Origin of the sequence: Caballeronia arationis (assembly GCF_001544975.2) — a bacterium.
In the GTDB taxonomy this organism is placed as follows: Bacteria; Pseudomonadota; Gammaproteobacteria; order Burkholderiales; family Burkholderiaceae; genus Caballeronia; species Caballeronia arationis.
Genome location: NZ_FCOG02000060.1, coordinates 1 through 40,446, shown reverse-complemented (window position 1 = coordinate 40,446; position 40,446 = coordinate 1). Strand labels below are relative to the sequence as shown.

At 65.5% G+C, this 40,446-nt stretch carries 38 protein-coding genes and 1 tRNA gene; 20 read left to right on the top strand and 19 right to left on the bottom strand.

Features of this window, described 5'->3' with window-relative positions; all coding sequences use genetic code 11:
• Positions 1–148: 148 nt before the first annotated feature.
• The 5 genes from AWB81_RS27105 to AWB81_RS27085 all read right to left on the bottom strand — a co-directional run bounded on the left by AWB81_RS27105 (position 149) and on the right by AWB81_RS27085 (position 5,198).
• Positions 149–1,078, bottom strand: coding sequence for a bestrophin family protein (locus tag AWB81_RS27105; RefSeq protein WP_062639611.1), 930 nt, complete (start codon positions 1,076–1,078; stop codon positions 149–151).
• A gap of 70 nt (positions 1,079–1,148) precedes the next feature.
• The gene (gene argH / locus AWB81_RS27100) at positions 1,149–2,555 is read right to left on the bottom strand and encodes an argininosuccinate lyase (protein WP_062639615.1); all 1,407 of its coding nucleotides are present in this window, start codon (positions 2,553–2,555) and stop codon (positions 1,149–1,151) included.
• A gap of 135 nt (positions 2,556–2,690) precedes the next feature.
• Positions 2,691–3,446 carry an anti-sigma factor gene (locus AWB81_RS27095; protein WP_062639610.1) on the bottom strand — a complete coding sequence of 252 codons (756 nt, stop codon included), beginning with the start codon at positions 3,444–3,446 and terminating at the stop codon, positions 2,691–2,693.
• Complete coding sequence (locus tag AWB81_RS27090; protein WP_062639609.1) at positions 3,446–4,030, bottom strand: sigma-70 family RNA polymerase sigma factor; 585 nt, start codon at positions 4,028–4,030, stop codon at positions 3,446–3,448. The genes AWB81_RS27095 and AWB81_RS27090 overlap by 1 nt, the downstream gene beginning before the upstream one ends.
• Before the next feature lie 334 nt (positions 4,031–4,364).
• A complete protein-coding gene (locus AWB81_RS27085) occupies positions 4,365–5,198 on the bottom strand; it encodes a helix-turn-helix transcriptional regulator (RefSeq protein ID WP_062639608.1) in 834 nt (277 codons plus the stop codon).
• Between the two features lie 139 nt (positions 5,199–5,337).
• Between AWB81_RS27085 and AWB81_RS27080 the strand changes: the two genes are divergently transcribed.
• Positions 5,338–6,090, top strand: a complete 753-nt coding sequence (locus AWB81_RS27080) for a class I SAM-dependent methyltransferase (RefSeq protein ID WP_062639607.1) — start codon at positions 5,338–5,340, stop codon at positions 6,088–6,090.
• 42 nt (positions 6,091–6,132) lie between these two features.
• On the opposite strand, the gene ppc is transcribed toward AWB81_RS27080, so the two are convergent.
• Positions 6,133–9,207 (bottom strand): phosphoenolpyruvate carboxylase, encoded by a 3,075-nt coding sequence (gene ppc / locus AWB81_RS27075; RefSeq protein WP_200822556.1) that lies wholly within the window; start codon positions 9,205–9,207, stop codon positions 6,133–6,135.
• A gap of 232 nt (positions 9,208–9,439) precedes the next feature.
• Here ppc and hemC point away from each other — a divergent pair, with 232 nt between their 5' ends.
• From hemC to AWB81_RS27060, 3 genes are read left to right on the top strand one after another with little or no spacing between them, the layout of a single operon-like run.
• A complete protein-coding gene (gene hemC / locus AWB81_RS27070; protein ID WP_062639606.1) occupies positions 9,440–10,441 on the top strand; it encodes a hydroxymethylbilane synthase in 1,002 nt (333 codons plus the stop codon).
• The gene (gene hemDX / locus AWB81_RS27065) at positions 10,441–12,540 is read left to right on the top strand and encodes a fused uroporphyrinogen-III synthase HemD/membrane protein HemX (protein WP_062639605.1); all 2,100 of its coding nucleotides are present in this window, start codon (positions 10,441–10,443) and stop codon (positions 12,538–12,540) included. Before hemC ends, hemDX begins: the two co-directional genes overlap by 1 nt.
• Complete coding sequence (locus AWB81_RS27060; protein WP_200822553.1) at positions 12,540–13,730, top strand: heme biosynthesis protein HemY; 1,191 nt, start codon at positions 12,540–12,542, stop codon at positions 13,728–13,730. The genes hemDX and AWB81_RS27060 overlap by 1 nt, the downstream gene beginning before the upstream one ends.
• 70 nt (positions 13,731–13,800) lie before the next feature.
• Here the strand turns inward: AWB81_RS27060 and AWB81_RS27055 are convergent, their stop codons facing one another.
• The 5 genes from AWB81_RS27055 to trxB all read right to left on the bottom strand — a co-directional run bounded on the left by AWB81_RS27055 (position 13,801) and on the right by trxB (position 17,515).
• Positions 13,801–14,124, bottom strand: coding sequence for a rhodanese-like domain-containing protein (locus AWB81_RS27055; RefSeq protein ID WP_062639603.1), 324 nt, complete (start codon positions 14,122–14,124; stop codon positions 13,801–13,803).
• Positions 14,125–14,126: 2 nt separating this feature from the next.
• A complete protein-coding gene (locus AWB81_RS27050; RefSeq protein ID WP_062639602.1) occupies positions 14,127–14,780 on the bottom strand; it encodes a protein-L-isoaspartate O-methyltransferase family protein in 654 nt (217 codons plus the stop codon).
• An 81-nt stretch (positions 14,781–14,861) separates the two neighbouring features.
• Positions 14,862–15,482 carry a trimeric intracellular cation channel family protein gene (locus AWB81_RS27045; RefSeq protein ID WP_062639601.1) on the bottom strand — a complete coding sequence of 207 codons (621 nt, stop codon included), beginning with the start codon at positions 15,480–15,482 and terminating at the stop codon, positions 14,862–14,864.
• Positions 15,472–16,296, bottom strand: coding sequence for a Smr/MutS family protein (locus AWB81_RS27040; RefSeq protein ID WP_062639600.1), 825 nt, complete (start codon positions 16,294–16,296; stop codon positions 15,472–15,474). Before AWB81_RS27040 ends, AWB81_RS27045 begins: the two co-directional genes overlap by 11 nt.
• A gap of 223 nt (positions 16,297–16,519) precedes the next feature.
• Positions 16,520–17,515, bottom strand: a complete 996-nt coding sequence (gene trxB, locus AWB81_RS27035; RefSeq protein ID WP_062639599.1) for a thioredoxin-disulfide reductase — start codon at positions 17,513–17,515, stop codon at positions 16,520–16,522.
• 325 nt (positions 17,516–17,840) lie between these two features.
• Here trxB and AWB81_RS27030 point away from each other — a divergent pair, with 325 nt between their 5' ends.
• Together AWB81_RS27030 and lolA are read left to right on the top strand one after the other, a co-directional pair.
• Positions 17,841–20,159, top strand: coding sequence for a DNA translocase FtsK (locus AWB81_RS27030; protein WP_062639598.1), 2,319 nt, complete (start codon positions 17,841–17,843; stop codon positions 20,157–20,159).
• 26 nt (positions 20,160–20,185) lie between these two features.
• Positions 20,186–20,854 carry an outer membrane lipoprotein chaperone LolA gene (gene lolA / locus AWB81_RS27025; protein ID WP_200822555.1) on the top strand — a complete coding sequence of 223 codons (669 nt, stop codon included), beginning with the start codon at positions 20,186–20,188 and terminating at the stop codon, positions 20,852–20,854.
• Here the strand turns inward: lolA and AWB81_RS27020 are convergent.
• A complete protein-coding gene (locus AWB81_RS27020) occupies positions 20,844–21,761 on the bottom strand; it encodes a LysR family transcriptional regulator (RefSeq protein ID WP_062639596.1) in 918 nt (305 codons plus the stop codon). The two genes, lolA and AWB81_RS27020, sit on opposite strands and share 11 nt — an antisense overlap.
• A 127-nt stretch (positions 21,762–21,888) precedes the next feature.
• Here AWB81_RS27020 and speB point away from each other — a divergent pair, with 127 nt between their 5' ends.
• The gene (gene speB / locus AWB81_RS27015) at positions 21,889–22,905 is read left to right on the top strand and encodes an agmatinase (protein ID WP_062639595.1); all 1,017 of its coding nucleotides are present in this window, start codon (positions 21,889–21,891) and stop codon (positions 22,903–22,905) included.
• 116 nt (positions 22,906–23,021) lie between these two features.
• Positions 23,022–24,464, top strand: coding sequence for a purine-cytosine permease family protein (locus AWB81_RS46475; RefSeq protein WP_062639613.1), 1,443 nt, complete (start codon positions 23,022–23,024; stop codon positions 24,462–24,464).
• 39 nt (positions 24,465–24,503) lie between these two features.
• Here the strand turns inward: AWB81_RS46475 and cytX are convergent, their stop codons facing one another.
• On the bottom strand, positions 24,504–25,826 hold the full coding sequence (cytX, locus tag AWB81_RS27005; RefSeq protein WP_062639594.1) for a putative hydroxymethylpyrimidine transporter CytX: 1,323 nt from the start codon (positions 25,824–25,826) through the stop codon (positions 24,504–24,506).
• 226 nt (positions 25,827–26,052) lie between these two features.
• On the opposite strand from cytX, the gene AWB81_RS27000 reads away from it, so the two are divergent.
• From AWB81_RS27000 to AWB81_RS26990, 3 genes are all read left to right on the top strand, one after another.
• Entirely contained in the window at positions 26,053–27,369 is a 1,317-nt protein-coding gene (locus tag AWB81_RS27000; protein ID WP_062639593.1) for a replication-associated recombination protein A, read from the top strand.
• A 69-nt stretch (positions 27,370–27,438) separates the two neighbouring features.
• The gene (gene serS / locus AWB81_RS26995) at positions 27,439–28,734 is read left to right on the top strand and encodes a serine--tRNA ligase (protein WP_062639592.1); all 1,296 of its coding nucleotides are present in this window, start codon (positions 27,439–27,441) and stop codon (positions 28,732–28,734) included.
• A gap of 129 nt (positions 28,735–28,863) precedes the next feature.
• Positions 28,864–28,954 (top strand) — tRNA-Ser (locus AWB81_RS26990).
• Positions 28,955–29,048: 94 nt separating this feature from the next.
• Here AWB81_RS26990 and AWB81_RS26985 read toward each other — a convergent pair.
• The gene (locus AWB81_RS26985; RefSeq protein ID WP_062639591.1) at positions 29,049–29,396 is read right to left on the bottom strand and encodes a hypothetical protein; all 348 of its coding nucleotides are present in this window, start codon (positions 29,394–29,396) and stop codon (positions 29,049–29,051) included.
• A gap of 209 nt (positions 29,397–29,605) precedes the next feature.
• On the opposite strand from AWB81_RS26985, the gene map reads away from it, so the two are divergent.
• From map to AWB81_RS26955, 6 genes are all read left to right on the top strand, one after another.
• Positions 29,606–30,388, top strand: a complete 783-nt coding sequence (gene map / locus AWB81_RS26980; protein WP_062639590.1) for a type I methionyl aminopeptidase — start codon at positions 29,606–29,608, stop codon at positions 30,386–30,388.
• 171 nt (positions 30,389–30,559) lie between these two features.
• Positions 30,560–31,099 (top strand): GNAT family N-acetyltransferase, encoded by a 540-nt coding sequence (locus AWB81_RS26975; protein WP_062639589.1) that lies wholly within the window; start codon positions 30,560–30,562, stop codon positions 31,097–31,099.
• 148 nt (positions 31,100–31,247) lie between these two features.
• Positions 31,248–32,021: a septum site-determining protein MinC gene (gene minC / locus AWB81_RS26970; RefSeq protein WP_062639588.1), complete on the top strand. Its 774-nt coding sequence runs from the start codon at positions 31,248–31,250 to the stop codon at positions 32,019–32,021.
• A gap of 89 nt (positions 32,022–32,110) precedes the next feature.
• A complete protein-coding gene (minD, locus tag AWB81_RS26965; protein WP_062639587.1) occupies positions 32,111–32,926 on the top strand; it encodes a septum site-determining protein MinD in 816 nt (271 codons plus the stop codon).
• Positions 32,927–32,935: 9 nt separating this feature from the next.
• On the top strand, positions 32,936–33,190 hold the full coding sequence (gene minE, locus AWB81_RS26960; RefSeq protein WP_035926261.1) for a cell division topological specificity factor MinE: 255 nt from the start codon (positions 32,936–32,938) through the stop codon (positions 33,188–33,190).
• A 255-nt stretch (positions 33,191–33,445) separates the two neighbouring features.
• Positions 33,446–33,754, top strand: a complete 309-nt coding sequence (locus tag AWB81_RS26955; RefSeq protein ID WP_062639586.1) for a YXWGXW repeat-containing protein — start codon at positions 33,446–33,448, stop codon at positions 33,752–33,754.
• Positions 33,755–33,909: 155 nt separating this feature from the next.
• Here AWB81_RS26955 and AWB81_RS26950 read toward each other — a convergent pair whose 3' ends face one another.
• Positions 33,910–35,292 (bottom strand): chloride channel protein, encoded by a 1,383-nt coding sequence (locus AWB81_RS26950; RefSeq protein WP_062639612.1) that lies wholly within the window; start codon positions 35,290–35,292, stop codon positions 33,910–33,912.
• A 280-nt stretch (positions 35,293–35,572) separates the two neighbouring features.
• Complete coding sequence (locus AWB81_RS26945; protein WP_062639585.1) at positions 35,573–35,752, bottom strand: hypothetical protein; 180 nt, start codon at positions 35,750–35,752, stop codon at positions 35,573–35,575.
• A 249-nt stretch (positions 35,753–36,001) separates the two neighbouring features.
• On the opposite strand from AWB81_RS26945, the gene AWB81_RS26940 reads away from it, so the two are divergent.
• The gene (locus tag AWB81_RS26940) at positions 36,002–37,144 is read left to right on the top strand and encodes an OpgC domain-containing protein (protein ID WP_062639584.1); all 1,143 of its coding nucleotides are present in this window, start codon (positions 36,002–36,004) and stop codon (positions 37,142–37,144) included.
• A gap of 30 nt (positions 37,145–37,174) precedes the next feature.
• Here the strand turns inward: AWB81_RS26940 and AWB81_RS26935 are convergent, their stop codons facing one another.
• Both AWB81_RS26935 and AWB81_RS26930 read right to left on the bottom strand, forming a co-directional pair.
• Complete coding sequence (locus AWB81_RS26935) at positions 37,175–38,479, bottom strand: MFS transporter (RefSeq protein WP_062639583.1); 1,305 nt, start codon at positions 38,477–38,479, stop codon at positions 37,175–37,177.
• A 289-nt stretch (positions 38,480–38,768) separates the two neighbouring features.
• Positions 38,769–39,269, bottom strand: a complete 501-nt coding sequence (locus AWB81_RS26930) for a TonB family protein (RefSeq protein WP_062639582.1) — start codon at positions 39,267–39,269, stop codon at positions 38,769–38,771.
• Positions 39,270–39,392: 123 nt separating this feature from the next.
• On the opposite strand from AWB81_RS26930, the gene AWB81_RS46470 reads away from it, so the two are divergent.
• Together AWB81_RS46470 and AWB81_RS45865 are read left to right on the top strand one after the other, a co-directional pair.
• On the top strand, positions 39,393–39,551 hold the full coding sequence (locus AWB81_RS46470; protein ID WP_167306337.1) for a hypothetical protein: 159 nt from the start codon (positions 39,393–39,395) through the stop codon (positions 39,549–39,551).
• 75 nt (positions 39,552–39,626) lie between these two features.
• Complete coding sequence (locus AWB81_RS45865) at positions 39,627–39,797, top strand: hypothetical protein (RefSeq protein ID WP_159938944.1); 171 nt, start codon at positions 39,627–39,629, stop codon at positions 39,795–39,797.
• Positions 39,798–39,848: 51 nt separating this feature from the next.
• Here the strand turns inward: AWB81_RS45865 and AWB81_RS26925 are convergent, their stop codons facing one another.
• A complete protein-coding gene (locus AWB81_RS26925) occupies positions 39,849–40,163 on the bottom strand; it encodes a hypothetical protein (RefSeq protein ID WP_062639581.1) in 315 nt (104 codons plus the stop codon).
• Positions 40,164–40,446: the final 283 nt, after the last annotated feature.

Below are 40,446 nucleotides of genomic sequence, written 5' to 3'. Positions count from 1 at the left end.
CGACCGAGTCGTCAAATCCCGCCCTAAACGCTACACCGTTCGATACCTCAAAAAGAACATTAACTGAACGGCATTAGCCCGCGAGGGCCGTTTTTCGTTAGATTTCCGCGAACCGCTCAGATCAGCGCTTCCGCCCTATGGCAGCCAGTCAATCGAGAAGGTAGTCGCTCGCGCGCGAAGGCGGCCTCGGCGCGCGCTCGAACGCGGGATCGGCGGCCATGTCGTGCAGGGCAATCTCCAGCGCCTCGCACATCGAATTCAGCGCGAGGTCGTTCTCTTCCAGCCCGAACGGGTCCTCGATCTGCGCGGCGATGGCTTCCAGCGCCATGAACGCGTAGGCAAGCAGGAGCGCGAATAGCGGCGTGAGCAGGCCCGCGCCGTCGACGAGTCCGAACGGCAACAGCGCGCAAAACAAATAGACCGTCCGGTGGATCATCACCGAATAGGAGAAGGGCAGCGGCGTGGTCGCGAGGCGCTCGCATCCGCCGATCACTTCCGACAACGCATTGAGATTGTGCTCGAACGCAAGCAGCGCGTAGCCGTCGATGGCGCCTTCGCGCATGCGTGCCGCGACCCATTCGCCGTGCCAGAGCAGGATCGTCGCGGGGCGGAACTGCGCGGCCATCACGCGCGCGTGGAGTTCGGGCGACAGGCGCGGCGCGAGGTCGTCGCGGGCCTCGGTGCCGCGCAGTTGATGGCGCAGCGCGTGGGCGAAGCCGCCGAGCGAGGCGATGAACTCGCGCGTGTACGCGGCGTTGCGCGGGCTCGGCAGCGTCAGCGCCTGACGCGTCAGCGAGCGCGCGGTGATCGCGAGCGTGCCCCAGAGCCTGCGGCCTTCCCACCAGCGCTCGTAACTGGCGCTGTTGCGAAAGCCGAGAAACACCGCGAGCGCGATGCCGACCAGCGCGAACGGCGGCGTGCCGAGGCCGACGGGATAATTGCGCATGTGATCATGCAGGAAGATCGCGACGATCGACAGCGCGAGAATCAGCATGAGCCGCGGCAGCAACTGCGGCAGGACGGAACCGCGCCAGACGAAGAGCAGACGGAACCAGTGGAGCTTGGGGCGGATGATCATCGTTTCTGGACCGGCAGGAAAACGTAGCCCTTCCGGCTACGTTCCAGACGCCGTTCGCTCCCCTCGTTGCTCACCCGAGCGCCGCCCGCGCCGCCTTCGCCGCCGCGCGAACCTGCTCCGGCGCCGTGCCGCCCGGATGATTGCGGCTCGCGACCGACCCTTCCAGCGTCAGGTACTCGAACACATCATCGCCGAGCAGTTGTGCGACCTTCGGCAATTCCGCGCGCATTTCATCGAGCGACAAATCCGCCAGATCGCACTCGCGATCCACGCAAATCCGCACCGCGTGCGCGACCGCCTCGTGCGCATCGCGGAACGGCAGGCCGCGCTTCACCAGATAATCCGCGAGATCGGTTGCCGTCGAGAAGCCCTGCAGCGCCGCCGCGCGCATCGCGTCCGGCTTCACCGTGATGCCCGCCGCCATTTCCGCGAAGATGCGCAGCGTATCGGCAACCGTATCGACCGTGTCGAAGAGCGGTTCCTTGTCTTCCTGATTGTCCTTGTTGTAGGCGAGCGGCTGGCCCTTCATCAGCGTGAGGAGCGCCATCAGGTGGCCGTTCACGCGGCCGGTCTTGCCGCGCGCGAGTTCGGGCACGTCCGGATTCTTCTTCTGCGGCATGATCGACGAGCCCGTGCAAAAACGGTCCGCCAGGTCGATGAAGCCGACGCGCGGGCTCATCCACAGCACGAGTTCTTCCGAGAAGCGCGAAACGTGCGTCATCACGAGCGCAGCCGCCGCCGTGAATTCGATAGCGAAGTCGCGATCCGACACCGCGTCGAGCGAATTGGCGCAGATGCCGTCAAAGCCAAGAGTCTTCGCCACCGCGTGACGGTCGATCGGATAGCTCGTGCCCGCAAGCGCCGCCGCACCGAGCGGCAGGCGGTTCACGCGCGCGCGGCAGTCGCGCATGCGTTCGCTGTCGCGGCCGAACATTTCGACGTAGGCGAGCAGGTGATGCCCGAACGTGACCGGCTGCGCCACCTGCAAGTGCGTGAACCCGGGCATGATCGTGCCGGCGTGCTGGTCGGCGAGGTCGATCAGCGCGAGGCGCAGGCCCTTGAGCAAATCGCCGATGCGGTCGATTTCGCCGCGCAGCCACAGGCGGATGTCGGTGGCGACCTGGTCGTTGCGCGAGCGGCCGGTGTGCAGGCGCTTACCGGCGTCGCCGATCAGCGCCGTCAGGCGCGCCTCGATGTTCAGATGGACGTCCTCGAGATCGAGCTTCCATTCGAACTCGCCGCGCTCGATTTCGCCACGGATCTGCGCCATGCCCCGCTGGATCGCTTCCAGGTCGTCCGCGCCGATGATCTTCTGCGCGGCCAGCATCGAGGCATGCGCGAGCGACCCTTCGATGTCGACGAGCGCGAGCCGCTTGTCGAAGAACACCGACGACGTATAGCGTTTGACGAGTTCCGACATCGGCTCGGAGAAGCGAGCCGACCAGGCTTCGCCTTTTTTGTGCAGTTGGGACGTCATGGTGATGTGAATTCGGGGAATGAGCGACAGCAGGCGGCGCGAAGCCGGGGAATCTGCGATTTTAACATCGGCGCCTTCCCGGATCGCGGCGTGCGCCGGCGCCATGCGGCCCCGGCGCAGCAGCAACGAACAGCATCACGCGGCCGGAATCACCTTGCCGGTGTAGATGACCGGTCCCGTCGGCGCGTTCGGGTTCGGCGATCCGCCCGGCGGCTCGACCGAAACCGCAAGCGCAGGGAACGTATTCACCGACGCCGCCTTGAAGCGCGCCGTTCCTCCCGGCGGCAGCACGCCGAGCGACACCGGATGGCCTTCCTTCGGCAGGCCCCAGAGCTGCATGGACTTGCCTGCGGGATCGGTGACGCCGCTCATGCGGCGCACGGTCATCTCGGACGTACGGTCGTCCCAGGTGACGAGCATCTTGGTGCGCGATTCCTTGTCGGCGAGAGTCACGACGTAGCCGACATGCGGCTCCTCTGCGACCTGTGGCGCGGGCACGGGCGCCGGAACCGGCGTCAGTTGCCGCAGCGCGACGACGAGCGCGATCGCCGCCACGGCGGTCGCCGCGATCGACCAGCCGCGCCAGAACGACAGGTTCTCGAACCAGCGCGGCGCGGGGCGCTGCGGCGGCGCGGCAGGCGCCGGGCGGCGCGCGCCGCCGAGATTCAGCCGCCGCTCGATCGCGTCCCACACGGCGGCCGAAGGCGTCTCGCGCGGCGCGAGTTCGCCGAGCGCCTGAACCCGCGCGCGCCAGGTTTCGATGGCGACGCGAATCGCCGGATCGCGTTGCGAAATGGATTCGAAGCGCCGCCGCGATGGGCCGCGCATCACTCCGAGCGCATATTCGGCGGCGAGCCGGTCGACGAGGTCGGGATGCCTGTTCAGATCCATCACAGACCTCCCAGGCAAGCCTTGAGCTTGTCGAGACCGCGCCGGATCCACGATTTCACCGTGCCGAGCGGGACCTGCATCACATTGGCCACTTCGCTGTGGCTCTGGTCACGCAGATAGGCGAGCGCCACCGCCTGGCGCTGGCTCGCTTCGAGCTGCTCCATGCAGATCCTGAGCCGCCGCGCTTCCTGGCTCAGGAGCGTTTCTTCCGACGGATCGGCCTCGTTGCCGGGCAGGATGTCGTCCAACGCTTCGCTCCACTGCGTCTCCGCGGCCGCGCCGCTCGCCTTCTGACGACGCAGAAAGTCGAGCGCGCGGTTTCGCACGATTGCCGCCATCCAGGTCATCGGCGCGGAGAGTCCCGCGCGGTAGTCGCCCGCATAGCGCCAGATGTTGACGAACGCGTCCTGCAGGACCTCTTCGGCCCACTCGCGCTTCACCAATATACGAAGCGCGAGCCCAAACAGTTTCGACGAAGTGAGGTCATAGAGCGCGCGCAGTGCGGCGGCGTCTTCGGTAGCAACGCGCTCGAGCAGTTCGACGAGCGTGTCGGGCGTCGGATCGCGGGGAAGGGCTGTCGGCATTGTGACGCTCGTGTGTCCGTTCGTAAAAGCGGCCCGGCCATCTTACAGAACGAACCCTTGCGCCCAGAACCGATTTTTTTGCGCTGTGTGTGCATCCGATCGGTTTTCCGCTGCGTAAGGCTTTTGTTATAGCGGGGAAGAAGAGCGGGAGACCGTCGGGGAAACAAGAAACGAGAGCGTCCTGCGACTCGAGCGCGGGCATGGCTCATTGTGTGTCCCCGTTCTCACCGGCGCATCCGGGGAGAACGGTTCGCCCGGTCGTTTCACGGCCGGGCATTTTTTTGAGGCGTCGCGTTTCGTCATTCGACGCGGCGCGGGCCGTCGCTCTCGCCTTTCACGCGCTGCCGACCAGGATCACGAGCTTCAGATCCTCGCGATGAGCCGGCTTGAACGTGATCTGGTCGTAGACGAGCCGTCCGTGCACCGGATGATTGAACGCGCGTTCGCCGCCTTCCCGCTCGCCGACGTCCTGCGATGCCCAGAAGCGCGCGAACGCGTCGCTCGCGGCGGTGAGGCCGTCGATCAGCGCGCGTGTTGGCGCGTCGTTCAGATGCCGGATCGAATCCGCGCGAAATTCCGCGACGAGCCGTCGCGCGCGCGTCTCCCAGTCGACCACCAGCTCCAGCGCCTGCGGCGTGGTGAACATATAGGTCAGCAAGTTGCGGCTGCCCGCGGCGCTCGTGCCATCGAGCCACCCGACGAACAAGTCGGACGCCTGCGGATTCCAGCGCAGCGCATTCCACTGGCGGTCGAGCACATAAGCGGGCGCGCCGATCAGCGACACCGTCTGCAGCAGCGCGGCGGGCGCGTCCTGCGCGGCGGGGTCGGGCTCGGCGGGATCGCGCTCGCCGGCGAGTTCGAACAGATACGCGCGCTCGGCGCGCGAGAGCTGCAGTGCGACGGCGATGCGCGCGAGCGCATCGGCGGAGGCGGAGACCGGGCGTCCCTGCTCGATCCACGTGTACCAGGTGGGACTCACGCCGCAGAGTTGCGCGACTTCCTCGCGGCGCAGGCCCGGCGTGCGGCGGCGCGGCCCGGGCGGCAGGCCGACCGCGAGCGGCGAGAGCCGTTCGCGATGCGCGCGGATGAAATCGCCGAGCGCCCGCGCGGGCGTGACGTCGAGGGGCTGGGCGGCAGCGTCGTTTTTTTCTGTGGACGGCGTGGTCATGAAACTTCGGGTGTTCGCTGAATCGGGGCGGGTAGTTTAGATACCAGAATAATCGCTTGACTTGTACTGGTACAGGGCGGGCTCTATTGTAGCGGCACGGACTCCTCCAAGAAACCAGACACCCCACACGGAGCAATCGATGAAACACCATGACCAGGTCGCCGACGCCTTCGGCAGCACCGCCGCCGCCTATTTGACGAGCGCCGTCCACGCGACGGGCGCCGATCTCCAGGAACTGGCGCGCGAAGTTTCCGCGACACCGCAGGCCGCCGTCCTCGATCTCGGCTGCGGCGCGGGGCACGTGAGCTTCGCGGTGGCGCCGCACGTGAAATCGGTGGTTGCCTACGACATCGCCGAGCAGATGCTCGCGACCGTCGCGGGCGCCGCGGCCGAGCGCGGGCTCGGCAACATCCGCACGCAGCAGGGACCAGCCGAAAAGCTGCCGTTCGCGGATGCGTCGTTTTGCTGGGTGCTCTCGCGGATGAGCGCGCATCACTGGCACGACGTGCCGGCGGCTCTTCGCGAAGTGCGGCGCGTGCTCAAGCCTAACGGCCGCGTGGTGTTCGTCGATATCGCGGGCGCCGATCATCCGCTTCTCGACACGCACATCCAGGCGATCGAATTGCTGCGCGACGCGTCGCATATCCGCGACTATCGCGCCGACGAATGGATTGCGCTGTTCGAAGCCGCCGGGTTTGCGGCGAACGTTACGAGCCGCTGGCGTCTGCCGCTCGAATTCGATGCATGGGTGAAGCGGATGCGCACGCCGGAGGAACGCGTCGTGGCGATCAAATCGATGTGGAACAACGCCCCGGACGAGGTGCGGAAGTATTTCGCCGTGCAGGAAGACGGCTCGTTCGAACTCGACGCGATGATGATCGAGGCGAGTTGAAAAAAGCGGCGGCCGCGCGAACGACGCGGCCGCCGCCACCGGTCAGCCGGTATTGCGCAGGCCCGCCGCGATGCCGTTGATCGTCAGGTGAATGCCGCGTCGCAGGCGCACGTTCTGGTCACCCGAGCGGTGGCGTTTGAGCAGTTCCACCTGAAGGTGATTCAGCGGATCGAGATAAGGGAAGCGATTCTTGATCGAACGCGCGAGAAGCGGGTTGTCGGCGAGACGCTCGCCCTTGCCCGTGATCTCCGCGAGCGCGTCCGACGTGCGCCCCCATTCCGCGACGATCCGTTCGAACACGTGCTTGCGCAGCTTCTTGTCCGCGACGAGTTGCGCGTAGCGCGACGCCACCGCGAGGTCCGTCTTCGCGAGCACCATGTCCATGTTCGACAGCAGGTTGGCGAAGAACGGCCAGGTCTTGTTCATCTTCTTGAGCGTGGCGAGGCGCTTCGCGCGCTCGGCGTCGCTGCCCGCGCCGTCGAGATACTCTGCGACCGCGCTGCCGAAGCCGTACCAGCCGGTCAGAAGCAGCCGGCATTGCCCCCACGAGAAGCCCCATGGAATCGCACGCAGGTCTTCGATCTTGCGCTGCTTCGGGTCCTGGAGCTTGCGCGAAGCGGGCCGGCTGCCGATGTTCAGTTCCGCGATCTCCGCGATAGGCGTCGACGAGAAGAAATAGTCGGTGAAGCCGGGCGTCTCGTAGACGAGTGCGCGATACGACGCCATCGCGGCGTCCGACAGCGTCTGCACCGTCGTTTCGAATAGCGGCAGTTGCGCGGGCGAGTTCTCGTGCGGCAGGAGCGTCGCTTCGAGCGTCGCCGCGACGACCGTCTCCAGATTGCGCCGCCCGATCTCCGGATTGCCGAACTTGCTAGCGATCACCTCGCCCTGTTCGGTGAGGCGGATCTGCCCGTCGACGGTGCCGGGCGGCTGCGACAGGATCGCCTGATAGGTCGGGCCGCCGCCGCGTCCGACCGTGCCCCCGCGGCCGTGGAAGAGCCTGAGCGTCGTGCCGCGTTCCTTGAACAGCGCGACAAGCGCCAGTTCCGCGCGATACAGCTCCCAGTTCGACGTGAGAAAACCGCCGTCCTTGTTGCTGTCCGAGTAGCCGAGCATCACTTCCTGCTCGCCGCCCTGATTCTCGACGAGCGCATCGACGCCCGGCAGCGCGAACAATTCGCCCATGATGACGGGCGCATTGCGCAAGTCGGCGATCGTCTCGAAAAGCGGAATCACCATCAGGCCGCTGTGCGCGGGGTCGTCGTCGCTGCCGAGACGCCCTTGCAGCACGCCCGTTTCCTTTTGCAGCAGCATCACTTCGAGCAGGTCGCTCACGGTTTCCGTGTGCGAAATGATGTAGTTGCGCACGGCGCGATCGCCGAACTTTTCGCGCGTCACGCGCGCCGCTTCCAGCACGCCGAGCTCGCTCTTCGCCAGATCGGAATAGTGCGCATAAGGCAGACGCAGCGGCCGCGGCTGCGCCAGTTCCTTCAGCAGGAGGCTTCGCTTGTCTTCTTCGGAAAGCGCGGCGTAATCCGCCTCGACGCCCGCGCGCGCGAACAGTTCCGCGATCACCGCCTCGTGGATGTCGGAGCTCTGCCGCAAGTCGATGCTGGCGAGATGAAAGCCGAACACTTCGGCGGCGCGCGCGAGCGGCGCTAGACACTGCGTCGCGAGCGACGCGCCGTGATGCTCCGCGAGCGAATCGATCAGCACGTGCAGGTCGCGCGCGAACTCGGCGGCATCCGCGTACGGAGTCGCGCGGACCGGCGCGGCGCCACGGCCCGCGCTGCGCACCGCGACGACGCCTTCGCCGAGCCGCACGCGCGCGCTCGCCGCGAGCCGCGTATAGATGCCGATCAGCGCGCGCCGGTACGGCTCGTCGGTGCGATGCGGCGACTGGTCGGGCGACGCGTCGGCGAGCTCCTTCAGTGCATCGCTCGAACCGGCGAGCAGGTTCGATACCGACAGTTCCGCGCCGAGCTTGTGCACCTGTTCCAGATAGTGTTCGAAGATGACCGTCGCCTGCCGCGTGATGGCGGTTTCCAGCGTCGGCCCGGTGACGTTCGGATTGCCGTCGCGGTCGCCGCCGATCCAGCTTCCCATCTGGAAGAACGGCGGCAGGCGCGCGGGCAGGCCGTGCTCGGCGAGTGCGGCTTCGATGTCGGCGTAGAGCGCGGGGATTTCCGCGAGGAAGGTCGCGCGGTAGTAGGAAAGCGCGTTCTCGATTTCATCGCCGACCGTCAGGCGCGAGTCGCGCAGCATGCGCGTCTGCCAGAGCGACGTCACGCGCGCGCGCAGGAGCGACTCGTTATGTGCGCGCTCGCGGGCGGTCAGTTCCTGGTCGCGCTCGGCGAGCAGGCGCGCGATGTCGTGCTGTGCATCGAGAATGCTCTTGCGCTGCACTTCGGTCGGGTGCGCGGTCAGGACGGGGACGATCAGCGCGCCGTCGAAGAATTTCTGCAACAGCGCCTTCGTTTCCGCGTCCTTCGACTTTGCCTGCATCTGCTCGATCGCATAGGCGATCGTGCCCGGCTGCGGCGCGGAGCCCGCGAGCGCGTGGATGCGGCGGCGGCGGTTGTGATGCCGGTCCTCGGCGATGTTCGCGAGATGCGAGAAATAGCTGAACGCGCGCACGACGCTCACGGTCTGCTCGGGCGTCAACTGGCGCAGTCGTTTTTCGAGCGTCTGCGACGCCTCGCGGTCGTCCTCGCGGCGGAATTTCACGGCCGTCTGACGAATCGCCTCGACGACGTCGTACACCGCGTCGCCTTCCTGCTCGCGCAGCACTTCGCCGAGCAGGCGACCGAGAAAGCGGATGTCTTCGAAGAGCGGGCGGTCCTTGTCGTCGCGGGCGCGGCTCGACGCGCGCTTCGCGGCGGGTTCCGCTTTTTCGACCGATGCGCCGTTGAGCTTGCGAGGCGCGGCGCTGGCAGCCGGCTTGCCCTTGACGGCGACGGCAGCTTTCGACGACTTGCTGGCGGTCGCGGCGCGCGTGACGACGGTGGATGACGACGACGGCGCCTCGGAGGGCGAGTCGGGATAAGCATTGCGGCGCGCGCGGCGCGCCGATCCGGAAGACGTCACGATGGGTTCCTCTTGGAAGCCAAGGCCCATGTACAGAGGGAGGCGAAGCCGCGGTGCAACGGCGCTTCTCGCTTCGTCGATCGTGCGTGAAAAGGAATTGGCGGGGCCCTGCTTGCCGGGACTCTGCGGTCCCTCGTCTCCTCCCACGACGCCCGCCGCAAGTGCCTGGCACAAGGCTCGAGCGGGTTGTCCGTCTGTAAATGGACCCTGGCGTGCGTGCTACCATTGTTTGTTATCCATCCCGTCATTTCATCGAGCATCAATGAATTCCGAGACGCATTCCACGACACCACCCAAAAGCCTTGTGATCGCTTCGAGGGAAAGCCGGCTCGCGATGTGGCAAGCGGAGCACGTGCGGTGTGCGCTGCACAAATTATATCCATCTTGCGACGTAAAAATTTTAGGAATGACGACGCGAGGCGACCAGATTCTCGATCGCACGCTGTCGAAGGTCGGCGGCAAGGGCTTGTTCGTCAAGGAACTGGAAGCTGCGCTCGCGGACGGCCGCGCCGATCTCGCCGTGCATTCGCTCAAAGACGTGCCGATGGAATTGCCCGAAGGCTTTGCGCTCTCGACCATCCTCGAACGCGAGGATCCGCGCGACGCGTTCGTCTCGTCGCAATACGGCTCGCTCGGCGAACTGCCGGAAGGCAGCATCGTCGGGACGTCCAGCCTGCGCCGTGAAGCGATGCTGCGCATGCGCTTTCCCCATCTCGACGTGCGTCCGCTGCGCGGCAATCTCGACACGCGGCTCGCCAAGCTCGATCGCGGCGACTACGCGGCGATCATTCTGGCGTCGGCCGGTCTGAAGCGCCTCGGGCTGGAATCACGCATCCGCGCGCTGCTGGACGTCGACGAGAGTCTGCCCGCGGCCGGTCAGGGCGCTCTCGGCATCGAGATTCGCGCGGATCGCGCCGATCTCGCCGCGTGGCTCGCGCCGCTGCATCATCCGGAGACTGCGGCCGCGGTGGAAGCGGAGCGCATGGTGTCGCGCTCGCTCGGCGGAAGCTGCGAAGTGCCGCTCGCTGCGTACGCAACGTGGCGCGACGGCGCGCTGCATCTGCGTGGCTGCGTCGCGACGCCCGACGGCACGCGCGTGCTGACAGCCGAAGACACGGCGAGCGCGCCGGACATCGCGGCCGCGCTGGAACTCGGCCGCCGCGTGTCCGCCGATCTCGAAGCGCAAGGCGCGATGGACATCGTGCGCGCGCTTTCCACGGCAAGCGGCGCGCGCGTGCCGCCCGCCGCGACGCCCGCCGCCTGATGACGAGCGCGCGTCGCGTCACCATCGTCGTCACCCGGCCGATCGGCCAGTCCGCCGCGCTTTTGGCGCTCCTGGCCGACGCGGGCTTCGACAGCCTCGAATTCCCCCTGATCGACATCGCCCCCGTCGCGGACGATGCCCCGCTGCGCGCGGCCCTCGACGAACTCTACGGGCCGGTGAAATACGCGCTGGTCGTGTTCGTGTCGCCGAATGCGGTCGACTACGCGTTCGGCAAGCTCGGCGCGCCCTGGCCGGCGGACGTGCCGGTGGCCGTCGTCGGGCCGGGCAGCGTCGCGGCGCTCGCGCGCCAGGGCGTCGCGGCGCCGGCGCATCGCGTGATCAGCCCGTCGGCGGAATCGGCCGATCCGCGTTTCGACTCCGAAGCGCTCTATGCCGCCATCGAGGCACAGTTCGGCGCAACCGGCCTCGAAGGCAAGCGCGTCTTGATCGTGCGCGGCGACGGCGGCCGCGAATGGCTTGCAGAGCGGCTCGCAGAAGCGGGCGCTACGGTCGAGAAAGTTGCGGCATACCGGCGCATCGTGCCCGAGCCGTCGATGCAGAAATGGGAGCGCGTCCACGCACTGCTCGCCGGCGAGCCGCACGCGTGGCTGCTGACGAGTTCCGAAGGCGTGCGCAATCTCGACGAGCTCGCGCGCGAGCACCTGAGCCCCGACGAAACCGCGCAACTGAAGCGCGCGCCGCTCGTGAGCCCGCATCCGCGCATCGCCGAAGCCGCGCGGCAGGCGGGTTTTGATAGGATTACGGTGTCCGGCGCCGGCGATGAGCGCATCGCCGAGTCGCTCAGGACGGCTTTCGCCGCGGAGTTGCAACGCGACGCCGGTGCGCGGTCCGCCGCCGAAACGTCGAAAGGCGCGACACAGAGCGCGACAAAAGTGGAGACGAAGACCTCCAATGCGGAATCCACGCCGACGGATTCCAAACCGGCCGCAGCGCCGGCCCACCAACCGGCTCAATCACGCATGACTGATTCGAACGATTCCAAGAAAGCTTCACCTCAGCCGACCGTGACGCAGCCCTTGCCGCCGAACACGCCGTTCACGCCCTACGAGGCGCAGCCAAAGAAGAGCAGCGCGGGCACTGCGCTCTTGTGGCTCGTCATCGTGATTCTCGCGGTGGCGGCGGGCGGCGGCGGCTTCCTGCTGAACCGCAAGTTCGACCGCACCGACCAGCAGATCGCCCAGCGCCTGCAGGCCAACGATGCAACGACCGCCGACCTGCGCGCGAAGGCCGATCAGGCCGCCAGTTCCGCCGGCGCGCTCAGCACGCAGATCATCCAGTTGCAGGGCAAGCTCAACGACGCCGAAGCGCACAGTCAGGCATTGCAGCAGCAATACCAGGATCTCGCGAGCAACCGCGACGACTGGACCATCGCCGAAGTCGAGCAGATCCTGTCGAGCGCAAGCCAGCAGTTGCAACTGACGGGCAACGTCCAGCTCGCGCTCTTCGCGTTGCAAAGCGCCGACACGCGCCTCGCCGCCGCGACCGGGCCGCAGATCGTCGCGATCCGCAAGGCGATCGCGCAGGACATCGACAAGCTCAACGCCACGCCCAGCACCGATCTCACCGGCCTCGCAATCAAGCTCGACACCGCGATCAGCCAGGTCGACAACCTGCCGCTCGCGGGCGAAGCGCCGATCGAGCGCGCGACCGCCAGGGCCGCCGCGCCCGGCAACAGCGCGTCGATTGCGGCCGCGACCGGCCAGCCGCGCTGGAAGGTGCTCTGGCAGCAGTTCGTGAGCGGCATCGGGCAGCAGTTGTCGAGCCTCGTGTCGGTGCGCCGCATCGACAACGCCGACGCGATGCTGACCTCGCCCGACCAGGGGTATTTCGTGCGCGAGAACGTGAAACTGCGCCTCTTGTCGGCACGCCTGTCGCTGCTTTCGCGCAGCGAATCGACGCTCAAGTCCGACCTGCACGCCGCCGACGCCGCGCTCGCCCGCTATTTCGATCCGTCGTCGAAGAAGGTCACGTCCGTGCGCGATCTCGTGAAACAGGTCGATCAGGCGTCGCTCGCGGTCGCCGTGCCGAACCTGAACGAAAGCCTGGCCGCGGTCCACCAGTTCAAGCGAGGCGGATGATGACGATTCGTGGACTCATCTGGCTGGCGCTGCTGTTCGCGGTCGCGGTCGTCGTCGCGACGGTCGGCGGATTCAATGGCGGGCAGGTGCTCATCGTGTTGCCGCCGTATCGCGTCGATATTTCGCTGAATCTCTTCGCGGTCGCGCTCGTCGTGCTGTTCATCGTGCTCTACGGGCTGATCCGCGCGGCCCGCACCGTCTGGAAGATGCCGCGGCGCGTCGCTGCCTATCGCGCGCGCAGCAAGCTCGCGAAGGCGAACGCCTCGCTGCGCGATGCGATCGGCCATCTGTACGCGGGCCGCTTCTCGAAGGCTGAGAAGGCGGCGCGCGACGCGCTCAGCGTCGACGACAACAAGGGCGCCGCCGGTCTCGTCGGTGCGAACGCGGCGCACCGGATGCACGAATACGCGCGCCGCGACGAGTGGCTCGGCCAGATCACGGGCGCAGAGTGGCAGGACGCGCGCCTGATGGCGACCGCCGACATGCGCGCCGACGGCCGCGACGCGGACGGCGCGCTCGTCGCGCTGACCGAAATGCAGGCGCAGGGCGGGCGGCGTCTGCATGCGCAGCAGATCGCGCTGCGCGCGCAGCAGCAGTTGAAGAACTGGGGCGAGGTATTGAAGCTCGTCAAGATGCTTGAGAAGCGCGAGGCGCTGCATCCGGCGGTGGCGGTGCGTCTGCGGCAGGTCGCGGCGGAAAACCTGCTGCGCGACCGGCGGCACAATCCGGATGCGCTGCTGGAGTTGTGGCAGTCGCTTTCGCCGGCGGAACGCCAGTCGCCGCGTCTCGCCGATCTTGCCGCCGAGTTGCTGATTGCGCTGGACAAGCGCAATGAGGCGCGCAAGATCGTGGAAGAGGCGCTCGCGCACAACTGGGACGCGCGGCTGTTGCGCCGTTATCCCGACTGCGTGTCGGGCGATGCGCTGCCGCTCATTCAGCGCGCGGAAGCGTGGCAGAAGGAGCGCACCGAAGACGCCGATCTGCTGTTCACGCTCGGCCGGCTGTGCCTGCATCAGCAGTTGTGGGGCAAGGCGCAGGCGTTCCTGGAATCGGCGCTCAAGCTCGCCGACAACGAGCCGCTCAAGATTCGCACGCATCGCGCGCTGGCTCGCCTGCATGAGCAACTCGGCGATACCGAGAAGGCGAGCATGCACTATCGCGAGAGTGCGCTGGCGATGAACGTGGTGTGATCGTCAGGACGAAAAAAAGCCGCATGCGTTTCAGGCGCATGCGGCTTTTTGCTTTTGAAGCCCGGAAAACCTAGTACGTCGGCACGCTCGGATCGACCTGACGCGACCACGCATCGATGCCGCCGTACAGGTTGAACACCTGCGTGAACCCGCGCGATTCGAGGAACATCCCGACCTGCGCACTGCGCGCGCCGTGATGGCAGATGCAGACGATCTGCGCTTCGTCGTCGAGTTCTTCGCTGCGCGCCGGGATGTCGCGCATCGGAATGGCGACGATATTCGCCAGCTTCGCCGTTTCCAGTTCCCACGGCTCGCGCACGTCGAGCAGGACGGGGGCCGGGCGCGAAGAGTCGGCGAGCCAGGCGGCGAGATCGGTGACGGAGAGATTCTGCATGATCAGAACTTGAAGCGCGGCGGCTGCACGGCGTTTTTCAGCGGCACCACGAGTGTTTCGAAGATGTCGGAGACGCGGAACTGCTTTTCGTCGACGCGTGTGATGATCTGCGCCTTCATGACCGGCGCGTCGCCGACGAAGGCCGCGATCCGTCCGCCGATCTTCAGTTGCTCCAGCAATTCCTGCGGCATGACGGGCAGGCCGCCCGACACGCAGATCACGTCGTAGGGCGCGCCGCCTTCCCAGCCGATCGCGCCGTCGCCGGTGACGACATGCGCGTTCGACACCGCGTTGGCGGCCAGATTCTGTTCCGCGAACGCCGCGAGTTCCGGCGAGATTTCGACGGTGGTGACGCTACGGCCGCGCGCGGCGAGCAGGGCGGCCATGTAGCCCGAGCCCGCGCCGATCTCGAGCACCGTTTCGTGCTTCGTGACGGCGAGTTCCTGCAGCACGCGCGCCTCAACCTTCGGCGACAGCATGCGCTCGCCGCCCGGCAGCGGAATTTCGAGGTCCGCGAACGCGATATTGCGATACGCGGCGGGCACGAAGTTCTCCCGCTTGACGATCGACAGCAGGTTCAGGACGTCCTGGTCCAGCACTTCCCAGGGACGAATCTGTTGCTCGATCATGTTGAAACGCGCTTGCTCGATATTCATGTTCAGTCTGCGGGAATCGGTAGGGGAACCGGCCAATTGTAGCAAATCGCGGCCCCGAAAGCCTTCGCGGGCGGCACGGCGCTAGTGCGGCAGCCGGATATCGAGCTTGAACGTGACGAGCCGCGCGACGAGGATGAACGCCGTCGACAGCAGCACGGCGTAGATCGTGTCGACCTCGATGCGCTCAAGCGCGAGATACAGCCAGCAACCCGCGAACGCGCACACGGCGTAGGGCCGCGAGTCGCGCAGGATCAGCGGAATCTCGTTGCACAGCACGTCGCGCATCACGCCGCCGAACACGCCCGTCACCACGCCCATCATGACGGCGGTGAACGCGGGCATCTGCGCGTCGAGCGCGACCGACGTGCCCGAAATGCTGAAGAGACCGAGGCCGATCGCATCGGCGACGAGCAGCATGCGTTCGTCGAAGAGGCGCGTCGTCATGCGGAGCAGCATCGGTGCGAAGATCGCCATCGCGAAGATGACGAGCACGTAGTCCTGATGCTCGACCCAGTAGAACGGACGGCGCGACAGCAACACGTCGCGCACCGTGCCGCCGCCGAAAGCAGTCGCGAGCGCGACGAGAAACGCGCCGACTGCGTCGAGCCGGCGCTTTCTCGCTTCGATCAACCCTGAAATCGCATAGGAGAGGAGCGCGAGCGCCTCCATCAGGGAGATGGCGAGCGTGAGCCTAGGATGCACTGTGCGGGTCCTTTCGGCTGACTGTCTCGTGCGGGTCCTGCGGATGGCCGTGATGACGCGGCGCGCCGCCCGGCTGGAGAAGAACGAGCACGGCGCCCGCGCCGCCGTCGTGCGGCCGCGCCTGACAGAATGCGATCACTTCCTGCTTCTGCACGAGCCACGCGCGGACCTTGCCCTTCAAAACCGGTTCCTTGCCGATGGAGCCGAGCCCCTTGCCGTGAATCACGCGCAGACAGCGCAGACCGCGCTTCACCGATTCGCGGATGAACGCCGCCAGCGCCTCGCGCGCTTCCTCGCGGCGCATGCCGTGCAAATCGAGTTGCGCCTGCACGATCCACGCGCCGCGCCGCAGCTTGCGCACGACTTCCTGACTCACGCCGGTGCGGCAGTACGAAAGCGTCTCGTCGATGTCGAGCAGGCTTTCGGGGTCGTATTCGTCGGAGAGCGCCTCCTGCAGCACCGCTTCTTCGTCGCGGCGCGTCTGCAACGGCACGGGCGGCGGCGGAATGCGGGTCACCGTCGTGCGCGGCGGTGTCTTCAGAGGCTCGACTTCGCCGATCGAACGCCGGAACACGTCGGCGTCGGCGATGGCTTCGCGTTGCGCGCGCGCCGCGGCCGCGCGCTCGAGTTCGCGCTTCGCGGCGTCGGCTTTCAGCGCGCTTTTCAGGCTCGCGAGGCCCCCGAGGCCGTCGCGCTTGAGCGATTCGGCCGCGCCCGCGAGCGTCGCGGCCGGCTCGTCGGCGCTCGCAGCCGGGCGCGCTGCGGGCGTGCGCCTCGGCTTAGGTTCGTTCGGATGGGGCAGATTCTTGGGCATCGCACTGGAAGGCGTTGATGAAGCGGTGCTTGCAGGATGCGGCGGATTCGTCCGGCGTCGCGCGGGGTGTCCCGCGCGAAAGCCAAGAAAAAAGGGCCGGCGGAGACGATCCGCGGCCCTTTCGTGCGCTTCAGGCGCAGGCGCCGGTTTTCGAACCGTCACCGTCGCCTTGTATCGGGGCGCGGTGACATTATTTTACCGGCCGCCCCGCGACGTGCGCGTTTCAGCGGTCTTTCTCGTGGCTCATCGAATGCGGCGTCGGCGTTTCGTCGATGCTTTCGAGGTAGCGCTGTGCATCGAGTGCGGCCATGCAGCCGGTGCCTGCGCTCGTGATGGCCTGGCGATAGATATGGTCCTGCACGTCGCCCGCGGCGAACACGCCGGGAATGCTCGTCGACGTGGCGTCGCCGCTCGCGCCGCCCTTCGTGATGATGTAGCCGTTCTTCATCTCGAGCTGGTTCGCGAAGAGATCGGTGTTCGGCTTGTGCCCGATCGCGACGAAGATGCCTTGCAGCGGGATGTCGGTGGTTTCGCCCGTCTGCGTGTGCTTGACGCGCAGCGAGGTGACGCCGGACGCGTCGCCCTGCACTTCGTCGAGCACGTGATTCCACTTGATTTCGACGGTGCCTTCCTTTTCCTTCGCGAGCAGGCGGTCGATCAGGATCGGCTCGGCGCGGAACTTGTCGCGGCGGTGCACGACCGTGACTTTCTTCGCGATGCCCGCAAGATAGAGCGCTTCCTCGACGGCCGTATTGCCGCCGCCGATCACGGCCACTTCGCCGTTCTTGTAGAAGAAGCCGTCGCAGGTCGCGCAGGCGGACACGCCCTTGCCCATGAAGAGTTCTTCCGACGGCACGCCGAGATACTGCGCCGACGCGCCCGTCGCGATGATCAGCGAATCGCAGGTGTACTCGCCCGAATCACCGATCAGCCGCAGCGGACGCTCGTTGAGCTTCGCCGTATGGATGTGGTCGAACACGATTTCCGTGTTGAAGCGCTCGGCGTGTTCCTGCAGGCGCTGCATGAGCTCGGGGCCCTGGACGCCCATCGGATCGCCGGGCCAGTTTTCGACATCGGTGGTGGTCATCAGCTGGCCGCCCTGCGCGAGACCGGTGACGAGCAGCGGCGACAGATTGGCCCGCGCCGCGTAGACGGCGGCGGAATAGCCAGCGGGACCGGAACCGAGAATCAGCACTTTGGCGTGTTTGGGCGAGGACATGAGAGCAATTCCGTTGTTGATGGTTGGATCGAAGGGATGCAACTTCGGTGCCGAGCGGCGGGAATGTCGCGCGTTGGCGCCGGCGCAAAACCGGTCGATGAACCCTAGTTGGGCGCAAAGACGCCATTATAAAGGTCCGCAAGAAGGCTCACCGAGTGAACCTTTCAATGGCGCCGATAGCGCGCGCGGGGCTTTCAGGCGTGTTACAGGATGAAACGTGGGGGCCTTTTTGACCGCTCGCCGCAATGCAGCGTTTACAATGGGCGACCGACACATTCGGCCCGCGCCTGTTGACGCGAGGCCGTGAAAAAAGCCTCACGGATCAATGGCAAAAGCTACCTATTCTGCGAGCGCGCAGGCATTGCCGCACCGCATGTCGCGCCTCTTCACCGAAATTCGCTGGATTCTCCAGGTCGCGCTCGGGCTGTTCCTGCTGATGGCGCTCGTGAGCTACAGCCGGCGCGATCCGAGCTGGACGCATGCCGCGACCGTCGATCACATCGGCAACTGGGCGGGCCGCGTCGGCGCGTGGACGTCCGACATCCTGCTGCTGCTCTTCGGCCTCTCGTCCTACTGGCTGATCGTGCTGCTCGCGCGGCGCATCATCGCGAACTACCGGCGCATCACGCAGCCCGAGGCGCACGCCGAAAACGACGGGAAAAAAGACCGCACCTGGCTCGCCGAAGCCTTCGCGTTCGTGCTCGTGCTGCTCGCGAGCGACGGCATCGAAGCGCTGCGGATGTGGTCGCTGAAAGTGCAGCTGCCGCGCGCGCCGGGCGGCGTGGTCGGCGAGGCGATCGCGGAAAACATGATGCACGCGTTCGGTTTCACCGGCGCGACGCTCTTCCTGCTGATCGCGCTGGCGATCGGTTTGTCGCTGTATTTCTGCTTCTCGTGGCTTTCGGTCTGCGAGAAGGTCGGCGACGGCATCATGTCAGCGATCACCGGCGCGCGCGTGCGCCGCGAGGAGGGCCGCGACCGCAAGCTCGGCGAGGAAGCGGCGTCGACGCGCGAAGGCAAGGTCGTGAAAAGCCGCGTGAAGATCGAGGATCACGAGCCGGTGATGATCGTGCCGCCGGTCGCGACGCCCGCGAAGTCGGAGCGCGTCGAGCGCGAAAAGCAGGTGCCGCTTTTCAAGGACCTGCCGGGCGATTCCACGTTGCCGCCCATCGCGCTGCTCGATGCCGCGCCCGAAGTGAAGGAAACCATTTCCTCGGATACGCTCGAATTCACCTCGCGCCTGATCGAAAAGAAGCTGAAGGACTTCGGCGTCGAGGTGAGCGTGGTCGCGGCGTATCCGGGGCCGGTCGTCACGCGCTATGAGATCGAGCCCGCGACGGGCGTGAAGGGCAGCCAGATCGTCGGCCTCGCGAAGGACCTGGCGCGCTCGCTGTCGCTGGTGTCGATTCGCGTCGTCGAGACGATTCCGGGCAAGAACTACATGGCGCTCGAATTGCCAAACCAGCGCCGTCAGACGGTCCGGCTCTCGGAAATCCTCGGTTCCGAGGTCTACGCCGATGCTGCGTCGCCGCTCACGATGGGCCTCGGCAAGGACATCGGCGGCAAGCCGGTCTGCGCCGATCTCGCGAAGATGCCGCACTTGCTCGTCGCCGGCACGACGGGTTCGGGCAAGTCGGTCGGCATCAACGCGATGATCCTCTCGCTGCTGTACAAGGCGAGCGCCGACCAGGTCCGCATGATCCTGATCGATCCGAAGATGCTCGAAATGAGCGTCTACGAAGGCATTCCTCACTTGCTGTGCCCGGTCGTCACCGACATGCGTCAGGCCGGCCACGCGCTCAACTGGGCGGTCGCCGAAATGGAGCGCCGCTACAAGCTGATGAGCAAGATGGGCGTGCGCAATCTGGCGGGCTTCAACAACAAGATCGACGATGCCGCGAAGCGCGACGAAAAGATCCCGAACCCGTTCAGCCTCACGCCCGACGAGCCGGAACCGCTCACGCGCCTGCCGAACATCGTCGTCGTGATCGACGAGCTCGCCGACCTGATGATGGTCGTCGGCAAGAAGGTGGAAGAACTGATCGCGCGGATCGCGCAGAAGGCGCGCGCGGCTGGCATCCACCTGATTCTCGCGACGCAGCGACCGTCCGTCGACGTCATCACAGGCCTCATCAAGGCGAATGTGCCGACGCGCATGGCGTTCCAGGTGTCGTCGAAGATCGATTCGCGCACGATTCTCGACCAGCAGGGCGCCGAGTCGCTGCTCGGCATGGGCGACATGCTCTATCTGCCGCCGGGTTCCGGGCTGCCCGTGCGCGTGCACGGCGCTTTCGTGTCGGACGAGGAAGTGCATCGCGTGGTCGACAAGCTCAAGGAGCAGGGTGAGCCGAATTACATCGAAGGCATCCTGGAAGGCGGCCTCGCGGGCGAGGGCGACGAAGGCGCGGCAGGCGCCGCGGGAACCGGCGGCGCCGAAGGCGAGTCCGACCCTCTATACGATCAGGCCGTCGAGGTCGTGATCAAGAACCGGCGCGCTTCCATTTCGCTCGTTCAGCGGCATCTGCGGATCGGCTACAACCGCGCGGCACGGCTGCTCGAACAGATGGAAAACTCGGGGCTGGTTTCGGCGATGTCGTCGAATGGCAACCGTGAAATCCTCACGCCGGCACGCGACGCCGAATGAGCGCGTCACCCTTGGAGAACGAATTGATGCAGCAGAAGTGGTTCAGGCAGACAGTCGGAGCGGTGCTTGCGGGCGCGTCGATGTTCATCGCGTCGCAGGCGTTTGCGAGCGGTACCGAGCAGTTGAAGGCGTTCGTGTCGCAAGTCCACGCGGCGCGCGGCACGTTCGTGCAGAAGGAAGTGAAGGCGCCCGCCAAAGCCGGCGCCGCGAGCCAGACGGCCGCGCCGAAGGGCGGCGGCACGTCGAGCGGCACGTTTATGTTTGCGCGTCCGGGCAAGTTCATCTGGTCGTATGAGAAGCCGTATTCGCAGGTGCTCCAGGCAGACGGCGACAAGCTTTACGTCTACGACAAGGACCTGAACCAGGTCACGGTGCGTCCGCTCGGCGGTTCGCTCGGCGCGAGTCCGGCGGCGATTCTCTTCGGCAGCAACGATCTGGAAAAGAACTTCACGCTGCGCGACGCGGGCGTGAAGGGCGGCATCGACTGGCTGGAACTGACGCCGAAAGCGAAAGACACGCAGTTCCAGACGGTTGGCATCGGCTTCAAGGACGGCAATCTCGAAGCGATGGAACTGCACGACGTCTTCGGCAACGTGACGCTGCTCACGTTTTCGAACATCCAGAAGAACCCGCCGCTCAAGTCCGATCAGTTCAAGTTCGCGGTGCCGAAGGGCGCGGACGTCATCAACGGCTGATTGGCTCGTCATCGACCGCGTGGCCGACGTTCATGTCCTCGATAAACGCCTCCACGATGTCGTTTCTCAGCTGCCGCGCGCGCGTGACCATCTGGAACGCCACGCGGTAACGCATCTGCGCCGGGTTCAGCGGTAGAAGCGCTCCCTCCTTTACATGCGGCGCCGCGAAGTGCTCGGGCAGATAGCCGAGATGATGGCCCGACAGCACGAGCATCGCGACGGCCTCCATATTGTCGGCGACCGCCGTGATATTGCGCGGCGACATCGCGTCGGCTTCCGGAAGCGGGTAGCTGCGCCACGCCCATTCGAAATCGGCGGCGCGTTCCGGGTCGATTTCGCCGGCTTCCTCAAATAGCGGATGACGCCGCGCGCAGTACGCGTACTGGTCTTCGGCAAAGATCTGCGTGTATTCCAGCGACGGCACGCGGTGCCAGAAATAGCCGATCGCCACCTGAATCCTGCCGGCAAGCAGCAATTCCTCCAGTTCGCCCGGCGAGCGCACCAGCACCGAGAACCGCACCGACTCGTCGCGCTCGCGAAACCGCGCGATCGCCTCGCTGATGCGCGCGCTCGCGGCGACCGGCGTATGGCCGATCATCCCGAGCGTGAGCGTTCCCACCAGTTTTTTGCCGACGTTGCGCGCGGTCATGTCGAAGGTGTCGATGGCGGCGAGCAGCGTGCGGCACGCCTCGACGAACTGCTCGCCGCGCGAAGTCAGCGCGAAGCCGCCGCGTCCGCGCTCGCACAGGCGATAGCCGAGCCGCGTTTCGAGCGTCGCGAGTTGCGTGCTGATGGTCGACTGGCCGACGTTGAGCGTCGCCTGCGCGGATGAAATCCCGCCCGCATCGACGATCGCGAGGAATACCCGGATGAGCCGCAAATCGAGGTCGGAGAGGTGCGTGAACATGGGGGCGCCCGATACATCGATGGAAATCGATGTGAAGTTAATTTCGTCGCCATTTTAACTTCCGCCGAGAAGGTCTATTAATTCAGGGTGAACCGATAAAACCTTCCACGGGAAATCATCGAACGCCATGAATACATCCTCACATTTCGCGCCCGCCGAGCACTTCGACTCCCATTTCACCGCGCCGGACCATCGCGACGAGCGGCCGCAGCCGCTGTCCGGCAACCAGATGCCGCGCTGCGGCGGTATCACGACGATGATGCGCCTGCCGCACGTCCACACGGCGGCGGGGCTCGACGCGTGTTTCGTCGGCGTGCCGTTCGATCTCGGCACCTCGAACCGCACGGGAGCGCGTTTCGGCCCGCGCCAAGTGCGCAGCGAATCCGTGCTGCTGCGCCCATACAACATGGCGACCCGCGCCGCGCCGTTCGATTCGCTGCGCGTGGCCGACATCGGCGACGTCGCGATCAATCCGTACAACCTGCTCGATTCGATCGACCGCATCGAGCGCGCCTACGACGAAATCCTCGCCCACGACTGCAAGCCGCTGACGCTCGGCGGCGACCACACGATCGCGCTGCCGATCCTGCGCGCGATCGCGAAGAAGCACGGCAAGGTCGGATTGATCCACATCGATGCTCACGCCGACGTCAACGACACCATGTTCGGCGAGAAGATCGCCCACGGCACGCCGTTTCGCCGCGCGGTGGAAGAGGGTTTGCTGGATTGCAAGCGCGTCGTGCAGATCGGCCTGCGCGGCACGGGCTACGAGGCCGGCGACTTCGACTGGTGCCGCGAGCAGGGCTTTCGCGTCGTGCAGACGGAGGAGTGCTGGAACAAGTCGCTCGCGCCGCTGATGGAGGAAGTGCGCGCGCAGATGGGCGACGGGCCGGTGTACATCACGTTCGACATCGACGGCATCGATCCGGCTTTCGCGCCGGGAACGGGGACGCCCGAGATCGCCGGGCTGACCGTGCCGCAGGCGCTCGAAATCATTCGCGGCGCGCACGGGCTGAACATCGTCGGCGCGGATCTGGTGGAGGTCGCGCCGCCTTACGATCCGTTCGGCACGACCGCGCTCCTCGGCGCCAACCTTGCGTTCGAATTGCTGTGCGTGCTGCCGGGCGTCGAGCGGCGGGCCTGAAGCAGCGCTGTTTTGTTGTAACGGGCGCCTCGCGCGCCCATCCTAGAAAGAGAAAGCGAGACGATTTTTCATGCGTAACGAAGAAGTCATCGGCCTGCCCCCACGCGGGGCCGGCCATCGAAGTCGAAAGCCATTCGATCGATTACATCCCGGAGAGCGAGCGCCACGCGCGGCTCTCCAGCCAGGGGCCGTTCTGGTTCCTCGGCAATTTCCACTTTTTCACGATCTCGATCGGCTTCGTCGGGCCGGGCATGGGCCTGTCGGCGGGGTGGACGACGCTCGCCGGCGCGCTCGGCATCATGTTCGGCACGATCTTCATGGCGTTCCACGGCTCTCAGGGGCCGGAAATGGGATTGCCGCAGATGATCCAGTCGCGTGCGCAGTTCGGCTATCGCGGCGTGATCCTCGCGCTTCTCGCGACGCTTTTCGTGTTCGTCGGGTTCAATGTCGTGAACGTGTCGCTGATCACCGATGGCCTCAAGCGCGTCTTCGGCCTCGATGCGACGCTCGTCGCCGTGGTCGCGATCGCGGCAGGCGCGCTGCTGTCGATCTACGGGCACGACCTCATGCACCGCGCGTTCAAGTGGGCGCTGATCGCGACGCTGCCGCTCTACGCGCTCGTGTCCATCGCGCTGCTGTTCGGCGCGGGCCACACGCCGTCGGCGGCCGTGGCGAGTGCGCCGCATCTCGGCTTCAGCTGGATTGCCTTCGCGACGCAGTTCGCCATCGGCGCGAGCTACAACATCTCATACGCGCCCTACGTCTCCGACTACTCGCGCTACCTGCCGAAGAACACGAGCCGCACCAGGCTGATCGCCGCGATCTTCATCGGCGCGGCGCTTTCCGGCACCTGGATGATCGGGCTCGGCGCGTGGCTCGCGCAGGAGTTGAAGGCGTCGGATGCGCTCGTCGCGCTGAACCAGGTCGGCTCGTCGGTGATGCCGGGGCTCGGCAGCCTGATTGTGTTCGTGTCGGTGGCGGGCTTTCTGCCGATCATCGCGCTCAACACCTACAGCGCGATGCTGACGCTCCTTACCGGCGTCGACTCGATCCGCAGGATCAAACCGACACGCGCGGCGCGCGCGGCATCGGTGATCGCGATCAGCGCGGTCGTGCTCGGCTGCGTGCTGGCGATCAAGGGCAATGGCATCGCGCTCCTGAACACGTTTCTCGTGCTGATGCTGTACTTCCTCGTGCCGTGGACGGCGGTCAATCTCGTCGATTACTTCTTCGTGCGCCGCGGCCGCTATGCGATCGCGCACTTCTTCACGCCGAAGGGCATCTATGGCGCGTGGCAGATGCGCGGCATCGTGGCTTACGTGGTGGGCTTCGTCGCGATGATTCCGTTCTTCTTCATCTACGACGCGGCCGCCGAGAAGGCCGTGTTCGAAGGCTATTTCGCGCGGCTGCTCGGCGGCGTGGATATCGCGTGGCTCGTGGGGCTGATCGTGTCGGGCGGGGTGTACTGGCTTCTCAGTCGCTCGCTCGATCTGGACGCCGAGGAGCGCGTGATTCGTGACCTGCACGACAGCGCCCTGATGCGCCGCGACGAGCATTGACAGCAAACGGGCGCCGGCGGCGCCCGTTGCTCTACGACATCAGGCCAGCGCCGCGCGCCGGCCCGACACCAGCAGCAGATAGCACACCGCGCCGAGCACGAGCGCGGGCAGCGTCGCGCCGAGGTTCGGCAGCCACTGGTTGATCGCGTGATAGGCCGCGATGCCGATCGCCCAAGCGACGAACGCGCTCACGTGCCAGCCGCCCGAAAAACCATAGCGGCCGTTGACGTCGGCGAGAAGCGGGGCGTCGATGCGGCGCCGTCTCACGACGAAGTGATCCGCCAGCACGACGCCGAAGAGCGGCGCGAACACCGAGCCGATTAAAAGCAGAAAGTTCTGATACTTGCCCATCTCGACGATGAGCGCGACCAGCGTGCAAAGCGTGCCGAACGCGGCGGAGAGCATCGGGACGCTCGCGCGCGCCCAGAACGTACCGGTCGAAACGGCGGCGGAATGGATGTCGGCGAAGGCGTTGTCGGTTTCGTCGATCAGGATCAGGAGCAGCGCGAGGCCGCCGCCCGCCTGCGCGAACGCGACGGTCAACAGCGCATCGCCGCCGCCCGCCGCCAGCCCGTAGATCGCGCCGAGCGCATAGAACCAGATGTTCGCGATGCCGTAGCCGAGCAGCGTTCCGCGGAACGTGCCGCCCGGGCTCTGCCCGAAGCGCGTGTAGTCGGCGATCAGCGGCAGCCAGGAGAGCGGCATCGCGACGACGAGATCGATGCCCGCGCCGAATGCCATCTCGCCCGTGCCGGGACGGTTCATCAGTGCGCCGAGGTCGAGTTTCGCGAGCACGTTCCACGTCAGCCAGCCCGCGCCGCCGAGCAGGAGCCAGATGCCCCAGGTGCGCAGAAAGCGCCGCACGAAGGAGAGCGGGCCGGAGATGGCGAGCAGCGTCGCCAGCACGCCGAAGACGAGCGTCCAGACGAGCGGCATCGAGAGGCCGAAAGATTGCTTCGCGAGCGCATCGGCGGAATCGCGCATCACGATGATCTCGAACGAGCCCCAGCCGACGAGCTGCACCGCGTTCAGCACCGCCGGCACCGAAGCGCCGCGCACGCCGAGCGTCGGCCGCAGCGACGACATCGCGGCCAGCCCCGTGTCCGTGCCGACCACGCCCGCAAGCGCGAGCAGGACGACGCCGATCGCCGTGCCGATCGCGATCGCCGCGAGCGCATGCGGCAGCGACAGTCCCGGCACGAGCAGCGCGCCCGCCTGCGCGACCAGAAGACCGATGCCGAGCGAGAACCAGAGCGCGAAGGCGTCGGAGGTGGCGAACGCGCGGCGCTCCGGCGGCACGGGCGTGAGGGGCGCGTAGGCGGAGCCGGCGGCGTCGTTAGGTGGTGTGCTTGCTTGTCCCATGGGTGTTCGTCCCTATCTGTTCTCTGTGTAACCTGTCTGCCGATGGCGCGGGCGGGGCCGTTTCGCCGTCGCTGTCATAATGACCCGATTCGGCGGTGCGCATGGCCGAACCGCCGGAGCGCATGGCGGAACCGCCGGTTCGTGCCACGGCGCTTCGCGGCCGCGCCCTTGTCCCGAAAAGCGAGAGATTATCGCCGCCTTTGTCCAACCTGCGTCACTCAAGCACATGTTCGAAGAAAATCGTGGCACCGTTCCGCTCGCCGAGCGCCTGCGTCCCCGCACCATCGACGACGTCATCGGCCAGAAGCACCTGCTCGGGCCCAGCAAGCCGCTGCGCGTCGCGTTCGAATCGGGCGAGGCGCATTCGATGATCCTCTGGGGCCCGCCGGGCGTCGGCAAGACGACGCTCGCGCGCCTGATGGCCGACGCCTTCGACGCGCAGTTCATCTCGCTTTCCGCGGTGCTGTCGGGCGTGAAGGACATCCGCGAGGCCGTCGAGACCGCGCAGATCCATCGCGCGAACGGGCACCAGACGCTCGTGTTCGTCGACGAGGTGCATCGCTTCAACAAGAGCCAGCAGGATGCTTTCCTGCCGCACGTCGAGTCGGGGTTGTTCGTGTTCGTCGGCGCGACGACCGAGAATCCGTCGTTCGAGGTGAATAGCGCATTGCTGTCGCGGGCGGCGGTGTACGTGCTGAAGAGTCTCGACACCGACGAACTGAAGGAATTGCTGGACCGCGCGCAGGCCGAACTCGGCGGGCTCACGTTCACCGACGAAGCCCGCGACGCGATCATCGGTTCCGCCGACGGCGACGGGCGCAAGCTGCTGAACAACCTGGAGATCGTCGCGCGCGCGGCGGCCCAGCAGAAGACGACGGATATCGACGGCACGCTGCTCGGCAGCGCGCTCGCGGAAAACCTGCGCCGCTTCGACAAGGGCGGCGACGCGTTCTACGACCAGATCAGCGCGCTGCACAAGTCGGTGCGCGGCAGCAATCCGGACGCGGCGCTCTACTGGTTCTGCCGCATGCTCGACGGCGGCGCGGACCCGCGCTATCTCGCGCGGCGCATCGTGCGCATGGCGTGGGAGGACATCGGTCTCGCCGATCCGCGCGCCGGGCGCATCGCGCTCGATGCCGCCGAAACCTATGAGCGGCTCGGCACGCCCGAGGGCGAACTGGCGCTCGGGCAGGCGATCATCTACCTCGCCGTCGCGCCGAAGTCGAATGCGGGCTACAAGGCTTATAACGAGGCGCGGCGGTTCGTCGGCCGTGACCAGTCGCGCGGCGTGCCGGTGCATCTGCGCAACGCGCCGACCAAGCTGATGAAGGAACTCGGCTACGGCCACGAGTATCGCTACGCGCACGACGAGCCCGACGCATACGCGGCGGGCGAAACGTACCTGCCGGACGGCATGCGCGATCCGCACTGGTACGAGCCGACACCGCGCGGTCTGGAAGGCAAGATCGGCGAGAAGATGGCGCGTCTCGCCGAACTGGATGCGCACTGGCGGCGCGAACACAAGGACGACAAGAAACGTTGACGAAACACGGCCGCCGCGCGCCGTGCGCTAAAATCGCGAGTTCCGATTACTCAAGAAGCAGCCCCCGCCATGCTCGACATCCAACTCCTGCGCAAAGACCTGGACGGCGTCGCGAAACGTCTCGCCGTTCGCGGCTACATCCTCGACGTCGCCGCGTTCTCGTCGCTCGAAGCCGAGCGCCGCGAAATCCAGACGCGCACCGAAGAACTCCAGGCGCGCCGCAACAGCCTGTCGAAGCAGATCGGCGCGATGAAAGGGCGCGGCGAGGACACGTCGGCGGTGATGGCGGAGGTCGGCGGCATCGGCGACACGATGAAGGCGTCGGCGGCGCAACTCGACGATATCCAGAAGCGTCTGCAAGACCTGATGCTCGGCGTGCCGAACCTGCCGCACGAGAGCGTGCCCGTCGGCGACGACGAAACGCAGAACGTCGAAGTGCGCCGCTTTGGCGCGCCGCGCGCATTCGACTTCGAAGTGAAGGATCACGTCGACGTAGGTGCGCCGCTCGGCCTCGATTTCGAAACCGGCGCGAAGCTGTCGGGCGCGCGCTTCACGCTCCTGCGCGGGCAGATCGCGCGGCTGCATCGCGCGCTCGCGCAGTTCATGATCGACACGCACACGGAACAGCACGGCTACACCGAGACATACACGCCGTACATCGTGAATCCGGAGATTCTGTACGGCACGGGCCAACTTCCGAAATTCGCCGACGACATGTTCCGTGTCGAAAAGGGTGGCGACGAGAACACGGTCACGCAGTACCTGATCTCGACGTCCGAGATTTCGCTGACGAACACGGTGCGCGACGGCATTCTCGAAGCGAACGCGCTGCCGGTGAAGCTGACCGCGCATTCGCCGTGCTTCCGCTCGGAGGCGGGGTCATACGGGCGCGACACGCGTGGACTGATCCGCCAGCACCAGTTCGACAAGGTCGAGATGGTGCAGATCGTGGCGCCGGAAAAATCGTATGAGACGCTCGACGAGATGGTCGGCCACGCAGAGGCGATCCTGCAGAAGCTGGAACTGCCGTATCGCGTGATCACGCTGTGCACGGGCGACATGGGCTTCTCGGCATCGAAGACATTCGACCTGGAAGTGTGGCTGCCGGCGCAGAACACGTATCGCGAAATCTCCAGCTGCTCGAACACCGAGTCGTTCCAGGCGCGGCGGATGCAGGCGCGTTTTCGTAATGCGCAGGGCAAGCCGGAGTTCGTGCATACGCTCAACGGCTCGGGGCTCGCGGTCGGGCGGACGCTCGTCGCGGTGCTGGAGAACTTCCAGAATGCAGATGGATCGGTGACCGTGCCGGCCGTGTTGCGTCCCTATATGGGTGGGCTCGAGCGGCTGGAGCCGTCGAAGGCCTGAATCTTCTGAGAAGATGCAAAATGGGGCTTGGAAAGCGAAATCGAGTCCGCTATAATCTTGCTCTTCGCTGAGCAACGACCCGCTCGGTGAAGGCCCGAAATCACGTGAAAGCGAGAGACTTCGGTAGACGGAAAGGTGGCAGAGTGGTCGAATGCGCTGGACTCGAAATCCAGTGTACAGTTTTGCTGTACCGTGGGTTCGAATCCCACCCTTTCCGCCAAGATACTGAAAGCCCCGCAAATCGAAAGACTTGCGGGGCTTTTGCTTTGTGCGCGGATTTGCGCCCCTTTTGTGCGAGGCGCCGGCGAATCAACTCAAGTCGTACATCGCGCGATATCGAACCTCAATTCCGGCTCCGGCAGCCCGCCGTATTCGCCATCGGACTTCTGCACCTTGACGATCGATCCATACCCCGAAGGCGTCAGCGTCACGAGCCACGCATTGGACCCGACGAGAAGTTCGGTCGATCCGGCGTTGCGTGTCGTCTGCACGGACGGCAGCATGCGTTCGAGGCAACTCGAAATATCCGACGCCGTTCGCGCCGACGAAACATGAATGACGGGCTTCGAAGCGCGCAATTCCGGCTCGCTGGTCGAGCTGCAGGCGGCGAGGGCGATCGTGGCGGCAGTTATGGCAAAAACGGCAGGGCGATGCAAGGACATGGATCTCCGTCGAGTGACGATAAAAGCGCCAAATAAACCGTAAACGCCCGCTCAAGGCAAGGCCGCCCGCTCCCCGGCGCGATAGCGCCGGCCAGACCCCGCGCGGGCAGGCGCCCGGCGGGCAATGCTATCATCGCCGACAATCCGCGCCTGACGCGCGCTTGCAGCATCCGCCGCGCGCGCCGACCGAACCCATCCCGCAAGACCCAATGGCCATCACTATCAAGTCTCCCGCCGACATCGAAAAGCTGCGCATCTCCGGCCGCATGGCCGCCGAAGTGCTCGCGATGATCGGCGAGCATGTCCGCCCCGGCGTCACCACCGATGAACTCGACGCGATCTGCAACCGTTTCATCGTCGACGAACTGAAGGCCATTCCGGCCAACGTCGGCTACATGGGTTTTCCGAAGACGATCTGCACCTCGGTGAACCATGTCGTGTGCCACGGCATTCCCGGTCCGCGCGAACTCAAGGACGGCGATATCGTCAACATCGACGTCGCGATCATCAAGGACGGCTACTTCGGCGACACGAGCCGCATGTACTACGCCGGTACGCCGAGCGCTGAAGCCCGCCGCCTGTGCGACACGACCTACGAGGCGATGCTCGCAGGCATCCGCGAAGTGCGCGCCGGCGCGACGCTCGGCGATGTTGGTTATGCGATCCAGTCGGTGGCGCATCGCGAGGGCTTTTCGATCGTGCGAGAGTATTGCGGACACGGCATCGGCCGCGTCTATCACGAGGATCCGCAAGTGCTGCACTACGGCCAGCGCGGCGCGGGACTGCGTCTCAAGCCGGGCCTCGTCTTCACGATCGAGCCGATGGTCAACGCAGGGCGCGCCGCCACGCAACAGTCGCGCGATGGCTGGACGGTGACGACCAAGGACCGCTCGCTCTCGGCGCAATGGGAGCACATGGTCGCCGTCACCGAAGACGGCTTCGAGCTGCTGACGCCGTGGCCCGACGGCACCGGCTCCTACGCGGCGCCGTGAGCGCATGACGCGACTTGCCCTCGTCCGCGCTCCACGCCTCGCCGTGCGCCTCACGCCCAGCGCAACATGCGCGCGCCGCGAGTCGCCGCGTGCAAATAAAAAATTGACTCGATCGCCCGTTCGGTTGAAGCTACCGGATAGTCAGAAAGAACCAGAGAGTCAATCGCCCGCATGAGTCCTTCACTGACCGTTCGCCGCATCGCCGCGCATCAGGGCGCTGTCCTGCGCGAGCTCCGTACGGCTTCGCTGCGCGAGGCGCCGTACGCCTTCGACGAGACACTCGAGGACGCGCTTCTCGCCGAGGCATCCAGTTTCGACGAAACAGCCGCACATCACGCGAGTTCGTTATCCACTGCCACGTTTCTGCTCTACACCGAAGGTCATCCGGCGGGGCTCGTCGGCGCGTTTATCGATGAAGCGGGCACGCGGCGCGCGTTCGTTCATTCGCTGTGGGTCGCGCCTGCGGTCCGGCATCTGCGCGGCGGGGAGCTGCTTGTGAACGCAGCGTCGGAATGGCTCGTGGACGAAGGCGCGAAGGAAATCTACGCATGGATCGCCGATGAAAACCGCACCGCGAAGCGTTTCTACGAGCGCCTCGGTTTCGGTCCGACAGGCGATCGCCGCATGATGCCCGCGCATGCCGAAGAATGGGAAACGCTGCTCGTGCGTCACGTGCACAACGAAGAGCAAGATGCGCCGGGCACGGCGTGAATCGTCGATACGTCTATCCTTTTTCGCTCCGCCGTCGCCTTGACGGGGCGCAGCCACTCCCGCCGCCCGATATCGCGCAAACCAGTCTCGAAAAATATGGCTGAGTGCGCGCGCGCCTGTAAAATACGCAAAATTTTTGGCCGTTCCTATGTCGCTCAACAAAACGCCCTTTTTTGAACTGCGCAGCGGCTCCGTCGACACGCTTCTCTTCGTCGTCAAGACCACCGACCTCGACGCGCTGCGCACAGAACTCACGCGGCGCTTCGAAGCGACTCCCGAGTTTTTCGCCAACGATGTCGTCGCGATCGACGTGCGCCGTCTCGCCGAGACCTCGGCGACCGAACGCATTGCGCTCGGCGAACTCGCGCAGTTGCTCGCGAGCGTGCGCATGCGGCCGATCGGCGTCGTGGCGCTGCCCGCGCAGGCGTGGGCGGCCGAATGGGCGTCTAGCGGCGGTCTGCCGCTCCTCGAAGCACGCGACCGGCGCGGCGCGCCGAAGCCTTCGGAAGGCGTGGCGAGTGCGAACACCGATGCCGCCGCGGTGATCGAAGCCGCCGTCGCGAAGACGCCGCCGCCTGCGACGCCGTCGCCGACCACGATCATCGACCGTCCGCTGCGTTCCGGCCAGCAGGTGTACGCGAAGGGCGATCTGGTCGTGTTGGGGCTCGTGTCCTACGGCGCGGAAGTGATCGCGGAAGGCAACATTCACATCTATGCGCCGTTGCGCGGGCGCGCGCTCGCGGGCGTGCACGGCAACAACGACGCGCGGATCTTCTGCACCTGTCTCGAACCGGAACTCATCTCGATCGCGGGAATCTACCGGACGACAGAGAACCCGTTGCCCGCCGACGTGCTCGGCAAGTCGGTGCAGATCTGGCTCGACGAAGAAAAACTGATGATCGAACCGCTGCGGCTCACCTGACTCATCCGAGACAAGCGTTCGAGCGCGACGCAAAGCGCGCGCTCGACGAACCGCCAGCCGGACTTATTTGACGAACACAAGGTACATGTATGGCAAAAATCATTGTGGTGACATCGGGGAAGGGCGGCGTCGGCAAGACGACCACCAGCGCGAGCTTCGCATCGGGGCTCGCATTGCGCGGCCACAAGACGGCCGTGATCGACTTCGACGTCGGTCTGCGCAACCTCGATCTCATCATGGGCTGCGAGCGTCGCGTGGTGTACGACCTGATCAACGTGATCCAGGGTGAGGCGAACCTGAACCAGGCGCTCATCAAGGACAAGAAATGCGAGAACCTTTTCGTCCTGCCGGCGTCCCAAACCCGTGACAAGGACGCGCTCACGATGGAGGGCGTGGAAAAGGTGATCAACGACCTGATCGCGATGGACTTCGAATTCATCGTGTGCGATTCGCCGGCTGGCATCGAATCGGGCGCGTTGCTCGCGATGCACTTCGCCGACGAAGCGTTGATCGTGACGAATCCGGAAGTGTCGTCGGTGCGGGACTCGGACCGCATTCTCGGCATTCTGTCGTCGAAGACGAAGCGTGCGATCGAGGGCAAGGAGCCCATCAAGGAACATCTGCTGATCACGCGCTACAACCCGAAGCGGGTGAGCGAAGGCGAAATGCTGTCGCTCAACGACATTCAGGAGATCCTGCGGATCGAGCTGATCGGCGTTATTCCGGAATCGGAAGCCGTGCTGCATGCGTCGAACCAGGGTCTGCCCGCGGTGCACCTCGATGGTACCGACGTCGCAGAGTCGTACAAGGACATCGTGTCGCGTTTCCTCGGCGAGGACAAGGCGCTGCGTTTCATCGACTATCAGAAGCCAGGTCTGCTGCAACGCATCTTCGGCACCAAGTAAGGGGACGCAATGTCGATTCTTTCGTTTTTGCTGGGCGAGAAAAAGAAGTCCGCTTCGGTGGCGAAGGAACGCCTGCAGTTGATCATTGCGCACGAACGCGCGGGTGGCAAAGCCGCCGCCGATTATCTGCCGGCGTTGCAACGGGAACTCGTTGCCGTGATTTCCAAGTACGTGAAGATTTCCAACGACGACATTCGCGTGAGTCTCGAACGTCAGGACGATCTCGAAGTGCTGGAAGTGAAGATCGAAATTCCGCAGGCCTAAGACGTTTCGTCGCGCAAGCGGCGCGTGCCCTCGCGCGCGCAATGCCGCTCACGCGCATCGGGAAAAGATGAGCCAGGATCGGGCGATCCTGGCTTTTTGCTTTTCTACGTCAACGTTTGCGCGGACATGTCCGCAATCGTCTGGTCTTTCGTCAATATTCCGTTGCACATTCGGCCGCCTCGTAACACGGCCGATGTCGGCCGATCGCGCGGCTCGCGCATTGAACCGGCATCGACACTTCATCGTTAGGCCATCATGAGAATTTCCCTTCGTCTTTTGCTCGCTCAGGGCGCGATCGTCGCTGCGGGCGCCGTCGCTGTCGCGAGCGCTTCGGCTCAGGTCGTGGTCGTCGCGCCGAGCGCGCCGCCCGCCATACGCTACGAACCGGTGCCGCCCGCGCGTGCGGGTTACGTGTGGGATCGCGGCCACTGGCGCTGGGCTCGCGGCCAGTACGTGTGGGCGCCCGGGCATTGGCAGCCAGTGCGCGTGGGCTATCGCTGGATGGAAGGGCACTGGGCAGCGCGAGGCGCGCAATGGCACTGGGTGCCGGGCCACTGGGCCTGAGACGGAGCATCGCGATGAAACGAATCATCCTGATCGCGATGCTCGCGACGATGCTGGCTGGGTGCATCGTCGTGCCGGCGCATCCTTACTACTATCGGCCGGCGGCGAGCGTCTACATCTACTGAACTTGCGCGCGAGGCGGCCCCGCGGGCGGCTTACTTCTGCGGCGCCTCGTCCTCGTCTTCTTCCTTCACGAGCGGCTCGGGCACTTCGGGCGAAGGCGCGGGCGCGGGCTGCGGCATGTGTCCCATGTAGCGCTCGGAAAGTGCCTCGTAGAGCGGTGGCGCGAATAACGCCGCCACGCGGCTCGAGATCAGCGCGGTCGCCATCAGCGAGATCACGAGCGCGTGTCCGTTGACCATCTCCATCACGATCACGAAGGCGGTGATCGGCGACTGCGTGACGGCCGCGAGATAGCCGACCATCGCGAGCGCGATCAGCATCTGCAACTGCATGTGGTCGAAGATCATGTGCAGCACGTTGCCGAAGCCCGCGCCGATCGACAGCGACGGCGCGAAGATGCCGCCCGGAATGCCCGGCAGATAGGAGCCGACCATCGAGACGAACTTGAGGAGCGGATAGAACATCGAAAGCTGCGTGTGCCCTTCGAGCAGGCCGCGCGCTTCGGAGTAGCCGCTGCCGAACGTCGTGCCGCCCGAAACGATGCCGACCACCGCGATCACCAGTCCGCAGAGCGCCGCGAATGCGACCGGCTGCGCTGTATGCAGCTTGCGCAGCGGCGCCGGAATCCACTTCGCGGTGTTGAGCAGCAGCCAGCCGAACACGCCGCCCGCGATTCCCGTGACGACCGCCGTCAGTACGACGGCCACCGCGAGCAGATCGGGGAAGTGCTGGCCGATGTCGATCGTGCCGAAGTACGTGTAGTTGCCGTTCAGGCCGAGCGCTACGATGCCGGCGAGGATGATGCCCGTGATCAGCACGCCGCTCGTGCGCACGGAAAAGCTGCGCGTGAGCTCCTCGATCGCGAAGACGATGCCCGCGAGCGGGGTGTTGAACGCCGCCGACAAGCCCGCCGCCGCGCCCGCGAGCACCAGTTGCCGCTCGATGACCGAACTGGAGCGCGGATAGAGGCGACGCAGGTTGAACATCAGCACGGCGCCGACCTGCACGGTCGGCCCTTCTCGGCCGATCGTGAAGCCGCCGAGAATCGCAAGAAACGAGACGAGGATCTTCCCGACGAGAATGCGGAAGGTGAGCAAACGCGCGCCCAATGCGGAGGTCGATCCGTTCAGCACGGCGATCACCTGCGGAATGCCGCTGCCTTCGGCGCCGCGGAAGAACTTGCGCGTGAGCCAGACGCAGAGCGCGGAGATGGCGGGCGTCACAATGAGCGGCAGCCACACATGTTCGCGCTGGGCTTGGAGAAACTGGCTATAACCCCAGTCGATCAGCCGCGCGTAGAGCACAGCGACGAGGCCGACCGCGATCGCGCCCAGCCAGAAAATGCCATAACGGCGCCAGATGCTGCGTGTGCGCCGGACTGTGGCGACCCGAAGGGAGCGAAGCGCGCGAATCATGCTGATGGCCGCCGGCAAAGCGTCGATTATAGCGAGGCATCTCGAAAATCAAGGGTGTTCGGTGCGCGGGCGGTGCGGAAAATCGCGGGGAAGCAGGCAAAAGAAAGGGCGCGGGGCTTGCGCCACGCGCCTTGAAAAACGCTCCCGTCGGGGAGGCGGGAGCGGAGAGGAGACGGTCCACGCCGCACTTTGCGCTTCTTGCGACGATCATCGAATCCCGCGCTTCAACCCAGCGCAGCGATTGAAAGCGACTTGAATTAATATTCGAACCTGGATTAACTCACGCCGTCAGAACTTCGAAAGCAACTACGGCGGCAATTGCGCCGAGATTCGCGATCAGTGCTTCGCAAAGTACGCCGCGCCAGCTTTTCGGTCGAAACCGGATGGCGAGCATCAGGGCCGTGAACAATGCGATGGCGATAATCGCGACGAGATGCGAGCTTTGCAGATGAATGCGCATTTCCCGGCTCCTTGACGAGCGTTCGCGGCAGTCCCGTATTATCCCGCCGATTAATTTCAGTATATGCGCGCGCCTGCCGGACGCAAATCCGACCAAAAAGCCATTTCCCCGCCATACTCGCGACCTTTGTTTCGGACCCAATCAAATAAATCTTGATTCGGGGAATCTTTTCCCCTAGCTTCGTACAAACCCGTACAAGTCCGGCGCTCCTCTCTGGGGCGCGGGCTGGCGGACGCGGAGCTTTCACCGATGACATCTTTGACCGGGCGCTCACTGGAAGTCGATTTCTTTCGAGGAATTGTCCTGCTCGTCATTGCTGTCGATCACATATCGGGAAGCGTGGTGTCCAATTTCACGCTGCATAAATACGCGTTCTGCGATTCCGCTGAGGTCTTCGTATTCCTCGGCGGTTATGCATCGGCGGCGGCCTATACCGCGCTCGAATCGCGGCGCAGCGGGTCGGCCGCGCGGCGGCGCTTTTTCTGGCGCAGTTTCGAGATATACCGCGCGTATCTCTTTACCGCCGCGTTGATGCTCCTGTCTGGCGCACTTCTGATGTGGCTTCGCATCGATTCACCGATGGTCGAATATACCGAGTGGCCCACGTTTCTCGAACGACCGCTCGGACTTGTTGCCGGTATTGCGATGCTGCGCAATCAGCCGTATTTGTCGGCGGTATTGCCGATGTACGCTTTTTTTGCGCTAGCCGTGCCGGCGGTCGTGCCGCTCGCGGCCAGAAAGCCTGTACTCGTGCTGTTCGGCAGCCTCGGCGTCTGGCTGTTCGCGACACAACTCGCGCAATTCCTGCCTTCCGCCTACGCCGACGGCTGGTCGTTCAACCCGTTCGCCTGGCAACTGATGTTCGTCGCGGGCATCCTCGGCCGAACCCAGCCGATCAGCGACGAATTCCACGCGAGCGCCACGGCGCGCTGGCTTACGCGCATTGCGATCGGCGTCGTGCTGGGATTCGCGTTCGCCAAGCTTTTCATCGAAAGCGCGCCGCCGCCGGGCTATATGAAACAGAACCTGGCGTCACTGCGCATCGTGAGCTTCGGCGCGTTCGCGTGGGTTGTCGCGCGGGCGGTGCATGCCGGCTGGATCGGCTCGCTTGCGCGCAGCCTGCCGAGCGTCGTGACGATCGGCACGCAGGGGCTCGTGTGCTTCATCGCGGGAACCGGCGTGTCGCTCGCGCTCGACACGGCCCTGCGCGTGATTCCTTCCGGCCACTTTGCGTGGCTCGCGGGGCTGGGTGCCGACGCTCTCGCCATCGGCAGTCTGATGTTGCTCGCCCGGTTCTGGCGCGATCGCAAGGATCTGCGCCGCGTGGCCGTTCCCAAGGCTACCCAGGGTCAGCCGGTGCCTGCGCATGTGACCAACCGGCGCGACGGCTGACGCCGCAGCGCCGGAAGCGTCTTCGCGCGCTCAGCTGAGACGAATGTCGCGTGTCTCGCTCATGCACAGCACGCCGACGAGACTTACCGCCGCCGCCACCGACACATATCCGCCGACCCACGCGAGCCCGCCGCGGTTCGCGAGCAGTTGCGCGATGTATGGCGCCACCGACGCGCCGAGAATTCCCCCGAGGTTATAGGCGACGCCCGCGCCGGTGTAGCGCACGCTCGTCGGGAAGAGTTCGGGCAGGAGCGCGCCCATCGGTGCGAACGTCACGCCCATCAGGAACAGTTCGAGCGTGAGGAAAAGCGCCACGGCGAACGTGTTGCCGCTGCCGAGGAGCGGCGCCATCGTGAAGCCCGACAGGATCGCCGCGATGCAGCCGACGATCAGCACCGGCCGGCGTCCGAAGCGGTCGCTGGCGCGCGCGGAGATCGGCGTCGCGATGGCCATGAAGATCACCGCGAAGCAGAGCAGGCCCAGAAACTTCTCGCGCGAAAAGTGCAGTGTCGATACGCCGTACGACAGCGAAAAGACCGTCGAGATATAGAAGAGCGTGTAGCAGACGACCATCGCGAGCGCGCCGAGGAGCGTCGGCGCGAGGTATTGGCCGAGCAGCGTGGCGATCGGCACGCGCACGCGCTCGTGACGCTCGACGGCCGCGCGAAACGCCGGCGTCTCCGCGATCTTCAGGCGCACGTAGAGCCCCAGCGCGACGAGCACCGCGCTCACGATGAACGGCACGCGCCAGCCCCAGCTGCGGAACTGCTCGTCGGAGAGCGAGAGCGCGAGGCCGAAGAACAGGCCGTTCGACGCGAGAAAGCCGATCGACGGCCCGAGTTGCGGGAACATGCCGAACCAGCCGCGCTTGCCGGGCGGCGCGTATTCGGTCGCGAGAAGCGCCGCGCCGCCCCATTCGCCGCCAAGGCCGATACCCTGCCCGAAGCGCAGGATGCAGAGCAGCACGGGCGCCGCGGCGCCGATGGAATCGTAGCCGGGGACGAAGCCGATCAGCGTCGTCGAGAGGCCCATCACCAGCAGCGAGGCGACGAGCGTCGATTTGCGGCCGATGCGGTCGCCGAAGTGGCCGAAGATGAACGAGCCGATGGGCCGCGCGATGAACGCGATGCCGAACGTCACGAACGCCGAGAGCGCCTGGGCCGCCGGATCGCCATGCGGAAAGAACACCGGGCCGATGACGAGCGCGGCGGCGGTGGCGTAGACGTAGAAGTCGTAAAACTCGATGGCGGTGCCGATGAAGCTCGCGAAAATCACGCGCGACGCGCTGTTTTTTCCGTCGTTGGGCTCGGCGGCGGAAAGCGATGCTGAGGACATGGAGTCTCCGTAGACGTTGTGCTGAGGTGTTGCCGCGGGGCTGCGGTCTTTTTTTGGGGTGCTTCGGTGCTTTGCCGATGCGCGGATGACGGGGAGGCGAGCAAACGAGCAACGCGCCTGCGTTCCGGGCGCCGCGACATGCGTAACGCGCGGGCCGTAGGTCGGCTTCGAACCGCATGCGGATGGGCATGCGGCGAAGGCCGTGCCGGACGGGTGTCCGGCGAAGGGTGTCGAAAATTATAACGACCGTGCGCGTGCCGGGGCAACCGGGTCGGCATGCGCGATTGCCTCAGTCGATGGTCGTTGCTTGCGGCGAGTGCGACGTCTGTAACTGGAATTGTCCGTTGTCGTTGAACATCCAGCCTTCGAACAGTTCCAGCGTGCCGTTGCCGTTGAGCAGACGCGGCGGGGGCGCGGGCAGCGGCGACGAGCGGCGCAGCGAGGCGAGCGCGGTGGCTTCGGCTTCGTCGTCGCCATTCGTGCGATAGACCGACGACTCCACGACACGCCCACCGCGATCGACTTTAAAGGTGACCACGACGAACGAGCGCAGCATCGCCTGCGGTGTGCCCTTGAGCACGAGCGACGGATTGCGCTCGAAGATGCGCTGGGCGACGCGCGCCTTGTACTGATCGAGCGTCCCGCTGGCGACGGCTTCCGGGGGGCGGCTCTCCACCGATTTCGGCGGCGGTGTGATCGTGCAGCCCGCGATGGCAACGATCAGGATTGCGCTGCCCGCCACGAGCACTTTATGCGCGTACGTCGCGCAGGTTTTCGTCAATGCAATCATGGCGGCTGTCCAACTGTTCGCGATACTTTCATGGTAGCCAAAAGCGACGATGGCCGCCAAGCGACGGGCGGGCCCGCCGCTTGCTGACGGTTCCGTAATCCATCGGAAGAGGAGGAGAAAATCATGACGAACGATACGAAGCAGGCCGGGGACGTGCAGCCCGCCGAACACAGCGACAACGAAAAGAGCAAGCTGCCCGAGCGGGACGACGACGCCAGGCAGCAAGGGCCGAACGACAAGCCCGGCAAAAAGCCGGGCGAGGGCGAACCGGACGTCGGCTGAAATTCGCGCGTGTTGACTTACGCGTTCGGTGCTAACTTGGTGGCGGGGAATGTCCCCAGCCATCGGGAGAACGTGATGCCCACAGCCTCGACTACCCAACCGGCCGGGCAGCCTGCCCGGCCGAATCAGCCGCCGCCGGCGGCGACGCCCAAAGCGTCACCCAACACGGAAGTCGACAAACCCGACGCCGACAAGGCGGAGCCCGATCCGCACGAGCGGCCGCCGGTGCGCTCCGACGATAATTAAGGTTGGCTTGAGGTTCATTTGCGCAGCGCGGACACTCGTTCGCGCTGTCTATTACTTTGCAGATGCGGTCGCACCGGGCTTGGTCAGTTCGTAGCACTCGACGGCGCCCGATGCGCGTTTCGCGCTTGCGTTGGCGTCGCGGGACTCGAAGCACTTGAAGACGCTGTTGGTCTTCTGGAGGAAGAACGTGTCTTCCGCCGATGCTCCATTGCGCGCCGTGCCGCTTGTGACCGCCACGATGTTGTAGTTGTTCTGGATCAGGTCGAACAACGTGGTTTCAGTGAAGCGCCATTGACTTGCCGGTTCGTCCGCGTGGGCGAGGGCAGTCAGGGCGAGCAGGCCGAGCGCGATGGCGGGTAGTTTCATGGGCGGTCTCCGGGTGCTGGGATTGAAGGCGTTTGAGTGGTATGCAGCAGCGGCGTTCACGGAGGGTGGGGTTTCGTAGAAATCGTAGTTTTTGCCTGCCTGCCGCAAACCGCGCCCAGTCGGCCAGGAAACTCGTGGTGACCACCGAGCGTATCAATGGAGAAGAACTTTCGCAAAACGGCGATCAATCCGATGAGGCAAAAAAAGGTTCGTCAGTAAAAACTGTGGGTCGACGGAGGCTCGGGTAGTTTTCCAAGTGCATGATAAAGCGCGATTTCTGTCG

Excerpts from the sequence above, each read along its gene's own strand:
- AWB81_RS27030 (WP_062639598.1), top strand. The coding sequence starts at position 17,841 with ATGGCAAAAGCTACCTATTCTGCGAGCGCGCAGGCATTGCCGCACCGC.
- AWB81_RS26975 (WP_062639589.1), top strand. The coding sequence starts at position 30,560 with ATGAGTCCTTCACTGACCGTTCGCCGCATCGCCGCGCATCAGGGCGCT.
- AWB81_RS26930 (WP_062639582.1), bottom strand. The coding sequence starts at position 39,269 with ATGATTGCATTGACGAAAACCTGCGCGACGTACGCGCATAAAGTGCTC.
- AWB81_RS27000 (WP_062639593.1), top strand. The coding sequence starts at position 26,053 with ATGTTCGAAGAAAATCGTGGCACCGTTCCGCTCGCCGAGCGCCTGCGT.
- AWB81_RS27055 (WP_062639603.1), bottom strand. The coding sequence starts at position 14,124 with ATGCAGAATCTCTCCGTCACCGATCTCGCCGCCTGGCTCGCCGACTCT.
- AWB81_RS27080 (WP_062639607.1), top strand. The coding sequence starts at position 5,338 with ATGAAACACCATGACCAGGTCGCCGACGCCTTCGGCAGCACCGCCGCC.
- minC (WP_062639588.1), top strand. The coding sequence starts at position 31,248 with ATGTCGCTCAACAAAACGCCCTTTTTTGAACTGCGCAGCGGCTCCGTC.
- AWB81_RS27090 (WP_062639609.1), bottom strand. The coding sequence starts at position 4,030 with ATGCCGACAGCCCTTCCCCGCGATCCGACGCCCGACACGCTCGTCGAA.
- AWB81_RS27105 (WP_062639611.1), bottom strand. The coding sequence starts at position 1,078 with ATGATCATCCGCCCCAAGCTCCACTGGTTCCGTCTGCTCTTCGTCTGG.
- AWB81_RS26955 (WP_062639586.1), top strand. The coding sequence starts at position 33,446 with ATGAGAATTTCCCTTCGTCTTTTGCTCGCTCAGGGCGCGATCGTCGCT.
- speB (WP_062639595.1), top strand. The coding sequence starts at position 21,889 with ATGAATACATCCTCACATTTCGCGCCCGCCGAGCACTTCGACTCCCAT.
- AWB81_RS26985 (WP_062639591.1), bottom strand. The coding sequence starts at position 29,396 with ATGTCCTTGCATCGCCCTGCCGTTTTTGCCATAACTGCCGCCACGATC.
- AWB81_RS46470 (WP_167306337.1), top strand. The coding sequence starts at position 39,393 with ATGACGAACGATACGAAGCAGGCCGGGGACGTGCAGCCCGCCGAACAC.
- ppc (WP_200822556.1), bottom strand. The coding sequence starts at position 9,207 with ATGGGCCTTGGCTTCCAAGAGGAACCCATCGTGACGTCTTCCGGATCG.
- minE (WP_035926261.1), top strand. The coding sequence starts at position 32,936 with ATGTCGATTCTTTCGTTTTTGCTGGGCGAGAAAAAGAAGTCCGCTTCG.
- AWB81_RS27060 (WP_200822553.1), top strand. The coding sequence starts at position 12,540 with ATGACGATTCGTGGACTCATCTGGCTGGCGCTGCTGTTCGCGGTCGCG.
- AWB81_RS26945 (WP_062639585.1), bottom strand. The coding sequence starts at position 35,752 with ATGCGCATTCATCTGCAAAGCTCGCATCTCGTCGCGATTATCGCCATC.
- AWB81_RS26950 (WP_062639612.1), bottom strand. The coding sequence starts at position 35,292 with ATGATTCGCGCGCTTCGCTCCCTTCGGGTCGCCACAGTCCGGCGCACA.
- hemDX (WP_062639605.1), top strand. The coding sequence starts at position 10,441 with ATGACGAGCGCGCGTCGCGTCACCATCGTCGTCACCCGGCCGATCGGC.
- trxB (WP_062639599.1), bottom strand. The coding sequence starts at position 17,515 with ATGTCCTCGCCCAAACACGCCAAAGTGCTGATTCTCGGTTCCGGTCCC.
- AWB81_RS27040 (WP_062639600.1), bottom strand. The coding sequence starts at position 16,296 with ATGCCCAAGAATCTGCCCCATCCGAACGAACCTAAGCCGAGGCGCACG.
- AWB81_RS27085 (WP_062639608.1), bottom strand. The coding sequence starts at position 5,198 with ATGACCACGCCGTCCACAGAAAAAAACGACGCTGCCGCCCAGCCCCTC.
- AWB81_RS26935 (WP_062639583.1), bottom strand. The coding sequence starts at position 38,479 with ATGTCCTCAGCATCGCTTTCCGCCGCCGAGCCCAACGACGGAAAAAAC.
- AWB81_RS45865 (WP_159938944.1), top strand. The coding sequence starts at position 39,627 with ATGCCCACAGCCTCGACTACCCAACCGGCCGGGCAGCCTGCCCGGCCG.
- serS (WP_062639592.1), top strand. The coding sequence starts at position 27,439 with ATGCTCGACATCCAACTCCTGCGCAAAGACCTGGACGGCGTCGCGAAA.
- cytX (WP_062639594.1), bottom strand. The coding sequence starts at position 25,826 with ATGGGACAAGCAAGCACACCACCTAACGACGCCGCCGGCTCCGCCTAC.
- AWB81_RS27095 (WP_062639610.1), bottom strand. The coding sequence starts at position 3,446 with ATGGATCTGAACAGGCATCCCGACCTCGTCGACCGGCTCGCCGCCGAA.
- minD (WP_062639587.1), top strand. The coding sequence starts at position 32,111 with ATGGCAAAAATCATTGTGGTGACATCGGGGAAGGGCGGCGTCGGCAAG.
- map (WP_062639590.1), top strand. The coding sequence starts at position 29,606 with ATGGCCATCACTATCAAGTCTCCCGCCGACATCGAAAAGCTGCGCATC.
- hemC (WP_062639606.1), top strand. The coding sequence starts at position 9,440 with ATGAATTCCGAGACGCATTCCACGACACCACCCAAAAGCCTTGTGATC.
- lolA (WP_200822555.1), top strand. The coding sequence starts at position 20,186 with ATGCAGCAGAAGTGGTTCAGGCAGACAGTCGGAGCGGTGCTTGCGGGC.
- AWB81_RS26940 (WP_062639584.1), top strand. The coding sequence starts at position 36,002 with ATGACATCTTTGACCGGGCGCTCACTGGAAGTCGATTTCTTTCGAGGA.
- AWB81_RS27020 (WP_062639596.1), bottom strand. The coding sequence starts at position 21,761 with ATGTTCACGCACCTCTCCGACCTCGATTTGCGGCTCATCCGGGTATTC.
- AWB81_RS26925 (WP_062639581.1), bottom strand. The coding sequence starts at position 40,163 with ATGAAACTACCCGCCATCGCGCTCGGCCTGCTCGCCCTGACTGCCCTC.
- argH (WP_062639615.1), bottom strand. The coding sequence starts at position 2,555 with ATGACGTCCCAACTGCACAAAAAAGGCGAAGCCTGGTCGGCTCGCTTC.
- AWB81_RS27050 (WP_062639602.1), bottom strand. The coding sequence starts at position 14,780 with ATGAATATCGAGCAAGCGCGTTTCAACATGATCGAGCAACAGATTCGT.